Annotated in this window: 42 protein-coding genes (1 of these 42 only partly in view); 15 read left to right on the plus strand and 27 right to left on the minus strand. The window is 63.0% G+C overall.

Annotated features, from left to right (window positions below; translation table 11 throughout):
• The 4 genes from pgeF to AC04SI_RS14795 form a co-directional block, all read right to left on the minus strand.
• On the minus strand, positions 1-290 hold the beginning of the coding sequence (gene pgeF, locus AC04SI_RS14780; RefSeq protein ID WP_404280358.1) for a peptidoglycan editing factor PgeF. It extends 505 nt beyond the left edge of the window; the window shows 290 of its 795 coding nt (coding positions 1-290); its start codon is at positions 288-290; its stop codon lies beyond the left edge, outside the window.
• A gap of 91 nt (positions 291-381) precedes the next feature.
• A complete protein-coding gene (locus tag AC04SI_RS14785) occupies positions 382-1,449 on the minus strand; it encodes a class I SAM-dependent methyltransferase (RefSeq protein WP_404280355.1) in 1,068 nt (355 codons plus the stop codon).
• A complete protein-coding gene (lgt, locus tag AC04SI_RS14790; protein WP_404280353.1) occupies positions 1,446-2,300 on the minus strand; it encodes a prolipoprotein diacylglyceryl transferase in 855 nt (284 codons plus the stop codon). The genes AC04SI_RS14785 and lgt overlap by 4 nt, the downstream gene beginning before the upstream one ends.
• Before the next feature lie 105 nt (positions 2,301-2,405).
• The gene (locus tag AC04SI_RS14795; RefSeq protein WP_404280351.1) at positions 2,406-2,645 is read right to left on the minus strand and encodes a BrnA antitoxin family protein; all 240 of its coding nucleotides are present in this window, start codon (positions 2,643-2,645) and stop codon (positions 2,406-2,408) included.
• A 184-nt stretch (positions 2,646-2,829) separates the two neighbouring features.
• On the opposite strand from AC04SI_RS14795, the gene AC04SI_RS14800 reads away from it, so the two are divergent.
• The 3 genes from AC04SI_RS14800 to AC04SI_RS14810 all read left to right on the plus strand — a co-directional run bounded on the left by AC04SI_RS14800 (position 2,830) and on the right by AC04SI_RS14810 (position 4,321).
• Positions 2,830-3,132, plus strand: coding sequence for an accessory factor UbiK family protein (locus AC04SI_RS14800; protein WP_488474394.1), 303 nt, complete (start codon positions 2,830-2,832; stop codon positions 3,130-3,132).
• A 323-nt stretch (positions 3,133-3,455) separates the two neighbouring features.
• Positions 3,456-3,956 (plus strand): type III secretion system chaperone family protein, encoded by a 501-nt coding sequence (locus tag AC04SI_RS14805; protein ID WP_006202532.1) that lies wholly within the window; start codon positions 3,456-3,458, stop codon positions 3,954-3,956.
• Between the two features lie 5 nt (positions 3,957-3,961).
• Complete coding sequence (locus AC04SI_RS14810; RefSeq protein WP_488474395.1) at positions 3,962-4,321, plus strand: tRNA-binding protein; 360 nt, start codon at positions 3,962-3,964, stop codon at positions 4,319-4,321.
• Between the two features lie 157 nt (positions 4,322-4,478).
• Here the strand turns inward: AC04SI_RS14810 and AC04SI_RS14815 are convergent, their stop codons facing one another.
• The 4 genes from AC04SI_RS14815 to AC04SI_RS14830 form a co-directional block, all read right to left on the minus strand.
• Positions 4,479-5,501: a glycosyltransferase family 4 protein gene (locus tag AC04SI_RS14815; RefSeq protein WP_192183807.1), complete on the minus strand. Its 1,023-nt coding sequence runs from the start codon at positions 5,499-5,501 to the stop codon at positions 4,479-4,481.
• A 207-nt stretch (positions 5,502-5,708) separates the two neighbouring features.
• The gene (locus AC04SI_RS14820) at positions 5,709-7,124 is read right to left on the minus strand and encodes an ATP-binding protein (RefSeq protein ID WP_488474396.1); all 1,416 of its coding nucleotides are present in this window, start codon (positions 7,122-7,124) and stop codon (positions 5,709-5,711) included.
• A 46-nt stretch (positions 7,125-7,170) separates the two neighbouring features.
• Entirely contained in the window at positions 7,171-7,890 is a 720-nt protein-coding gene (locus tag AC04SI_RS14825; RefSeq protein ID WP_006202527.1) for a response regulator, read from the minus strand.
• Positions 7,877-8,410, minus strand: coding sequence for a MarR family winged helix-turn-helix transcriptional regulator (locus AC04SI_RS14830; protein ID WP_488474397.1), 534 nt, complete (start codon positions 8,408-8,410; stop codon positions 7,877-7,879). The genes AC04SI_RS14825 and AC04SI_RS14830 overlap by 14 nt, the downstream gene beginning before the upstream one ends.
• 247 nt (positions 8,411-8,657) lie before the next feature.
• Between AC04SI_RS14830 and AC04SI_RS14835 the strand changes: the two genes are divergently transcribed.
• The 3 genes from AC04SI_RS14835 to AC04SI_RS14845 all read left to right on the plus strand — a co-directional run bounded on the left by AC04SI_RS14835 (position 8,658) and on the right by AC04SI_RS14845 (position 10,844).
• Complete coding sequence (locus AC04SI_RS14835) at positions 8,658-9,551, plus strand: branched-chain amino acid aminotransferase (RefSeq protein ID WP_120014682.1); 894 nt, start codon at positions 8,658-8,660, stop codon at positions 9,549-9,551.
• Between the two features lie 145 nt (positions 9,552-9,696).
• Entirely contained in the window at positions 9,697-10,017 is a 321-nt protein-coding gene (locus tag AC04SI_RS14840) for a hypothetical protein (protein ID WP_488474409.1), read from the plus strand.
• A gap of 185 nt (positions 10,018-10,202) precedes the next feature.
• A complete protein-coding gene (locus AC04SI_RS14845; protein WP_404280340.1) occupies positions 10,203-10,844 on the plus strand; it encodes an MBL fold metallo-hydrolase in 642 nt (213 codons plus the stop codon).
• Between the two features lie 76 nt (positions 10,845-10,920).
• On the opposite strand, the gene AC04SI_RS14850 is transcribed toward AC04SI_RS14845, so the two are convergent.
• The 3 genes from AC04SI_RS14850 to AC04SI_RS14860 all read right to left on the minus strand — a co-directional run bounded on the left by AC04SI_RS14850 (position 10,921) and on the right by AC04SI_RS14860 (position 12,206).
• Positions 10,921-11,340, minus strand: a complete 420-nt coding sequence (locus AC04SI_RS14850) for a BA14K family protein (protein ID WP_404280338.1) — start codon at positions 11,338-11,340, stop codon at positions 10,921-10,923.
• Positions 11,341-11,534: 194 nt separating this feature from the next.
• Positions 11,535-11,747 (minus strand): cold-shock protein, encoded by a 213-nt coding sequence (locus AC04SI_RS14855; protein ID WP_006202521.1) that lies wholly within the window; start codon positions 11,745-11,747, stop codon positions 11,535-11,537.
• 246 nt (positions 11,748-11,993) lie between these two features.
• Complete coding sequence (locus AC04SI_RS14860; RefSeq protein WP_006202520.1) at positions 11,994-12,206, minus strand: cold-shock protein; 213 nt, start codon at positions 12,204-12,206, stop codon at positions 11,994-11,996.
• A gap of 537 nt (positions 12,207-12,743) precedes the next feature.
• Between AC04SI_RS14860 and AC04SI_RS14865 the strand changes: the two genes are divergently transcribed.
• Together AC04SI_RS14865 and AC04SI_RS14870 are read left to right on the plus strand one after the other, a co-directional pair.
• A complete protein-coding gene (locus AC04SI_RS14865) occupies positions 12,744-13,151 on the plus strand; it encodes a Kazal-type serine protease inhibitor family protein (protein ID WP_404280320.1) in 408 nt (135 codons plus the stop codon).
• 267 nt (positions 13,152-13,418) lie between these two features.
• The gene (locus AC04SI_RS14870; RefSeq protein ID WP_404280496.1) at positions 13,419-15,053 is read left to right on the plus strand and encodes a tetratricopeptide repeat-containing sulfotransferase family protein; all 1,635 of its coding nucleotides are present in this window, start codon (positions 13,419-13,421) and stop codon (positions 15,051-15,053) included.
• A gap of 35 nt (positions 15,054-15,088) precedes the next feature.
• Here the strand turns inward: AC04SI_RS14870 and AC04SI_RS14875 are convergent, their stop codons facing one another.
• From AC04SI_RS14875 to AC04SI_RS14900, 6 genes are all read right to left on the minus strand, one after another.
• Entirely contained in the window at positions 15,089-15,442 is a 354-nt protein-coding gene (locus AC04SI_RS14875; protein WP_404280318.1) for a DUF1428 domain-containing protein, read from the minus strand.
• 74 nt (positions 15,443-15,516) lie between these two features.
• A complete protein-coding gene (locus AC04SI_RS14880; protein WP_404280316.1) occupies positions 15,517-15,942 on the minus strand; it encodes a VOC family protein in 426 nt (141 codons plus the stop codon).
• 193 nt (positions 15,943-16,135) lie between these two features.
• The gene (locus AC04SI_RS14885; RefSeq protein ID WP_404280314.1) at positions 16,136-16,309 is read right to left on the minus strand and encodes a hypothetical protein; all 174 of its coding nucleotides are present in this window, start codon (positions 16,307-16,309) and stop codon (positions 16,136-16,138) included.
• Between the two features lie 128 nt (positions 16,310-16,437).
• Positions 16,438-17,964 (minus strand): ABC-F family ATP-binding cassette domain-containing protein, encoded by a 1,527-nt coding sequence (locus AC04SI_RS14890; protein WP_404280312.1) that lies wholly within the window; start codon positions 17,962-17,964, stop codon positions 16,438-16,440.
• 396 nt (positions 17,965-18,360) lie between these two features.
• Positions 18,361-21,501, minus strand: a complete 3,141-nt coding sequence (gene uvrB / locus AC04SI_RS14895; protein WP_404280310.1) for an excinuclease ABC subunit UvrB — start codon at positions 21,499-21,501, stop codon at positions 18,361-18,363.
• Between the two features lie 119 nt (positions 21,502-21,620).
• Positions 21,621-22,871, minus strand: a complete 1,251-nt coding sequence (locus AC04SI_RS14900) for a hypothetical protein (protein WP_404280308.1) — start codon at positions 22,869-22,871, stop codon at positions 21,621-21,623.
• Between the two features lie 165 nt (positions 22,872-23,036).
• On the opposite strand from AC04SI_RS14900, the gene AC04SI_RS14905 reads away from it, so the two are divergent.
• A complete protein-coding gene (locus AC04SI_RS14905; RefSeq protein WP_404280306.1) occupies positions 23,037-24,092 on the plus strand; it encodes a CapA family protein in 1,056 nt (351 codons plus the stop codon).
• 73 nt (positions 24,093-24,165) lie between these two features.
• The gene (locus AC04SI_RS14910) at positions 24,166-25,137 is read left to right on the plus strand and encodes a hypothetical protein (protein WP_404280304.1); all 972 of its coding nucleotides are present in this window, start codon (positions 24,166-24,168) and stop codon (positions 25,135-25,137) included.
• Here the strand turns inward: AC04SI_RS14910 and AC04SI_RS14915 are convergent.
• Positions 25,134-25,433, minus strand: coding sequence for a SemiSWEET family sugar transporter (locus AC04SI_RS14915; protein ID WP_404280301.1), 300 nt, complete (start codon positions 25,431-25,433; stop codon positions 25,134-25,136). The genes AC04SI_RS14910 and AC04SI_RS14915 overlap by 4 nt on opposite strands.
• Before the next feature lie 269 nt (positions 25,434-25,702).
• Here AC04SI_RS14915 and AC04SI_RS14920 point away from each other — a divergent pair, with 269 nt between their 5' ends.
• Positions 25,703-26,329 carry a hypothetical protein gene (locus AC04SI_RS14920; protein WP_404280299.1) on the plus strand — a complete coding sequence of 209 codons (627 nt, stop codon included), beginning with the start codon at positions 25,703-25,705 and terminating at the stop codon, positions 26,327-26,329.
• On the opposite strand, the gene AC04SI_RS14925 is transcribed toward AC04SI_RS14920, so the two are convergent.
• Positions 26,319-26,852, minus strand: a complete 534-nt coding sequence (locus tag AC04SI_RS14925; protein WP_404280297.1) for a hypothetical protein — start codon at positions 26,850-26,852, stop codon at positions 26,319-26,321. The genes AC04SI_RS14920 and AC04SI_RS14925 overlap by 11 nt on opposite strands.
• Before the next feature lie 893 nt (positions 26,853-27,745).
• Between AC04SI_RS14925 and AC04SI_RS14930 the strand changes: the two genes are divergently transcribed.
• Positions 27,746-28,684: a diacylglycerol/lipid kinase family protein gene (locus AC04SI_RS14930; protein ID WP_404280295.1), complete on the plus strand. Its 939-nt coding sequence runs from the start codon at positions 27,746-27,748 to the stop codon at positions 28,682-28,684.
• A 92-nt stretch (positions 28,685-28,776) separates the two neighbouring features.
• On the opposite strand, the gene AC04SI_RS14935 is transcribed toward AC04SI_RS14930, so the two are convergent.
• The 3 genes from AC04SI_RS14935 to AC04SI_RS14945 are packed head-to-tail and all read right to left on the minus strand — an operon-like array spanning position 28,777 to position 32,515.
• Complete coding sequence (locus AC04SI_RS14935; RefSeq protein WP_404280293.1) at positions 28,777-29,694, minus strand: NAD(P)-dependent oxidoreductase; 918 nt, start codon at positions 29,692-29,694, stop codon at positions 28,777-28,779.
• Positions 29,691-30,902 (minus strand): mandelate racemase/muconate lactonizing enzyme family protein, encoded by a 1,212-nt coding sequence (locus tag AC04SI_RS14940; RefSeq protein WP_488474398.1) that lies wholly within the window; start codon positions 30,900-30,902, stop codon positions 29,691-29,693. The genes AC04SI_RS14935 and AC04SI_RS14940 overlap by 4 nt, the downstream gene beginning before the upstream one ends.
• Positions 30,899-32,515, minus strand: a complete 1,617-nt coding sequence (locus AC04SI_RS14945) for a GMC family oxidoreductase (protein ID WP_404280289.1) — start codon at positions 32,513-32,515, stop codon at positions 30,899-30,901. The genes AC04SI_RS14940 and AC04SI_RS14945 overlap by 4 nt, the downstream gene beginning before the upstream one ends.
• Before the next feature lie 211 nt (positions 32,516-32,726).
• On the opposite strand from AC04SI_RS14945, the gene AC04SI_RS14950 reads away from it, so the two are divergent.
• Positions 32,727-33,122, plus strand: a complete 396-nt coding sequence (locus AC04SI_RS14950; protein ID WP_404280287.1) for an acyl-CoA thioesterase — start codon at positions 32,727-32,729, stop codon at positions 33,120-33,122.
• A gap of 501 nt (positions 33,123-33,623) precedes the next feature.
• On the opposite strand, the gene AC04SI_RS14955 is transcribed toward AC04SI_RS14950, so the two are convergent.
• A complete protein-coding gene (locus tag AC04SI_RS14955; protein WP_404280285.1) occupies positions 33,624-33,992 on the minus strand; it encodes a winged helix-turn-helix transcriptional regulator in 369 nt (122 codons plus the stop codon).
• 93 nt (positions 33,993-34,085) lie between these two features.
• Between AC04SI_RS14955 and AC04SI_RS14960 the strand changes: the two genes are divergently transcribed.
• Complete coding sequence (locus AC04SI_RS14960) at positions 34,086-34,691, plus strand: NADPH-dependent FMN reductase (protein ID WP_404280282.1); 606 nt, start codon at positions 34,086-34,088, stop codon at positions 34,689-34,691.
• A gap of 54 nt (positions 34,692-34,745) precedes the next feature.
• Here the strand turns inward: AC04SI_RS14960 and AC04SI_RS14965 are convergent, their stop codons facing one another.
• A complete protein-coding gene (locus AC04SI_RS14965) occupies positions 34,746-35,147 on the minus strand; it encodes a winged helix-turn-helix transcriptional regulator (RefSeq protein WP_404280279.1) in 402 nt (133 codons plus the stop codon).
• 92 nt (positions 35,148-35,239) lie between these two features.
• On the opposite strand from AC04SI_RS14965, the gene AC04SI_RS14970 reads away from it, so the two are divergent.
• A complete protein-coding gene (locus tag AC04SI_RS14970) occupies positions 35,240-36,220 on the plus strand; it encodes a quinone oxidoreductase family protein (RefSeq protein ID WP_488474399.1) in 981 nt (326 codons plus the stop codon).
• A gap of 69 nt (positions 36,221-36,289) precedes the next feature.
• Here the strand turns inward: AC04SI_RS14970 and AC04SI_RS14975 are convergent, their stop codons facing one another.
• The 3 genes from AC04SI_RS14975 to AC04SI_RS14985 form a co-directional block, all read right to left on the minus strand.
• On the minus strand, positions 36,290-37,591 hold the full coding sequence (locus AC04SI_RS14975) for a glucoamylase family protein (protein WP_404280275.1): 1,302 nt from the start codon (positions 37,589-37,591) through the stop codon (positions 36,290-36,292).
• A gap of 541 nt (positions 37,592-38,132) precedes the next feature.
• Positions 38,133-42,734, minus strand: a complete 4,602-nt coding sequence (locus AC04SI_RS14980; RefSeq protein WP_488474400.1) for an nSTAND1 domain-containing NTPase — start codon at positions 42,732-42,734, stop codon at positions 38,133-38,135.
• A 120-nt stretch (positions 42,735-42,854) separates the two neighbouring features.
• Positions 42,855-43,237, minus strand: a 383-nt coding sequence (locus AC04SI_RS14985; protein WP_488474401.1) for a hypothetical protein, incomplete at its 5' end; no start/stop codon positions are given.

Here is a 43,237-nt window from a genome sequence, read left to right on the forward strand (position 1 = left end):
TTGGGCCGCTCGCCGGGGAAGGGCTCCCTGGCGATGACGACATCGGGCGAGTGGATTTGATGCGCGGTCAACAGATGGTTCGCCGGCACGCCCATCCAGTCGGCGACGCGACGGCGGTTTTCACGCACCAGCGCCTGGTCGTCGTTCGAACCCGTGCCGATGTTGAGGCCGCGGTAGATGCCGCTAGAGACACCGCCAATGCGGGTGAAATAGCCGTGGCGGATGCCTTGCGCTTTCGCCTCGTCCAGCAAGGGCGACCGAACGGGATCCGGTTTGGTCTGATTCAGCATGGATGGGTTTGTTGTCCGCGCGGGCGATTTCGTCAAGGCGAAGTTCGGACAGGTGGCATGACCCAGATGCCGGCTATGAGCCGTATCCTGGTCAGCAAGCGCTCGTTTTCGGCTGAATTTTCAACACTTTGAACAGCCCGCCCATCGCGTCCGGTCCGGCCAGGCGTTCGACGGCGTCGGAAATCGCCTGCCGCGCCTGCTCATCGGCGTTGGCGCCAAGCTGGCCGGCGCGCTCGACAAGGCCCATGCCGAGCAGGAAGTCGCCCTGCGTCGTCATCTGCGCATCGAGGCCGTGCGCCCGAACCGTCGCGGCAAGGGCGGCGAAGTCGACATGGGCGGTGAGGTCAGCCTCGCCCGGATTGGCCAGCACATTGTCGTGATCATGCTTGCGCAAGGCCTGCAGCGTGTCGCCGACGCCGGGTCTGAGATGGCCATAGTCGATGAACAGGCCGGCGCCGCCCTGTCCGGCGATTCTTTCGGCGATGGCCGCCATCAGCGCGATGCGGGCCGGCGCCACCTCGACAACAGATCCTTCCGGCGCATCGGCGGCGTCACCCGGCAGCAAGGACGGGTCGATGGAGCCGGCGCCGGCGAAGAAGCGCAAAACATCCGCCTCGTCGAGGCCAACCATCCGTTCGCGCCAGCCTGCGCCGGCGCGGATGAATTGCCGGATGGGAACGGCATCGAACAGTTCATTGCCGACGATGAGCAGGGGCGCCTTCGGCAGCGTATCGATGGTTTCGTGCCAACCCAGCCTCACCGATTGGCCTGAAAGTGTCTGTTTCTGGATGCCGGTCAGGCGCGGGCTGGTTTCGATCATGGCGAAGGAGGCGTCGGCTACGAGTGCCGCATCGAGTCGCGAAAAGGCCCGCAGCATGTCCTTCATCAGCGTGCCGCGGCCGGGGCCGATTTCAGCGATGGTGACCGGCATTGGCCGGCCGGTCGCCTGCCAGGCCTGGTAGAGCCAGACAGCGACCAGTTCGCCGAACATCTGGCTGATTTCCGGCGCGGTGACGAAGTCGCCGCCCGCACCGAAAGGTTCGCGTGTCGTGTAGTAGCCGTCCGCAGGGTCGAACAGGCAAAGCGCCATGTATTCGTTGACGGGGATCGGCCCCAGCGCGCCGATCAGGTCGACGATGCGGGCCTTCAGCCGCGTCATGCCGGCTGCGGCTGCGTGACCGGCTTTGCGGTTACCATCGCCCAGATGCCAGCCAACACCATGGGCGTGGAAAGGATCATGCCCATGGTCAGCCAGTTGGTGCCCAAGAGATAGCCGAGCTGCTGGTCGGGTTCGCGGAAGAATTCGACGAAGATGCGCGACAGGCCGTAACCGCAGATGAAAGCGCCACCGACGAAGCGCGGCGTCTTCAGTTTGAGCCTGGAATGGGTGAGGATGCGCAGAACGAGGAACAGCACCAGGCCTTCGAGCAGCGCTTCGTAGAGCTGACTAGGATGGCGCGAAAACGGCCCGCCATTGGGAAATTCGACCGCCCACGGCACGTCTGTCGGCCGGCCCCAGAGTTCGGAGTTGATGAAGTTTGCGACGCGCACCAGGCCGAGGCCGACCGGCACGCCGGCCGCCACGACGTCGAACAGCGACCAGGTGCGGATGCCGCGCTTGAGCGAAAACAGGGTCATGGCGAGGATGACGCCGAGCAGGCCGCCATGGAACGACATGCCGCCTTGCCAAACCGCAAAGATGTCGAGCGGGTGGGCGATGTAGCGCGCCAGGTCGTAAAACAGCACATAGCCGGTACGGCCGCCAAGCACCACGCCGATGGCTGCCCAGACAATGAAATCGTCGAGATCTTCGGGCTTCATCGGCAAGACGCCGTCCGGCCACAATCTGGCATTGGTGGCCAGCCGCTTAGCGTACCACCAGGCGAAGAGAATGCCGACGATATAGCCGACGCCATACCAATGCACCGCCAGCGGCCCGATCTGGACGATGACCGGGTTGATGTTGGGAAAGGGCAGGGAGGCCAGCGGCAGCAGGAAATATTCGCTCAACAGGGTCTCCAAGGGTGTGGTCACGTTTGGGCGCGGACCATGCGGCAGGGTTTTGGCAGGGTCAAGGCAAGGTGGAGGTTGCCCTAGTCGTCGCCGATGGCGGACTCAACCCTGCGGCTTGCCGGCGACCATTTGCCTGAGGGCGTCATTGATCCTGTCCTGCCACCCGGGACCATCTTCCTGAAAATGGTCGAGCACGGCTCGATCGATCCTGATCGAAACAAGCTCCCTGACGTTCGGTGCAGCCGCGGGCTCGCGAATTGGCGGCGTCGGCTTTTTGATCGGCTTGAAGGCGGCCTCTGCGGCTGCCATCGGATTTGTCGGTCGGCGCGGAGGCGTTGCCATTGGTTGAACCCTGATTGAGAGCGACTCGTTGCTTGACGCAAGTCGACTTGAAAGAACTACAATAGGCGACGTGGCGCCATCACGTACAGGCCAGCCTATCGAGGTGCAATGCCGCACCAGCTTCAACGTCCTTGCATTCCACGCGCGGCGCCACTACGTCAAACCAAGCAAGCGAGGATTTGCCATGTCGACCGGACCGAACCGCATTCTCGATGAATTCGCCAAGCTGATGACGGACGCCGCCGGCGCCGCTCAAGGGGTTCGACGCGAAGTGGAGACCGCCTTCAAGGGGCAGGCCGAGCGCGTCCTGAACTCGATGGACGTGGTGCAGCGCGAGGAATTCGAAGCCGCGCGCGAGATGGCCGCAAAGGCGCGGGAAGAGAACACCCGCCTTGCTGCGCGCATCGAAGCACTGGAGGCGAAGCTTGCCGAATTGACCGGACATGCCGCACCGGCGGCGGCGGCAAAGCCCAGATCAAAAAAATAATCTTAAACTTTTCCACAAAGCACGAGCCGAAAAAGCGCTTTGCCGTGAATCGCTTACCGGCATTGCATGAATCTTTGTGACAGCGCCTTTCCACATGCGAATGACGCAGTGCGAAAAATTGGGCTGTTCACGCGACTCCCGATCAATAGACTGAATTTGTTGCATGATTCGGAGCAGGGTCATGCGCCGGGCGGTGGGGTCCGGTCTGGGGTCTTTGCGTTTGAGACAGTCCTGGCCGTCCGAGTTCTAGACAAGATTGTTCGTTGTGTGTGCCTCTCCCGCGGAGCGTGTGGTGGCGCTCCCAGAACGACAGGAAGCATTCCATGGAACTTCTCGAACTCGAATTCTCCCGCGAAATCCACCCGGTGGACGTCATCGAACAGGTGGCGCATAACAATGACTGGTCGTTCGAGCGGGCAGGCGACGACGAGATTTCGATTTCGGTAGCCGGCAGCTGGACCGACTATCATGTCTCATTCTCCTGGATGGAGGATTTTGAGGCGCTGCATCTGGCGTGCGCCTTCGATATCAAGGTGCCGGAGGCACGCGCGCTCGAAGTGATGCGGTTGTTGTCGCTGATCAACGAGCAGATGCTGTTCGGCCATTTCGACCTCTGGGAGCAGGAAGGCGCGATCATGTTCCGCCAGTCGCTGCTGCTGGCCGGCGGAGTCGAGCCGTCGAGCCAGCAGGTCGAAGTGCTTTTGTCGTCGGCGCTGGAAGCCTGCGAATGCTATTTCCAGGCGTTCCAGTTCGTCGTCTGGTCGGGAACCTCGGCCAAGGACGCGCTCGCTGGCGTGTTGTTCGAGACCTACGGAAACGCCTGAGCCGAATGAGTTCGAGCAACGCACGCAAGCCCGAGATCAGCTTTGCCGATTTCGACCGTGTCGACATCCGCGCCGGCACGATCATCGAGGCGGAGCCGTTTCCCGAAGCACGCAAGCCGGCGTTCAAGCTGAAGATCGATTTCGGTCCGGCGATCGGGGTGAAGAAATCCTCGGCGCAGATTACCAAATACTATGCGCCGGAAACGCTGATCGGCCGGCAGGTGTTCGCGGTGGTCAATTTCCCACCGCGCCAGATCGGCCCGTTCATGTCGGAAGTCCTGACGCTCGGCTTTCCCGACGAGGAGGGAGCCGTGGCACTCGGCGCGATCGAGCGCAAGGTGCCGGATGGCGGCCGGCTGTTTTAGGATGCATTGATATTCAGGTGAGGCCGGCTTGCGAACGGCGGTCTCCTGTGCTTCCGGTGCTCACGTACCCAAAAGTACGCGCCGCTCCGGTTCTCGGCGCCCACCATTCTCAGCTCGGCCTGACCTGAATCTCAATGCATCCTGCGCGCCAGGTCTGTCAGGCGGCCAGCTTCCGCGTCGTCCCCAGTGCTTCCTCGACCGTATCGAGAAACATTTCCGCGCAAGCCTTCCAACTGTAACGCATGGCGCGTTCGCGCGCTTCGGCGCGGTCGACATTGAGGGCGGCGAGTGACGCCTCTCGCAGGTCGTTCGACACCGCGCCGCCGACGCCGTCGCCGACGATGTCGATTGGCCCGGTAACCGGATAGGCGGCGACCGGCGTGCCGCTGGCTAAAGCTTCGATGATGACGTTGCCGAACGTGTCGGTGCGGCTCGGAAAGACGAAGACATCGGCCGAGGCATAGATCTCGGCCAGTTCGTCATTCGGGCGGTGGCCGAGGAAATGCGCGTTCGGATAGCGCGCCTTGAGCTTGGCCAGTTCCGGCCCTTCGCCGACGACGACCTTGCTGCCGGGCAGTTCGAGGTCGAGGAAGGCGGTCAGGTTCTTTTCGATCGCGACGCGGCCGACGCAGAGGAACACCGGACCGGGAAAGCCCAGATCCTTGCGCTTTTCCGGCCGGAAATGATCGGTGTCGACGCCGCGCGTCCAGGGCCTCAGCTTGTTGAAGCCGCGTGCCGCCAGATCATCGGCAAGCGACTGGGTGGCGACCAGGGTGCCTTGTCCTGAATTGTGGAAATCGCGCAGCCAGCGATAGGTCCAGCTTTCCGGGACAGGCAAGCGCGCGCTGAGATATTCGGGAAAGCGCGTGTGATAGCTGGTGGTGAAGGGACGGCCGGCATTGCGGCAATAGCGGCGGGCCATGATGCCCAGCGGACCTTCGGTGACGATGTGGATGTGGTCGGCCTTGCGGGCCTCGATCAGGCGCGCGACATGGCCGGGCGTCGTCAGCGCCAGCCTTATGTCGGGATAGGTCGGCAGCGGCAAGGTGCGGAAGATGTTCGGCGTCAGGAAGCCGACCTCGACGTCGAAGGATTTCAACGTTTCGGTGAGCCGCTCCAGCGTGTGGACGACGCCGTTGACTTGCGGGCGCCAGGCGTCGGTGACCATCAATATGCGCATGGCGGCCCTTTGCTGGAAAGGTCGTCTTTTGCCTTGACACGATGCCGGAACGGCGACCATGCGGCAGCCCTCGCTTCGCTCCAGCGCACCCGGGCGGGCACGGCGTCGAAGTGAGGCGTCAGAGCCGAATCAAATGAAATCGCGCGCTTCATGCGCGCTCTTCACCATGGTTTCATGACGGGCGGATGAAGCCCCCTTGCCTGCAGATCATGCGGGAACCGTTATGATGGCGCGCAGACCGCCGAGCGGACTGTCTTCCAGCGTGATGTCGCCGCCATGGCTGCGGGCGATGTCGCGGGCGATGGAAAGACCGAGGCCGGTGCCGCTGGCGTCGAGGTTGCGCGCCTGGTCAAGCCGCACGAAAGGCTTGAACACGTCCTCGCGCTTGCCCGGCGGAATGCCCGGCCCATTGTCGTCGATGGTGACGACCAGCGAGCCGCGGCCATGGTTGGCATTGATCTTGACGGTTTTGGCGTAGCGGAAGGCATTGCCAATGACGTTGGACAGCAAGCGGGCAAAGGCATTGGGCCGTACATGCACGTCGGGATCGCCGACAAGCGTGGTCGACAGCTTGCATTTGCGCAGCGCGGCCTCCTCGCCGAGCTTCTGGAAATAGGCATCGAGATCGAAACGGCCGGGGTCTTCCGAGGCCTCGCCGCGGGCAAAGGCGAGATAGCCTTCGAGCATCGACTGCATGTCGTCGATGTCCTGGTCGAGGGCTGCCTTGGTTTCAGTCTTGCCGCCGGCCAGCGCCAGTTGCAGCTTGAAGCGGGTGAGGATGGTCCTGAGATCGTGGCTGACGCCGGTCAGCATGGCGGTGCGTTGCTCGATCTGGCGTTCGATGCGCTCGCGCATCTGGATGAAGGCAAAGCCGGCGCGGCGGACTTCCTCGGCGCCACGGGGGCGGAAGTCGCGCGGCATCGGCCGGCCCTTGCCGAAGCTTTCCGCGGCCTCGGCGAGTGTCAGGATCGGCCGGATCTGGTTGCGCAGGAAGGGAATGGCGATCATCAGCAGCACCAGCGAGGTGCCGACCATCCAGATCAGGAAAATGTGGGTGTTCGAGGCGTAGGCCTGGCTGCGACGCACGAAGACACGCAGCACCTTGCCCTCGAGCTGGATGCGCACCTCGACGATGTTGGAATTGCCGACGGTGTCGATCCAGTACGGACGGTTGATCTGCCTTGTGATCTCGGCCGAAAGGATCTCGTCGAGGATCGAGAAGAACGGTTTTGGGCCGGGCGGCGGCAGCGGGTCGGGCGGCAGCAGGTCGACCTTCAGCTGCATTCTGTCCTGGGCGATGCGGATGATGTTGGCGTAGTCGGCATCGTGCGGATAGGTCTCCATCATGTCGATGATGGCGGCGATGTCGCGCACGGTCGCCTGCGACAGGCGCTGCGTCACTGTCTGCCAGTGGCGTTCCATGAAGACGAAGGCGACCACTGACTGCAACAGGATCATCGGCGCGATGACGATGATCAGCGAGCGGGCATAGAGCCGCTTCGGCATGTAAAGGGCAACGAGGCGCCAGAACCGGTTCCAGGCGCGCGGCATGGCTTTCAGTTTTCGCATCAAGCGATCACTGAAGCCGCCAATTCCCGGCCTTTCCAGTTGCGTGGTCGCCATTCGCCCTTTTCACTCGTCCGCAGCCAGTCGGGCCGCAGGCGGCACTCTATTCCACGCTGAGCCGATACCCAATACCGCGCACCGTCTGCAGCCAGACCGGGTTGGACGGATCGCGCTCGATCTTGCGGCGCAACCGGTTGATCTGGACGTCGATGGTGCGCTCGCCGACTTCCGAATCGTCGCCGACCAGTTCATGGCGCGGGATCGTCTCGCCGGCCCGCGCCGCGAAGATCGCCAGGATCTCTTGCTCGCGGTCGGTCAGTTTCAGCGCTTCGCCGCCACGCTTCAATTCGCGCCTGGCGATCTGGAACGTATAGGGGCCGAACACCAGCTGCTCGACCTTTGGCGTCGTCGCCGGGCCGCCGCGGCGCAGGATGTTGTTGATGCGCAGGATCAGCTCGCGCGGGTCGAACGGCTTCGGCAGATAGTCGTCGGCGCCGGCCTCGAGCCCGGTGATGCGGCTGTCGGTCTCGGACAGCGCGGTGAGCATGAGGATCGGCACGTTCTTTTCCGCCCGCAGCGCCTTGGTGAGATCGACGCCGGTTTCGCCCGGCATCATGACGTCGAGCACAAGCAGGTCGAAATCGAGACCGGCAAGCTTTCGCCTGGCCTCGCCGGAGTTTCCGGCGACGGTGACGCGAAAGCCGTTCTCGGACAGGTACTGCTTCAGCAGGTTGCGGATACGGGTGTCGTCATCGACCACAAGCAGATGCGGTGCGTCATCGTCCGGTGCAGTCGGATGATCAACCCTCTCAATGGTCTCCATGGCTCTTCCCCGATATTTTCGCAGGCACAATGTCAATCTGCGCTCTTAATTCCGGATTGACCATCGCTTCCAGGAAGCGTTCGATCGAAGCGCGTTCGTTGGTTCCGGAATCCTCCAATGCAGCACGGATGCGGCGTGACTGTGGCCGCGCCAGCGCCAGCGCCAGCGCGCGGCCCTTGGCCGTCGGGTAGAGTTCGCGCTGGCGGCGGTCGCGAGGACCCTGCAGCTGGACGATGTGGTCGGTGTCGATCAGCTGCTTGAGCACGCGCGCCAGGCTCTGCTTGGTGATCTTCAGCACGTCGAGAAGCTCGGCCACCGTCAGGCCCGGCCTGCGGTTGACGAAGTGCAGGACGCGGTGATGGGCGCGGCCAAAGCCATAGTCGGCCAGGATCTGATCGGGATCGGAGGTAAAGTCGCGATAGGCAAAGAAAAACAGTTCGATGATAGCGAAGTCAATGCCGTCCTCGTTGGTGATCGCCGTCCTGATCGGTTTTCCGGCTGCGGGGCTTCGATCCGTCATCTCGTCTCCATGCGAAGGGGAATTATGTCAGTACTATTGACGCAATTTCCCGGCAATGGTAATTTTTGACAAGCTTTTCGGCGGATTGCGAACGAAAAGGCAAGAGGATGCCGTTTTTCCGGAACTTCCTGAGTTTGCCAGAGCTTAAATATCCGCTTACGCTTTGAGAACCCGGTCGCCCGGTGCGGCTGACACGAAACACACAACGATACAACGATATGCGGGGTGGCACCCGCGGGAGGTTATCATGGCATCCGTTCCTTTTGACCAGTTGGACGGCTTCATCTGGATGAACGGCGAGTTCGTCAAATGGGCCGACGCCAAGGTCCATGTGCTGACCCATGGCCTGCACTACGCCAGTGCCGTTTTCGAGGGCGAGCGCGCCTATGGCGGCGAGATATTCAAGCTCACCGAGCATACCGAGCGCCTGCATGAATCGGCGCGCCTGCTTGGCTTCAAGATACCCTATTCGGTCGCCGAACTCGACGACGCCTGCCGCACGCTCTTGAAGAAGCAAGGCTTTCAGGACGCCTATGTGCGCCCGATCGCCTGGCGCGGCAGCGAGCAGATGGGCGTCTCGGCGCAGAACAACCGCATCAACTGCGCCATCGCCATCTGGCAGTGGCCGAGCTATTTCGACCCGGCGCAGAAGCTGAAGGGCATCCGCCTCGACATGGCGGAATGGCGCCGCCCCGACCCGCGCACCGCGCCGTCGAAATCGAAGGCCTCCGGCCTGTACATGATCTGCACCATGTCCAAGCATGCAGCCGAGGCCAAGGGCTATGCCGACGCCATGATGCTCGACTGGCGCGGCCAGGTCGCCGAAGCAACCGGCGCCAACATCTTCTTCGTCAAGGACGGCAAGATCCACACGCCGAAGCCCGATTGCTTCCTCGACGGCATCACCCGGCGCACGGTCATCGGCCTTGCCAAGGATCGTGGGATCGAGGTGATCGAGCGCGTCATCATGCCGGAAGAACTCGAAGGCTTCGAGCAGTGCTTCCTCACCGGGACGGCGGCTGAAGTAACGCCCGTGGCGGAGATCGGACCCTACCGATTCGAGGTCGGCGAGATCGCCAAGTCATTGATGAATGACTATTCTGCTGCAGTGCAACCAAAGCATGCGATTGCTGCAGAATAACGAAAGTCACAGCTTTTTTGTCAAGCAGGGGCGGTTTTCGAGCCGCCCCTTTTATTTCAGCATCTCTGCATTTGACTTTCACCCAATTCAGCGTCTCATGATGGCGTCGGCCCGGGAGGCTGGCAGTCATGGAGGGACTGGAAATATGGACATGAACACGCTTCTTCCGATCATTGTTCAGGTGATTGCAGGCGTCATCGGTGGCCAGGCGATCGGTGTTGCGCTCAAGAACGCGGCTATGGGACAGTTGACCAAAGTCTTGGGCGGGGCTGTCGGCGGCGTCGGCGGCGCGCTAATCCTCGACAAATTACTCGGCGGCGGCGGTGCGGTCGATCCGGCTGCGGTAGCGGCGGCAGCGGGCGGATTGGGCAGCGCGTTGAACCTGGAGAACATCGTCGGCGGCGCTGGCGGCGGCGCCATCCTGACCGGCATCATCGGCGCGGTCATGAATGCGATGAAGAAGTAAGCATCGAGACATCAGGCTTTTCGCATGGGCGGCTTCGGCCGCCCATTTGTTTTTCGGCCAATCGAGATGGCCGCCGGCGGTGGACGCGGTTCGCATGTGGCTCTACATCAGAGCCGGTTTCACAAAGCTGGAGCTTGTTGCGCGTCCGAGAGGACGCCGCGCTCCAATGCAGCGAAAGGACAGACATGGGTCAGCTCAATGCCGGTATCGTGCCGGTCACGCCCTTCCAGCAGAACTGCACGATCCTGTTCGACATGGACGACAAACAAGGTGTCGTCGTCGACCCGGGCGGCGACATCGACAAGGTGTTGGCGGTTTTGCAGGACAATGCGATCACCGCTGCTGCGATCTGGATCACGCACGGCCATATCGATCACGCCGGCGGTGCGATGGAGCTGAAGGAGGCGCTCGGCGTCGACATCATCGGCCCACATGAGGCCGACCGGCCGCTGCTCGCCAATCTGGAGAACCAGGCAAAGCGCTTCGGCATCACCGATGCCGTGCGCAATTGCATTCCCGACCGTTTCCTCACCGAAGGCGAGACCGTGTCATTCGGAGCGCATTCGTTCGAAGTCCTACACTGTCCGGGTCATGCGCCGGGGCACGTCGTCTACTACAACCGGGCGGCCAAGTTCGCCCATGTCGGCGACGTGTTGTTTCGCGGCTCGGTCGGGCGCACCGATCTGCCCGGCGGCGACCATGCGGCGCTGATCGCCTCGATCAAGGAGAAGCTTCTGCCGCTCGGCGACGACATCGGCTTCATCTGCGGCCATGGTCCGGGTGGCCGCTTCGGCGAGGAGCGGCGGACCAATCCGTTCCTGACCTGACGGCAGATACCATCGCCGTTGAACAAAAAAGCGCCACCCCATGGGCGGCGCTTTGGTACGAAACAGAAAATCCGCCTCAGTTGGCGACGCAGAAATGCTGATCGCCGTCATTGCCGATGAAGGTGCCCGTGCGGGCATTGAAGGTCCGGTAACGGTCCGAGCAGTATTCGTACCAGGCGCGGGTCCACGGTTCCGCGTAGCGGTCGGCATAGACGACACGCGGCTGCTCCACATAGTAGCGACGAACCGGCGCCGGCCGCACATAACGATAGTCATAATCGTCGTCGTAGTAGCTGTAGCGGGGCTGCGGATTGCTCAGCGCGCCCGCGATCAGGGCGCCGGCCGCAAGGCCGACAACGCCGGCGGCGAGGGCGTCGCCATGGTTATGGTGATGACGGCGCCAGCGCCAGTCATCGGCATTGGCCGCAGGCAAGGTGGCCAAAGTGGTCGCGGCGATGCCCGCGGACAGGATGGCGGTCTTGAGAATTCGGTTCATTTCGGTCTCCTTCGTGCCGGCCCGGGTAATTTCAGGGGATGCGGACCGGTTTTAGCGAAGATTAGTAGAAGACCGTGGCTGAACGGGGGCTGAACGAAAATTCGCCGGATGGATCAAAACGCACGCGTCAAACCACATGTCGGGCGGGACTGGACCCGCCTCATCAGCCTCCGTCCGATCTGTCCTGAGCCGGCTTAGCCGATCGACAGATTGACGGCCTTCGGACCCTTGCCGCGCTTGTCCGGCTCGGTGTCGAATGTCACTTTCTGCCCATCCTCCAGACCGGGAAGACCCGACGCCTGCACGGCCGAAATATGGACGAAGACATCCTTCGCGCCATCGTCCGGCGTGATGAAGCCGAAGCCTTTGGCATGATTGAAGAATTTGACGGTGCCGGTCTGCGGCATGGGAAGCTCCCTTTGATCCCATAAACTCCAGTCTCGGGCCGGCAAATGCCCGAATGGAAATTTGTCCTTTATTTTAGCGCTATCGGCAAGAGAAAGTTTTTGCACGCGCCGGCAAGCATTTAGCGGCATGGGAAAGGCGCGACGGGTGACCGTCGCGCCTTCAAAAACTCAATCCCGGCCTGGAAGCCGGTTCATGACCTTGCAGCTTGCTTCGCTGGTCCGCGTGGACGAACGCGGTCAGACGGATCAGGCAGCGCGGAGATTGACCGCCTTCGGGCCCTTGCCCATGCGGTCGGGCTCGACGTCGAAAGTGACCTTCTGGCCGTCGACCAGCGTGCGCAGGCCCGAAGCCTCGATCGCCGAAATGTGGACGAACACGTCCTTGGCGCCGCCATCGGGCGTGATGAAGCCGAAGCCTTTGGTCGCGTTGAAGAATTTAACGGTGCCGGTCTGGGCCATTGGGGAAACTCCTTCACCCGTGTCAGTCTTGTGGTTTGCCCGCCGCCTGGCGCCGTGGGCAAGTCCCGGTGGTTGCTTCGGCAGTCATGCATTGGCGCATAGTCAAACCCCCCGCCGAAAACGGGGCCGTCAGAGATTCACAGTATCGGGGAAAGGTCGTCCAAAACGTTCCGCTCTCCGGGTCGCAAATGCCCGAACACAAAATTTATCGCACGGAAACGTGATGGTTGCAAGATAGGGGCCGCGAGGCACCCCGATGGGCGCATCGCAACGCAAGGCTTCGATAGACCTGGCCTCCGGTCCGGTCATCGGCCAGAGCTTGTTCGCGCATGGTCCAGCGCGAGCGCCATGGTGCCTGGGGCTCCACGAACGACGCTCCATGCGTTCGCGACTTCCGACAAACGGGGGTTGCATTTGGCAGGGGAATGACGAGGATCGGCAGGCGTGTTTTGCGTCGTGACGGGGGCTTTGGGACTCTGATTTTGCACATGATGCTTTCCGAACCTCCGGTTCGGGGGCATGCGCCGGGAGATATTCATGAAATTTCTTGCGACATTGTTCTCGCGACACGGTTTTGCTCTCCTGTTCCTGTCGGCACTTCTGGCGGCCTGCACCGTGGTGGTGGACGAGGGGCCTGGTCCGCGCCCGCGCCCACCAAGGCCGGAGCCGCAATTCTGCACCAGGGAATATGAGCCGGTCTGCGCCCGTCGTGGCGGCGACCGCCAGACCTTCGCCAATGCCTGCCTTGCCGATCGGGCCGGATACCGCATCGTGCGAGATGGCCCATGCCGCGACGGCGGCGGCGGCGGTGGTGACGAGCAGACATTCTGCACCCGCGAATACGCTCCGGTCTGTGCCCGCCGCCGTGGCGAACTGCGTACCTTCCCGAACGAATGCGAGGCTCGCGCGGCGGACTATCGCATCGTCGGCGACGGCCCGTGCTGAACGACGCAGGATCTCGCCATCCTGCAAGCGTCCACAAACAGGCGTCCCCATCTCTCCGTTTGGCGGGAGATGGGCGCGACGTGCCCGCCAGGTGTCATGACCCGCGCGGCAATGTCCGTGCGTCTTGAAACTGACGGCCGTATGGCTTAGGTCCGGCTGGCGGACAAACACGGCAGGTTTCCCATTAACAGAGATCAGAGAAGAGCGGCGGGGGCGGGCGCCAGATCGGGTTCCGGAGGGCAGCCGCCCACGGTGCTCGACCGGTATGTGCAGCAGGCGCTGCAACTGCACCAGACCGGGCGCCGGCAAGAGGCCGAGACGCTCTATCGGCAGGTGCTGGCGCAGAAGCCGAACCATGCCGCCGCGCTGCATTTCCTCGGGCTTTTGCTGCATCAGATCGGGCGAAGCGAGGAAGGGCTCGATCTCATCGAGCAGTCGGTGACCCTGCAGCCGAAGAATGCCGACTTCCTCAACAATTTCGGCACGGTCATGCGCGACCTTGGCCGTGTCGCTGCTGCCGTCGATTTCTTCCGTGGCGCAGTGGACATCCGGCCGGACCAGCTTGCGGCGCGCGACAATCTCGGCTCGGCGCTGAAGCAGCTCGGCCAGTTCGAGGGCGCGGAGGAGATCTATCGCGGCACAATCGGCCGCAACCCGTTCCATGTCCGTGCCCGCATCGGGCTTGCCGAAACGCTGCAGGAAGCGGGCCGGCTGGACGGGGCGCTCGCCGTCTTCCGCGAGGCGCTGACGTTCCGGCCGAAGGATGCCGAACTTCTGTATGGGCTGGGCGTCGGCATGATGGAAAAAGGCAAGCTTGGCGAGTCTGCCGATCTCGCCCGGCAGGCGCTGGCGATCGATCCCGGCATGGCGAAGGCCTGGCTGCTGCTGACGCAGGTCAAGCGTCAGCAGGAGCGCGACGCCGAGCTTGCCGGCATGGAGGCCCAGCATACCAAGGCGCCGGCAGGCAGCCTGGCGCGCATGCAGCTTTCGTTCGGCCTCGGCAAGGCGAATGACGATCTGAAGGATTATGGCCGCGCCTTCGATTATTTCGCCGAAGGCAACGCCATCCGACGCCAAGGCATCGCCTACGATGCGGCGAGGACGCGCGACGAATTCGAAGCGATGAAGGCGGTCTTCGACAAGGCCTTCTTCGACAAGCATAAGCCAAGCGAAATCGCCGGCGATACGCCGATCTTCGTCGTCGGCATGCCGCGCTCAGGCACCACGCTGGTCGAGCAGATCATCGCCAGCCACCCCCAGGTCTATGGCGCCGGCGAGCTCAGCATCCTGAAGACGGCGGTCGGCAAGCAGTTTCCGATGAGCATGCAAGGCGGCTTTCCATGGGGGATCGCCGACATGCCCGACAAGGCCTTCGCCGAGGCGGGCCAAGCCTATCTCGATATGCTGCACGCCCGCTATCCCGGCTTCCGGCACGTCACCGACAAGATGCCAGGCAACTTCCTGCTGGTCGGCTTCATCCATCTGATGCTGCCCAAGGCGAAGATCATCCATTGCGCGCGAGATGCTGCGGCGACCTGCCTGTCGATCTACAAGGTGCATTTCCGCGGCGACAGCCATCGCTATGGCTACGACCTTGGCGAGCTTGCCGACTTCCACAATCTCTACACCGACATCATGGCGCATTGGCGCACCGTGCTGCCGGGCGTCGTGCATGATGTGCGCTACGAGGATTTCGTCGCCGACCAGGAAGGCCAGACGCGGGCGCTGATCGCCCATCTCGGCCTGCCTTGGGACGATGCGGTGCTGTCGTTCCACGAGACCGACCGTCCCGTGCGCACGGCCTCTGCAGCGCAGGTGCGCCAGCCGATGTACCAGGGGTCAGTCGACCTGTGGAAGCGCTATGGCGACAGGCTGAAGCCGCTGCTGGACAAACTCAATTAGGGTGCTTCGATCTCGACCCACCCTAATTGAGACGCCTACAGCTCTATGAAGGGCTGGAAGCCACCGAAGATCATGCGCTTGACGTCGAAGGGCATGGTGGACCAGTCACCCTTCAGTCGCTCATCAGCCATCACCTTTGCCATCACTGCGTCGCGGCTCTGCCTGGATTCATAGACGACCCATGCGAAGATGACGATTTCGTCGTCCGTAGCCTGCACGGCGCGCGGGAACGAAGTAAGTTCGCCATAGGGCACGTCGTCGCCGGCGCATTCGACATAGGCAAGCGCGCCATGCTCCTTCCAGACGACACCGGCGGTGTTGGCCAGCTTCTTGTAGTCGTCGAGTCTTGCCTTGGGTACGGCAAGCAAGAAACCATCGACATAGGACATGGGGGTCTCCTTGATTGGTGCTTCGAGGCCGGCGGCAAAATCGCCGCCGGACGGGTGCTACCGGTGAAGAAGCCTCAGGCTTTCACGGGCGCGTTCATCGCCCATTCGACGCCGAAGGGATCGCGCATATTGCCCCAGCGATCGCCCCAGAACATCACTTGCAACGGCATGACAACTTCGCAGCCGGCATCGACGGCGCGCTGCCACCAGGCTTCGATTTCGTCGCTGCCGAGATGGAGCTGCATGGTGTAGCCCTGCGGTTTGACCGAGGACATGCCGTGCTCGGGATAGAAATCGGAAATCATCAGCGTCGAGCCGTTGATGTGAAGGTGGATGTGCATGGTGCGGCCCTGCTCATCCGGCGGATAGAAGAAGACCTGCTCGGCGCCGAAGGCCTTCTGGTAGAATTCGGCGGCCTTGAAGGCGCCGTCCAGCTGAAGGTAGGGCGTCAATCCGCCGAGGACTTTCGCGGCAGGCTGGGTTTGCGGCTGATCGTTCATCTTTTGCTCCTCTTTGCATTTGATTGGCCTTGCGAACCGTAGGACGAATGAAGTGGCGGCGATCCTACATGGCCGACGGGATTTTTTCAGTGCCGCGACCGAGGCGCCGGCCGTCGGCGGTTGAAGTGGCCCTGGAGCCTGTCAATGGCACGCCTGCCGCAATGGGCCGGGCAGCCGCTTTCATCTCGCTCGCTCAGGGAGCCCTGCAAATCCGAGGGCCGTTTTGCGGGTCGACGATGATTTCCGGCCAGCCGATATCCTTGCGCAATTCGATCGGCAGTGAAAGGAGCGCGCGCTCGCTGCGGTAACGGGCGCGGTTCGCCGCGTAGCGGGCCGCCATGCGGCCTATGGATGACAGAATGGACATGATGCTTTCTCCTCGATTGAAGCCGGCATCATCGTGTCGGCATCCCAAGGACGTGGCAGGCAAATGCGATCCTACAGATCGTCGAAAATTTTGGCCTGCCCACGACAGGCCGGCCCCTGGGCCTGTCGTCAGCTGACTGTCTCGGCCACCGAACGAAAGAAATCCTCGGGGCTGTCGACCTCCGTCAGCCGGCGCTTCTCGATCAGCCAGAAGCGGTTGCCGATGGCGCGGATGAAGGAGCGGTCGTGCGAGGCAAGCATGCAGCTTGCCTGATGAGCCAGCAGTTCCGCTTCCAGTGCTTCCTGGCCATCGATGTCGAGATGGTTGGTCGGCTCGTCGAGCAGATAGAAGTTGGGATTGGCAAGCCGAAGCGCCAGCATCATCAGCCGCGCCTTCTGGCCGCCGGACAGCATGCCGATCCTGCGCTCCTGCATGTCGATGGCGACACCGGCGCCGGCGAGCAGCGAGCGGGCGCGTTGCTCGCCGACATCGTATTTTCGCGAGACCATCGCCAGCGGCGTGTCGTTAGCGCTCATGCCCGACAGCGCCTGGTCGCTGTAGCCGAGCACCGTCGACGGCGTCACCTTCACGCTCTGCACGGTTTCGGGTTCGGCAATGGCATTGCGGATCAGGGTGACGAAACGGGACTTGCCGACGCCATTGCGGCCGAGCAGGACAATGCGGTCGCCTTGGCAGATATGGCGCTTGCCAGTCCTGAACAGCAACGTGCCGTCGGGTGTTTCGATCGCCGCATCTTCGAGCGTGATCAGCACTTTTGCGTGCGTCCCGCGATTGGCGAGCCTGATCGCGCCGGCCGATTTCTCGCGATGCGCGGGTGCTGCCGCCTCCTCCAGGCGCTCCGCCCGCTGGTTGAGTTGCTTGGTCTTGACCGTCAGCAGGTCGCTGCCCGAATTGATGCCGATATTGTTCAGCTTTGCCACCTGCCGGCGCAATTGCTGAGCCACCTTGATGTCGCGCTGGAATTTACGCTCCGTCGAGGCGTCAACGTCATCCAGCGCGTCGCGTGCCCGTGAATAGGGCAGGGAAAACACCGGCGACTGTTCGGGCCGTAGGAACAGCGTGCGGTTGGTGATGGCGTCGAGGAAGGCACGGTCATGGCTGGCGATGACGACAGGCACTTCGCGTGGCAGCGCGTTCAGCCAGGTTTCCAGCTGGCTGATTTTCGCGAGGTCGAGATGGTTGGTCGGCTCGTCGAGCAGCAGCACGTCCGGGTCGGTGACCCAGACGCGAGCGATCAGCGCCAGCCTCTGCCAGCCACCGCTCAAGGCCGACATCGGTCGCTCGCGCATTGGCTCGGGCACGTCGAGCGAATCCAGCACCACGTCGACGCGCCACAGTTCGCTCTCAGCCTGCTCGGCGGGCAAGGCGTCGGCCACGGCCTGATGAAAGCTGTAATCGAGGAGAGCGTCCGGGATGGATTGTTCGACATGGCCGATGCGCAGGCCACGCGTGCGGGTGATGTCGCCAAAGGTCGGTTCCATCGCGCCGGTCAGGCATTTGAGCAAGGTCGACTTGCCGCGGCCATTGGCGGCAACGATGCCGAGCCGGTCGCCTGTGCCGATGGTGAGGTCGAGGTTGGAGAAGAGCGGCGCACTCATGGTGACGCCGAGGGATTTGAGGCTGATCAGGGCCATATCGATTTCTCTGGTCTGCCGGATAGTACCGGCTCAATGCACTTTGACGGTGCGCCCGCAGGCCATCAGGCCAAGCATTGCAGCACCACGAAGGGCAGACCAAAAATCGAAGCGGGAAAAACCCGGACCGTCCTGGTCAGCCCTGCAAGCTTGCTCGCAGGGCACAGACAGGGCCGCGCTGACGGTGGTGATCGATAAACACGCAGCCCTCCTTTCTGGACGTTGAGTGTGGCGAATGGCTACACCAAGGGCAGGGCAGATGGCAAGGGGGCGATGCAGGAGGGAGCGGGCGTTGAACCTGGCAATCTCCCCCCGTGTGGGGGAGATGTCCGGCAGGACAGAGGGGTCGCCGTCCCGCCAGCGTTTCGAACGATTTCGTGGCGCGGAGACCTGAAACTACCGCCCCGGCCTGCCGGTCTTGCCCGGCCGGCGCTTCTCGCGCCGGGCGTCGCCTGGGTCCTCGTAAGAACCAATGCCGGCGCGCTGACGAACAGTTGGTTTGTCGCCGCGTTCCTTCGCGCCCCCCTCTGTCCTGCCGGACATCTCCCCCACTTGGGGGGAGATCGGCTGGGGCTTTGCCGGCACCTTTCCTTCGACCGGCTTTTCCGTCCGACGCACCGTCATCTCGTCAAGCGAGTTCTTATTGAACAGCGGTTTGACCGGCTCGCCGGGAATGCCGAAGTCGGAGCCGTGCGCCTCGGCCGCCGACTGCTTCTTGAACAGTGAGCGCGAAACTGCGCCCGCCGGCGTCGGCATGTCGGTGCCCGGGCCCATGTCGTCAATCGACGGCTTGGCGAACAGTGGCTTCTTCACCGGTACGGTGCCATCGGCGCCCATCTCGTCGAGATTAGGCTTGCGGAAGAGGTTGGACCGGGCAGCCTTGGCCGCCTCTTCGGCGGCACGTGCCTCGTCGAGCTTGCGGAAACGCTCCTGTTCCTCTGATGTACGATGTTTGGCCACGCCCTTGTTGTGCTTGCCCTTTTCGCGGCCCGAAACCGGGCTTTCCATGTCGGCATATTTGGCCAGCGGATCGTCGGAGATCGACAGTTCCATCTCGCGCAGCCGCTTGATCTCGTCGCGGATGCGGGCTGCCTTCTCGAAGTCGAGGTTGGTGGCGGCGTCGCGCATCTGTTTCTCCATGGCGTCGAGATGGGCCTTGAGATTGTTGCCCATCATGGCGCCGGCGCTGTCGGTGAACTGCGAGATGTCGGCGCGGACATGGTCCTTCTCGTAGACCGAGTCCAGGATGTCGGAGATGCGCGACTTGACCGATTCCGGCGTGATGCCGTTGGCCGCGTTCCACTCCATCTGCTTTTCGCGGCGGCGGTTGGTCTCGGCCATTGCCCGCTCCATCGAGCCGGTGACCTGGTCGGCATAGAGGATGACCTTGCCGTCGACGTTTCTGGCGGCGCGGCCGATGGTCTGGATCAGCGAGGTTTCCGAACGCAGAAAACCTTCCTTGTCGGCATCGAGGATGGCGACGAAACCGCATTCGGGAATGTCAAGGCCCTCGCGCAAAAGGTTGATGCCGACCAGCACGTCGAAGGCGCCGAGGCGCAGGTCGCGCAGGATCTCGATGCGCTCCAGCGTGTCGATGTCGGAATGCATGTAGCGGACGCGGATGCCCTGTTCGTGCAGGTATTCGGTCAGGTCCTCGGCCATGCGCTTGGTCAGCACGGTAACCAGCGTGCGGTAGCCGGCCCTGGTGGTGTCGCGGATCTCGCCGACGACGTCGTCGACCTGGGTCTTGGCGGGACGCACCTCAACCGGCGGGTCAATCAAGCCGGTCGGGCGAATGACCTGCTCGGCGAAGACGCCGCCGGATTGCTCCAGTTCCCAGCCGCCGGGCGTTGCCGAAACGGCGACGGAAAGCGGACGCATGGCATCCCATTCTTCGAAGCGCAGCGGCCGGTTGTCCATGCAGGAGGGCAGCCGGAATCCATACTCGGCCAGCGTCGCCTTGCGGCGAAAGTCGCCGCGATACATGCCGCCGATCTGCGGCACGGTGACGTGGCTTTCGTCGATGAAGACCAGCGCATTGTCGGGAATGTATTCGAACAGAGTCGGCGGCGGATCGCCTGGCTGGCGGCCGGTCAGATAGCGCGAATAATTCTCGATGCCGGCGCAGGAGCCGGTCGCTTCCAGCATCTCGAGGTCGAAGCGGGTACGCTGCTCCAGCCGCTGCGCTTCCAGCAGGCGGCCAGCCTTTTCAAGCTCTTGCAGCCGGTGCTTCAGTTCTTCCTTGATCGACTTGATGGCTTGATTCAAGGTCGGGCGCGGCGTCACGTAGTGCGAGTTGGCGTAGATCTTGACGCTCTTCAGCTCGCCGGTCTTCTGGCCGGTCAGCGGGTCGAACTCGGTGATCGACTCGATCTCGTCGCCGAACATCGAGATGCGCCAGGCGCGGTCTTCCAAGTGGGCCGGAAAGATCTCGATCGTGTCGCCGCGCACGCGGAACGAGCCGCGGACGAAATTGACGTCCTGGCGCTTGTATTGCTGGGCGACGAGATCGGCGAGCAAGGCGCGCTGGTCGAGCCGGTCGCCGATCTGCATCTGGAAGGTCATCGCCGTGTAGGTCTCGACCGAACCGATACCGTAGATGCAGGAGACCGAGGCGACGATGATGACGTCGTCGCGCTCGAGCAGCGAGCGCGTCGCCGAGTGGCGCATGCGGTCGATCTGCTCGTTGATCGAGGATTCCTTCTCGATGAAGGTGTCGGTGCGCGGCACGTAGGCTTCCGGCTGGTAATAGTCGTAGTAGGAGACGAAATACTCGACGGCGTTTTCCGGGAAGAATTTCTTGAACTCGGAATAGAGCTGCGCGGCCAGCGTCTTGTTGGGCGCCAGGATCAAGGCGGGGCGTTGCGTCTCCTCGATCACCTTGGCCATGGTGAAGGTCTTGCCGGAGCCGGTGACGCCGAGCAGTACCTGGGTGCGGTCGTTGCCGTCGACGCCCTCGACGAGATCCTTGATCGCCGTCGGCTGATCGCCTGCCGGCTCGAAATCCGATACCATCTTGATGGTGATGCCGCCTTCGGATTTTTCCGGGCGGGCAGGGCGGTGCGGCGTCCACAGCACGCCGTCCTTGTGGAGGGGATTGCCGGATTCAATGAGCGCGGAGAGCGCGGCCACCGTGGCGGTGACGCCGCTGGACGTCATCGTCTCGGCTTCTTCCAGCGAGATGTCGAGCCCGGCAACCGGGTTGAGACCGGCCGCGGTGCGCTCCCTGGCCGTCGCCGCGCCACCCATCGAGGTGCCACGCGCCGTCCGGCCAGGAGAGGCGGAGCGCTCGGGGATTTTCTTTGCGGCTTTCGGTTTCGGCTGCTGCTCGGCCTCGCGCTCGATCTGTTCGGCCCAGTCGGCGATCGAGCCGGTCAGCGGCGTACCGGAGAATTCGGTCTGCGGCGCCTCGGCAAAGCCGCCCTTGTGCAGCGGCTCCGAGGCATCGAGGAAATCGGTCAACGGGCTGCGCCGCTTCGGCGCGCCACGGTCGTCTTGCGCCGCCGAGGGCGTTTTCTTGTCGGGAAGTTTGGCCATGACCCGAATATGGGAGGACTCGGCCAAAATGGAAAGAGCGGAGTGAGGAGGGCTGCAAGGCCAGGTCAAGCTGCTGACAGAAGGCTGTCAGGAGCGGTGGCGTGCCGAGATGTACCCGCTCAGTTGAACCAAAGCGCGAAAGTCAAAAAGCCGGCGCCGCCGAACTGACGCTGGATCTGGTCGAACTCCTCGCCGGTCAGGATCTTGCCGCTTTCGAGATAGGGCGCGATGGCCGGGCCGGTGATCGACAGTACGAGGTCGAAGGGTTTCGGCTCGTCGAAGAAGCGCTTCATGTTGATGCCCTTGTCGGCGATGCGGAAGTGCGGCAGCAGCAAACGGCCTTCGAGCAGGTCCTCGGCTATGGTCAGCGCTGCCAACCAGGCTTGAACCTGTTCCTCGCCGACCTCGAGGCCGGTGAGCGGGTTGGCGCCCTTCTGCTGCGGGCCGGGCAGCCATTCTCGGTCATTGTCGGTCTCGGCGCGGATCGCCTTCCAGTCCTCGCGCGACAGCCGGATCATCTCGAGCAAATGGCGGCGCGCCGCTTGCCGCCGCTCCGGCTCGACCACCTGCCAGTTGATGAGATGCACCAGCGAAATGAAATCGGCAAAGCGCCATTCGGACGAAAAGATGCTGCCGTTCATGCCGCCGTCGAGCGGAACGAGCGTGTCTTGCAGCGGCAGTTTGGCGCGCGGAAACAGCATGTGGAACGAGCCGTCGAACATGCTCCTGAAATCATGCGCCAGCCAGAAATCGGCCTGCGCCATCAGGAACTCGGCATAGCCCTGCAGCCAGTAGCCGTCGGCACGATCGAAGCGGAAGGTGAGGGCGGGAGCGGCGGTGTCTTGCACACTGCCGCGCGACAGGGCCGCCATGATAGCGACGGCGCTTTCGTCCGGCGCGATCTGGCCATCCTCGTTGAGATCGATGCCGAGGCGGCCGAGGTCGATGGCCATGCCGATATCCGCATCGGCAGGCACCGAGCCCAGCGTGGCGGCGGATTTCTCCAGCCGGTCGCGGAAGGCGGTCAGGATGGCGCGGAATTCTTCGTAGGTCAGGGGCTCCGGGTTGGGATTGTCGGGCACGGGGAGCCGCATCAGCGGCAGCATGAAGGATTGCGGGCTGTCGAAACCGTGGCGGTGCAGGCCGCCTGCCAGGATCTCCAGCGCGGTGAAGAATTCGCCGGCGCCGGCGGCATAGGCCGACGCGGGATCACTGGGGGCGGCAGCTTCGAGCGCGGCGAGCGCGCCATTGCGGTCGGCCACGGTCTTGGCCTCGAACAGGGCTGCCGGATCGGGGGCGGCGGCGCTGGCGGAAACAAGCGGCAGCAGCAGGATGACGGCGGAGGCCATCAGGCTCGACAATCGCTTCATTGGGGTCCCTCCCGTTGCGATCCTGCCGCAACATACACGCATTCGGATCGCCGCGCCTGCCGGTCTTCAACCGCAACGATGCGACGGCGCGGGAGCCGACTGCCGACAGACGCGCTTCAACCGATCGGGCAGACAGTCTACACAAGGCAAACAACTGGGCGCCGCGTGTCGAACTATCCGCTCTCCTACAAATTGTCCTGGCTGCCGCGTTTCCTCCGGCCGTCGCTCAGTGGCGACGTAGGCGGTTTCGCACCGGCGGCCGGGATGCTGATCGAACCGCCGCCGGCGCGCATGGTGCAGCTGGCGTTCGTCGGCGATATTTCGGCCGTCGCCAATCGCAGTGCACCGGACTGCGATCCGGCGATCAAGGCGTTGCTTGCCTCCGCCGATCTGGTGGTCGGCAATTGCGAAAGCCCCATCGTCGAGCGGCCGAGCGCGGTGATGGGCACGCGGCTCGGCACGCATCATGCGATGACCGAACGCTTCCTCGCCGAGGCATTGGCGGCTGCCGGCATTGCGCGCGAAAAGCTCGTTCTGTCGCTGGCCAACAACCATGTGCTCGACCAGGGCGTCGCGGGTTTCGATGAGACGGTCGCTGCGTTGAAGCGACTGGGCATCCGCAGCATCGGCACGCTCGCCAAAGGTCCGGTCGAGCGGCTTGCGGTCGGGCCGCTGACCATAGGCTTTGCCGCCTTCACGCTATGGCGCAATGCCGATGCCGAAAAGTTCTCGGGCCGCGTGTCCATGCAAGGCGACCCGGCGCTGTGGCCGCCTGCTACGGCCAAGGGCGTCGATCTTGTCTGCGCGGTACCGCATTGGGACTGGGAGTTCCGGCATTTTCCGCGCGCCGAAACGCGGGCGCTGGCCAGGCAGTTGGCCGGGCACGGCGTCGGGCTGATCGCCGGGCACCACGCCCATGTCGTGCAGCCGGTCGAGCGGATCGGCGACACGCTTGTCGCCTACGGGCTTGGCGATTTTCTCGGTACCGCCTTTGCCCGCCAGCCATGGCCGGGCCGTATCGGCTCCATCTTCACCGTCGATGTCAGCGCCGACCTCGGCATGCGCGGCAAGATCGCCGCCTATCGAATGCATCCGTTCATGCGGCTGCGCGCCAGCGACCATGAGCGGCTGGTTCCGGTTAAGGCGCTGGAGGGTGGCATCCGCGACAAGGTCGACGCCCGGCTGAAGGCGATTTTTGGCGAGCAATTCGCAGGCGTGTGAAAGCCGCAGGCTGGCGACTTTCCGGCAAAAGCGGCTATCATACGACGGCAGAGGCAGGCTTGCGGGGGTGGCGGTGGAAACAACGGATTTCATGCCGAGCGAGGCGGTGATCGCCGGCATCAGGAAGGATATCGAGGACTATGAGGCCAGGCGGGCGTCGGCCTACCGGCAGGTGCGCTGGCGGGTGCCGGTGTTCATCGGCCTGGCGGTGGTCTTCATGGTGCTTGTCGCCTGGCTCTTCAACAAGGTCGCCGACCCCTACGAGCAATGGTTCTCGACTCCGCACGTGTTCCTTTATTTCGGCAGTTTCGTTGCGGCGCTGCTGCTTTACTTCCAGGCGGTGAAGCCAGCGACCAGATTGCAGCAATCCTTCCGCGAGACGCTGCTGCCGATGATCTTCGGCTTCATCCAGGACATACGCTACCAGCATGGCGTTCGCCCGAATTCCTTCGACCGGCTGCCACGCGAGACGGTTGGCCCCTTCAACCGGCAATCATTCGACGATGTCTTTTCCGGCCGCTACGAGGGATTTGCGTTCGAGCTTTATGAGGCAGAGCTGCGCGAAGGGACCGGTAAGGGCTCGTCAACGGCATTCAGAGGCGTCATCGTCGCCTTCGAGACGATCACACCATTCCCCGGCACGCTGGTGGCGACGCGCCGGGCCAATGTGGTCGTCGGCTTTTTCCGCGGCATGTTCGCCAGCAGGATGGAAGAGCTGTCCTCCGGCGTTTCGGAACTCGATGCCGCCTACGAATTCCGCACCGACAATGTCGAAGCGGCGCGGCCGCTGGTGAGCGGCCGGCTGGCGCAGGCGCTGAAATGGCTCGGTGAAACCTGGCCCGACGATCCGGCGCGCGTGGCGCTCGATGGCAGCGACGGGTTCCTGCTGTTGCCGCAGCCGAAGGACTTCTTCGAGCTGCCCGATATTTCGGTGCCGCTCGACTACCAGACCCATGTCGCGCCGATGATTGCGGATATGGGCGCGATGCTGGCGACGGCGGCACTGGTGCGCAAGATCGGCGCGAAGGATGGAGAGGCTAGTTAGCCGAAGCGCAGCTTCATGCCGAGGATGGCGATTACGAACAGGAAGGTGACGCCGTTGGCCAGGATGAGCGGCCACGAGCCGATCAACAGGCCGTAGAGCGTCCACAGGAAAACGCCGGTGGCGATCGAGCCGGTGGCGAACAGCGAGATGTCGCCGGCCCGGCGTTCGCGCGCCACCTTGGCGACCTGCGGAATCCAGCCAAGCGTGGTGATAAGCGCGGCAAACGCGCCGATAATTTCGATTGTGGGATGCAAGATGGCGACTTTCGACGAGGCACGGATTGTGCGGTGCACCATATGCCAGATCGGTCGAACCCTGGGAAGAAGCCAGTTTCGGCTGGCCCAATGAACAGACCAATCCGGGCGGATCGCATCGCGGATCAACTCCAGGCTACCGGTTCTGGACCAAGCAGTCCGTGTTCCAAGGACGGGTGAGGGCACGCCGTTTCGGCAACGGCCTATGGTTTTCGCCAGGCGGCCACGCTATCCGTCACGAGGGGATGCTATGTGGTTGAACGAAAATGAAGGCGTTTAGCCAAACCGCTTTGAAGAGAAGAGGACAAGCCATGCGAACGAGTCTTGCGGCTGCAGCGCTTGCCGTGATCGTGTCTTGCGCCGGGCTGGCCCGCGCCGATGACCTGAAAGCCTTCAAGCTGACGATCGATGGCGTGGTGGTCGACATCGACCCCGGCGAGGACGTGGACGTGACCTTGCCCGGCGGCAAGACGAGCAAGGTGCGGATCGACCGCAATGACTTCGCCACCTTCTCCGGCGCCACTTTTTCCTTCGTTCATCCAAGCAACATTTCGATCACTAAGAGCGATCTCAGCGACAGCATCACCCAATATCTCATGGCTTCGGCCCTCGGCACGATCGCCTTGGTGCAGGAATATGACAAGATGAACCCGGTGTCTCTCAACCAGCTGATGCTGCAGGAGATGACGAGGGAATCCGTTCAGGCGGGCGGAACTCTGACGCAGGAACCGACGACCCGCAAGCTCGCCGACGGCAAGGAACTGACCGGCGTCAAGGCCACCGTGAAGACACGTACCGACAGCGCCGACTTTGAGATCGTCGGCTTCGGCCTTGCCGATCAGGGGCTGCTGTTCATCACACGAATAGGCGATCAGGACGTTGCAACCGAAAAGCCGCTGATCGACAAGTTCTGGGAGAACCTCAAGGTCAAGCTGTAGGAAGGACTACAGTCCCGCTCGGCATCATCCCCGCTAGCCAGTTTGCCGATCGCTTCGCCACGTCGACGGTCGCGGATGCGGCGCGGCTGAGATCGGTCTTGACCACGGCGTAGCCGGCCTTGGTGCGGTAGAGCACGGCGCGGCCGCCATCGACCGCCGCTTCATAGGCGACGGGCCTTGCGGCTTCCGTTTCCATCGCCGTCGCCGGCGATCCGACGGGAATGCTCGGCCTGTGACTGAGTTCAGGCGGCAGCGGGTCGCTCGCGGCTTGCCTCGGCGTCGTCAACTCGAGCCCCGAGGCTATCGCCGCCAACTCGGAGGACGGTACCGAACCCTTGGTGCGGCAAATGCCCGAGACCAGCGGATAGTTGAAATTCTTCTGGTGCAGCATCTGGCTTTTCATCGCCGCCTCGCAGTCGGCGATGGTCGCCCACTTGGCCGGCGTCTCGCCGATATATTCGCAAAGCTTGGCGTCGCAGTCGCAGCCGACGATGGTCATGGCGACAAGGGCGGTCTTGATCACGGTCTTGTCCCTTTATGTTGCCTTCCCCACAGCACCAATCGCTGCGGAACAAGGCGGGATTTGGCCGCGATTGTGAAATGTGCGTGACGGAATGTTTCTAAGATGCCGGCTGTGACCGAAAAACGTCAGTCGTCGTAGACGCGCTCCTGGCGCCGACCTCGATCAGCGCCGACAGAACCGTGTGCAGCTTGCGCATGGCGACGGTTAGCCCGGTGCGGCGCGTGGCTGAACAATGTGCGTGGGGATAGCCCAAAAAACAGTCGGCGCTGGGATTTCTCCCAGCGCCTCCCTGTCAGATCAGGACACGGTCACGGCAGCAACTTCCGCAAAGTCGTCGCGCCAAGCCGGCCTTGATTTTGACGGTCCTGCCAGTCACCACCCGAGGGTAGTGTCCGTTCCGGACCACGCCGATCTCCACCCTTGCGAGCTTCGCCCAGCGTGCCATCGAAGGTCTTTGCCGTCCTTCATGGCAGCATCGGTCCGCCGTCGGCGTTCGCACGCTTTCCGCGGCCCCGTAGGTCTCGGCTTCCGTCCCTCTAGCAGGCAAGCCTGCTATCGCTCAGGGCCGTACGGGCCTCAGGAAATCCGCCTTTTCGCTTTGCCTTTCGGCTTGGCGATCGGTAGCCGCCTGAGATGGGTTCAATGTACGCCGGGTAAGTGTCCGGGGAAACCGCCCCGGGCCTGTGGATAGCGGGATTATCGGGGACCAAGCGCGGCGGCGAGGCATTTTCTCGATGGATCGCCGTGATCGGCGAAACCCGGCCTTGTTTTGCCCTGATCGCGCGTTGCCGGACATTCGGCGCTTGCTCCGCAAGGCAGCGCGGGCTTCAATGCCGGCAAAGTAGTTGAGACGCAAGCACTGAAGCGTCTCCGATGGCCTTTGGGGAGGTTGCTTGAAAGTCGGGGTGGTTCTCAATCCGATAGCCGGCGGCGGCAGGCTGAAGCGGCATTGGGCGGAGGTCGCGGCATCGCTGAAAAAGCATTTCGGCGATTTCGAGCTGCGCGAAACCCAGGCCGAGGGCGATGCCGAAAGGCTGGCGCTCGACCTCGCCGCCAGCGGCTTCGATCTGGTGATCGCGGCTGGCGGCGACGGCACCGCCAGCGAAGTGGCCGATGGCCTGTTGCAGGCGTTCGACGAAACCGGCCGCACGACCGAGCTTGGCCTGCTGCCCTGCGGCACCGGTATCGATTTCGCCCGCGGGCTCGGCCTGCCGCGCGAGGTCGATGCGACGCTCAAGCTGATTGCCGAGGCCAAGCCGCGCAAGGTCGATGCCGGGCGCATCTGCTACATCGACGATCATGGCGCGCTGGCCAGCCGCCATTTCATTAACATCGCCAGCCTCGGCATGTCGGGCGCTACCGACCGCGCGGTCAACGCCGATAAGCGCAAGGGCAGGGTCTCGGCCAAGGCGCTGTTCTTCTGGCGCACCGTGGTGGAGTTCGTCCGCTATCGGTTCCAGGATGTCAGGATCACCGTCGACGATGGCACTCCGGTCGAGGCGCGCATGGCGCTGGTGGCGGTGGCCAACGGCAAGTTCTTCGGCGGCGGGATGATGATCGCGCCGGATGCCGAACTGGACGATGCGCAGTTCGACATCGTCATCCTGCGGGCGGCGGGCAAGCTGAAGCTGATCTGGGACATTCGCTTGCTCTATGGCGGACGGCACCGTAACCATCCGGCAATTACCATCCTGCGCGGCAAGAAAGTGGTTGTCGAACCGCTCGGCGATGTGGAAAAGAACGGCGCGCTAGTCGACATAGACGGCGAGTCGCCGGGGCGCATACCCGCCACCTTCGAGATCCTGCCCGGGGCGCTGACCTTAAGGTATTGAGTCAGGCGGTTAAGCAATTGATTCAGGCCGTTGCGGGCACGAATCCGGCGACCCGCTCAATGCTCTGAAATCGCTTGTAAAACTTAGCCGCCTCAGATTTCCAGCTTGGCGGGAAAACCGGGGGCGCGCAGGTTGGTGCCGACCGCATCCTCAAGCAGTTTGACGATCATGGTCGACCAGGCGCTGCCGCCATAGGCTTGCTTGCCCTGCTCGAAAATTGCGTTGACGCGCGTGGCGAGGTCGAGCGGCACGCCGGATTGTTCGGCCATGGCAAGCGCGAAGCCGAGGTCCTTCAGCGCCAGATCCATGGTGAAGCCGATGTCGTAGGAGCCATTCAGGACGAGCTGGCTTTCGGTCTCGTGGACGAAGCTGTTGCCGGAGGAAGCAACGATGGCGTGGTAGGACTGGGCGAGGTCGAGCCCGCCCTGCTTGGCCAGCATCAACGCCTCGCCGGCGGCGACAAGGTGGATGAAGGCCAGCATGTTGGTGATGACCTTGATGACTGCCGCCGAGCCGATCGGCCCCATCAGAAACGACTTCGCGCACATCGCCTCGATGGCCGGTCGGTGGCGCGCGTAGAGTGCTGGATCGCCGCCGACCAGCGCAGTGATCTTGCCGACGGCGGCCAGATGCACGCCGCCGGTGACCGGGCACTCCAGCGTCTCGACGCCCTTTGCCGAAGCGAGCGCTGCCAGACGCACGATCTCGTCGCGGCCATTGGTCGACATCTCGATCCAGGTGCCGTTTTTGGGCAGACCTTCGAGCAATCCGCCGGGGCCTGAGAGCACTGCTTCACTGACCTTGGGCGAGGGCAGGCATGTGATGGCGTTGCCGGCGCGAGCGGCGGCCTCTGCGGGGCTCTTGGCGGCAACGGCGCCGAGGGTCACGAGGCGCTCGACGGCGGCCGGATCGCGGTCGAAGACGGTGACGGCGAAGCCGTTGCGCAGAAGGCTGGCGGCAAGATTGCCGCCGAGATGGCCGAGGCCGATGAAGGCGTAGCTTTCGTTCACGGCATCAACGGCGTCTGCATCATCTGCAGATGCAGGTCCTTGCCGCCATAGGGATGCGCCTCGCAGACCGCCTCGTCGAGCTCGACGCCGAGACCGGGCTCCTTCGACGGGATGACGTTGCCATCCTGCCATTCGATCTTCTTCTTCAGCAACGTGGCGTGAAAACCGTCCCACTGCTTCAGCGATTCCAGGATGAGGAAGTTGGGCAGCGTCACGGCGAGCTGGATGTTGGCGGCGCCGACGATTGGCCCGCAATAGCAGTGCGGCGCGACCTGGATGTGGTAGGCCTCGGCCATGGCGGCGATCTTCTTGGTTTCGAGAATGCCGCCGGAGCGGCCGAGGTCGGGCTGCAGGATGGTGGCGGCGCGGTTCTCGATGACGCGGGCGAATTCGAACTTGGTCGTCAGCCGCTCGCCAGTGGCGATCGGGATGGAGGTGCCGCGAGCGACCTGCGCCATCACCTCGGGCATGTCCGGCGGCACCGGCTCTTCGAACCAGAGGGGATCGTAGGGTTCGATGGCGCGGGCGAGCCGCAGCGCGCCCGAGGCGGTGAACTGGCCGTGCGTCCCGAACAGGATGTCGGCGCGCGTGCCGACCGCCTCGCGGATCGCCTTGATCATGCGGGCGGAGAGATCGATGTCGACGAGGCGCGGCTGGTGGCCGTCGAAGGCGGTGTAGGGACCGGCCGGGTCGAGCTTGACCGCGTTGAAGCCCTGCTCGACATATTCGAGCGCGCAGGCGGCGGCCAGGTCCGGATCGTTGTAGACGTTCTTGCCGCGCGCATCCTCGGAATGGACGCTGCCGGTGTGCGGATAGAGGTAGGTGTAGGAGCGCAGCGTCTCGTGCACCTGGCCGCCAAGCAGCTTGTAGACCGGCTTGTTGGCCTCCTTGCCAATGATGTCCCAGCAGGCCATTTCGAGCGCCGAGAAACAGCCCATGCCGGACACGTCGGGGCGCTGGGTGAAGCCGGACGAATAGGCGCGCCGGAAGAAATTCTCGATGTCGTGCGGATCGCGGCCGACGAGATAGCGCTCGGCCATGTCCTCGATCATCTTCGCCGTCACATGGCCGGAGAAGGTGGCGTTGTAGGCCTCGCCATAGCCGACGACGCCGCCATCGGTGGTGAGCTTGACGAAGATGAAATATTTGCCGCCGATGCCGGGCGGTGGGTTGCCGACAACCCAGGTCTTGACGTCGGTGATCTTCATTTCTGATCCTCCAGAACAAGTTCGGCGCCCTTCCATCCGGTCAGGATGGAGGCGGCGTTGGTGTTGCCGGTGATGTTGTCGGGAAATATCGAGGCGTCGATGACGCGCAAGCCTTCGATCCCATGCACCTTGAGGCGCGGGTCGACCACGGCGCGCGCGGCGTCCGGCCCCATGCGGCAGGTCGAGACCGGGTGATAGACGGTGCCCGAGCGCTTCCGGAAATCGGCGATCAGATCGGCGTCCGAAGTGATTGATGGACCGGGCAAAACCTCTTCCTCGATGATCTCGGCCATCGCCGGCATCGAGGCGATTTTGCGGACGAATTTCACCGCCGCCAGCATTTCGTCGACATCGGCATTGGTCGAATAGGCGTTGGCCGTGATCCGCGGATAGTCGCGCGGATTCTTCGAACGGATCATGATCTCGCCGCGGCTCGACGGACGGCAGTTGGACAGGCCGATGGAAAAGCCCGGCCAAGGGTCGGGCGTCAGGATCGGGCGCTCGCCGCTCTTCGGAATGACGGTCGAGAAGGCCTGGAAATAGAGCTGCATGTTGGGGCGTGTAGCGATCGGGTCGGTGCGGAAGAAGCCGCCGGCATTGTTCATAGACAGCGACAGCGGTCCGGAGCGCAACAGGATGTATTGCATGCCGACCATGAGCTTGCCCCACCATGGGCGCAGGACTTGGTTGAGCGTCGGCTGCCTGCCCTTGAAAGTGTAGTTGATGCCGACATGGTCCTGCAGGTTCGCGCCGACATTCTCGTTGGCGTGAACGATCGGAATGCCCAGTCCCTTGAGCAGGGCAGAGGGGCCGACGCCTGAGAGCTGCAGCAATTGCGGCGAGTTGACCGAACCGCCCGACAGGATCACTTCGCGGCCGGCGCGCGCAGTCCTGGTCTCGCCGTTCTGCTGATATTCGACGCCGACGGCGCACTTGCCCTCAAACAGGATCCTGGTCACCAGCGCATTCGTCTCGACACCGACGTTCTTGCGCTTCATTGCCGGGCGCAGGAAGGCGCGGGCGGCCGACATGCGGCGTCCGTTCCTTGTGGTGATCTGATAGATGCCGACGCCTTCCTGGGCAGCACCGTTGAAATCCGGATTGAGTGGCAGGCCGGCCTGCTGGCCAGCGGCGAGATAGCGCCGGGTCAGAGGGTGGACTGCGTTCGTGCAGTCGGTGATATGCAGCGGGCCGCCGACGCCGCGCCATTTGTCGGCGCCGGCCTCATTGTCTTCCAGTGCCTTGAAGGCCGGCAGCAGATCGTCATAGCCCCAGCCCGGGTTGCCCGCCGCCGCCCAGGCGTCGAAATCCTCGCGGGCGCCCCTGATATAGACCATGGCGTTGATCGAGCTGGAGCCGCCCAAAAGCTTACCGCGCGGCCAGTGGTCGGCACTGCCGGCGAGGCCCGGGTCGGGTTCGGCCTTGTAGTTCCAATTGACCGCCGGGTCGAAGAAGGTCTTGCCGTAGCCAAGCGGCATCTGCACGTAGAAGCGCCTATCGGTGCCGCCGGCCTCGAGCACCAGCACCGAGAAGCGGCCCGAAGCCGACAGTTTCTCCGCCAAGACCGAGCCGGCCGAGCCGGAGCCGACGATGATGAAGTCATAGGTCTGCATGATGAGTTGGGCGGCTCCGGAATCTCAGGCCGCAGCCTAGACGTGGCGGCGTTCCAAAGTCGCCGGGCGTTCCGGCATTCCTTGTGAAAAAAGCGACCGCTACCGGGACGTGCTTTTCGCAATGACTGGCACTTGCGACATTTCGAGCGCGTTGACGCCTCGATGGCATGCCGATACGTGATTGGACCTGTCGATATCGAGGGGATTCCGCATGGTGCATTACGCTGAAGGACGGCCGATTGGCGATCTGACGCTGAGGACGCTGGCCATGCCTTCGGACGCCAATGCTGCCGGTGATATCTTCGGCGGCTGGGTGATGGCGCAGATGGACCTTGCCTGCGGCATCCGCGCCGCCGAGCGCGCCAAGGGGCGCGTGGTGACGGCGGCGGTGAAGGAGATGTCGTTCGCCAAGCCGATGAAGATCGGCGACACGCTGTGCATCTACACCCATGTCGAACGTGTCGGCCGCACTTCGATGACGCTCAAGGTCGAGGCCTGGGCGCAACGCTACCTTTCCGACCTGATGGAGAAGGTCACCCACGCCGATTTCGTCATGGTGGCGCTGGACGGCGAGGGCAAGCCGAAGGCGGTTCCTGCGGAAGGCTGACCGGCGCGATTTCGCAGATTCCCGACGATGGCAAGCTCCTGCCGGCCGTCGCCAATGGCGACCTCCGTGCGAGTCCTGGCGTGCTGCCTGCGAATGCGGCGACAGCAGGGCGGCGCGGCCGGAAGACAATGCGTCAACACATGCTGAACGGTGCTGTTGTGGGTGCGCTTTTGCGATCCCGGCCCGACGGCGTGGTGTGATCTCCGTAGGCGAGCCCACGGCGGCATTGCGGGCGCAAACTGGACATCGGAAAACCGCGCTACATTCGGTAGCCGGCCAAGAGCCGGACCTGCATTCGGAATGCCGTCTGACGCATCTGCGGACCCCCTATGCAGTCGCCCTGATCAGACAGCCATGCCTCTGCCGGTCCACGGAAATTGATCGGTCCGAAATCGATCCAGGAGCCGGCCGGTTCAAAAAAATTCCGCAGCGACAGACGCGACTGCAGCAGCAGGGTGCATCACTTGAATAGGGTGGAGAACGTCTTGCAATGCAAGGGTTTCAGGCGTGCATCCTGTCGAACTTTTCGCGTGCCGCCCTGACGCGATCGGTGTTCCTGCGTGCCCATTCGCCGAGCGCGCTGACTGGGACAAGCAGCTCGTGGCCAAGCTCGGTCAGCTCGTAGTCGACACGCGGCGGGATGGTCGGAAACACGGTGCGGGTGACGAAGCCGTCGCGCTCCAGCCCGCGCAAAGTGGTGGTCAGCATCTTCTGCGAAATGCCCCCCACGGCGCTGCGCAATTCGTTGAAGCGCAGCGGTCCGTCGCCGAGCTTGCCGACGACGAGCACGGTCCATTTGTCGCCGACACGCTGCAGGAGTTCCGAGATGGCGCGGCAATCCTCGGAGCGGTGTGGGTGCCTTGGTAACAAAAAAGTGCCTCCTTGCGCTTGGCGTGGACAGTCACTCATATATCGCAGGTATCCAAACGATACCACTATTTCCTGCATGGAGAGCCTCCCAATATGTCCAAGCCCAAAATCGCTATCGTCGTCGGTTCGACCCGCGCCGCGCGTTTCGCCGACGTGCCCACCCAGTGGATCGCCAAGATCGCCAAGTCGCATGCCGACATCGACGTCGAAGTCGTCGATCTGCGCGATTTCCCGCTGCCGTTCTTCGACGAGGTCGCGTCCTCCGCCTGGGCGCCGTCGCAGAACGAAGTTGCGCAGCGCTGGCAGAAGAAGGTCGCCGGGTTCGACGGCTTCATCTTCACCGCCGCCGAATACAATCACGGCCCAACGGCCGTGCTGAAGAACGCCATCGATTACGCCGCCAATGAGTGGAACAAGAAGCCCGCCGGCTTCGTCGGCTATGGCAGCGTCGGCGGCGCGCGCGCCGTCGAGCAGCTGCGCCTGCATGCGGTCGAACTGCAGATGGCGCCGGTCAAGTCGGCGGTTCACATCGCCTGGGGCGATTTCCTCGCCGTCCGTCAAGGTGAGAAGAAGCTCGAGGAGCTGGAACACCTGAACCAGGCCGCCACCGCGCTCGTCAACGACGTCGCCTGGTGGGCCAAGGTCCTGAAGGCAGCGCGCAACGCCGATGCGATCGACCAGGAAGCCAAGGCGGCCTGATCGCCTTTCGAACTATCCTCCCAAGGATATGGGGCGGCGCTTGCGCCGCCCTTTTCAATTTCTGGAAGCTGCTGGTGCGTGCTGCGCCTGCCTTGGCCTGATGATGCAGTCGGCCAGGCGATCCTGTTCGTCCAGCTCGTCGGCATGGTGCTGTCCCCATTCGCAGAGCGCCAGCAGGATGGGCTCGAGGCTGAGGCCAAGCGGCGTCGCGGAATATTCGACGCGCGAGGGGATTTCGGCGAAGATTTCACGGCTGACGAGGCCGTGCTCTTCCATTTCGCGCAACTGCTGGATCAGCACCTTCTGGGTGATAGTGGGCACTTGCGATTTCAGCGCCGACAGCCGCCTAGGTCCATCGAAGAGGTGATAGAGGATCACAGCTTTCCAGCGGCCCGAGATCACTTTCAGGGCGCGTTCCGCCGGCAGCATCGGCAGTCTCTTGATCGGTCCGGTCATGGTCACCTTCCGGTCAGCAGGGGAGAAATGAGTGTGTAGTCCGAGCCTCGCAGATAGTGGCAATCAGCAGCCGTTGCCATAGCGAGGTTGCCATGAGAGCCATTCAACTCACCCGTTTCGGCGGTCCCGACGTTCTTGATGTCGTCGGCATGCCGAAGCCCGAGCCGCAAGGCGGCGAGGTGCTGGTCCGCGTCCATGCGGCTGGCGTGAATTTCTTCGAGGCGCTGATGCGCGCCGATCGCTACGCGGTCACGCCGCAGTTGCCCATGATCCTCGGGGTGGAGGCTGCCGGGGTTGTAGAGACCATTGGGCAAGGGGTCGATGCAACGCTGCTTGGCGCACGCGTCGCGGCACCGCTCTTTGCGTCAAGCCACCCCTTCGGCGGCTATGCCGAGTATTTGACGATCGATGCGGGCCTGGCGGTGCCTTTGCCTGAAACGCTCTCCTTTGAGGATGCGACGGCGTTGATGGTGCAGGGGCTGACAGCCCTGCATCTGTTGCGCCAAAGCCCGCCAGCCGGCAAATCAGTACTGATCGGGGCCGCTGCCGGTGGCGTTGGTTCTCTGCTTGTCCAGCTTGCCAAACGAGGCGGCGCAAGCCGCATCGTCGCGGCTGCTGGTAGCAAGTCCAAGCTTGATCTTGCCGTGTCGCTCGGGGCCGATGGCGCGGTCGACTACAGCCAGGCCGATTGGGTCGCCGCAGTCCGGGAAGCAACGGGCGGCGCCGGCGTCGACATCGTCTACGATACCGTCGGCGGCTCGCTAACGGCGGCAGCGCTCGCCGCACTCGCGCCTTGCGGCGAGTTGGTGTTTGCCGCGCTCGGCAGATACGCGCTGAGCACAGCTGACCTGGAAGCGATGATCGGCCGCAACCAGTCGCTCAGGAGGTTCGCGTTGCTGCCGCTGCTTTCGCCCGCGGGGCTGCGAGAGAACCTGTCGGAACTTTTCCAGCTTGCCGCCGGCGGCGCGCTTCTCGTGACGACAGGCGCACGCTTTCCGCTCGGCCAGGCCAGCGAAGCGCATCGTCTGCTGGACGATCGCCGCTCGACCGGCAAGGTCGTGCTGGCGCCTTGAGTATCGCGGTTGCTCAAATCGTCCAGAGTCCGGTCGCGGACCCTGTCCACACCGCCGGGAGCGGACTTGCTATAGCCAACCGCCCGAAAAGCCGGCACGGCGCAGTCCCGCGGCGATGGCCGGCACGCGGCGCATCAGTCGCCACAGGAAGTCCGATCGGTAGTTCTCGATCATCAGAGCGATCGGTCCCTGATTGATGCCGACATGGTCCGGCGATACCCAGCCGCAGGGCCGCCCGTCGGCGGCCGCGATTGTCGGATTGAAGCTTGCTGTGAAGCCGTAAGGGTTGCCCTGGTGCAGGTCGATCTCGTGGAAATGGCGCAGTGCCGGCAGGACGATCTCCGGCGCAAAGGGCAGTGAAGTAATCGCCGCCCATGGCGACAGCGTGCCGTCATCGGGACCGAAAGGCGCGCCGCGCGCCAGGTAGCCGAAGAAGCGGCGGCCGCCGAGCGTCATATGACGTTTCGTCGGGCCTGGGCCGTCGCTGGCGGTGATGCCCCAGCAATTCTCGCCATAACCGCTAAAACCCTTCGGATTGCGGACGGCATAGTCGCGCTGCAGATAGGCCGCCTGGCGGCTGTTCTCGAAATAGTCGCTGCCGTGATTGCGCATGAAAGCATCACGGATGCCGCGAAAATCGATCCAGATATGCGAGAACTGGTGGACGAACAGAGGACCGGCATAAACCAGCTCCCGGCCATAGATCTTTTTCCACTTGTAGGTGGACAGCCAGGCCGCATAGCTCTCGGGCGGCAGCGGATGGGTCGGCGAGCCGAGGCCTAGCACATAAAGGATCACCGCCTCGTCGTAGCCTTGCCAGCGGTAGCGCAGGAAGCCTTTTTCGGGCCGCCAGCCATGGGTGACGGTGGAGCCGCCGTTCTGCGCCCAGCGCCAGTCGGCGCGGCGGTAGAGCGCATCGGCGAGCCGACGGATTTCCAGCTCGGATTCGTCCTCCGCATCAAAATAGGCGCCGGCCGCCAGCATGCCGGCGAGCAGGAGCGCCGTGTCGACCGTGGACAGCTCACACTTCCAGACGCGGCGGCCGGTCTTCATGTCGAGGAAATGATAGTAGAAGCCGTTGTAGCCGGTGGCGTCAGGCTCCGGCCCGTGCGGCGCATTCCAGAAGAAGCGAAGTGTGGCGAGCGTGCGTGCAGCGGCGGCGGCGCGAGTCATGAAACCGCGCTCGACACCGACGGGATAGGCCGACAAAGCGAGCCCGACGGCGGCTATGCTGGCGGGCGATCCTGGCGTGTTGCGGTCGGCGACCAGGCCATTGGCCGGGTTGGCCTCGTTGAGGAAATAGTCGAAGGACAGGCGCTGGGTGTTCGAGAGAAGCGCGGCGTTCAGCTGGTGTTCGCTCGATGCATCCATGGCTGCCGATATAGAGGCTTTCGCTGTGCTTCGCACTTTTTAGGCTGGTCAATCATTGGTGAGGAAGGTGAAGGCGGATAGCGACAGGGGTTAACGGCGCCAAAATTCACACTGAGACACTCCTCCTTCTGCAGCAAAGCATGCCGAGCCAATCATCACTGCTGAGCACTTGGCGACGTGCGTCAGTGGCGCGAGCACGCCGCGGTCCGAAAGTCAGACAAGCACCAGAAGCAGCTGTTCTGAACGCGATCCTTGAGTGACCGTAGTGGGCCGGAAGCGGAATGGCAGCTTCGGGCCATGGATATTCAATAGCGGACCTTCGCGCCCGGTGCGAGCGTAGTCTTTTAGCTGACCCTCTGCTGCCGTTCACCCTAAGTCTCGGAACGTCCCAATTGGGGCGAAACGCGACCCTCGGATAGGCGTTCACGAATTCAGCAAAGGCTGGGTTTGACCGCCATAAACTGACATTCGCTCTAGGGTCGGAATGGTTGACGCCGACCATCGCATCGCGACGTTACCCGCGGAGCGCTTTGGAGCGATATCAGCTCGGACAGTTCCGGCCGTCGCCTTTTTCAGGAAGGAAGAAACGTCGCCGCTCGCAAGCGGTCAGTTCGCGTGGAACAGTGTGCTTGGCGTAGTCGATGAGGTCTTGGGGGGTGTGGAAGACGCGGATAATTCGGACGCTTTCTTCACCGGACACGATTGCGATCCTCATTCCATCAGGATTGAAGGCCGCGCGCACCAGCGCCGGTCGGTTGGCTTTGTCCTCCCGGCTGGCAAGCACTGCAATCTCGCGCCCCGACTGCGCCGCCCAGAGCCTGACCGTGCGATCCTGAGACGACGCCGTCACGATATACAAACCGTTAGGACTGAATTGCGCGCTGTCCACTGCGCCGCTGTGTCCCCTGAGAGCGACCCTTTCTGTTCCTGCCGGAACGCTCCAGATTCGACCGGTTCCATCGCGTGAGGCAGTCAGCAGAGACTGACCGTCCTGGCTGAACGTTACTGCTGTCAGCTCGTCGCTGTGGCCCTTCAACGTCGCGACACTGTTTCCGTCCTTGATCGACCAGATCCGCACCGTTTGGTCGAGCGAACCCGTGGCAACCAGTTGGCCGTCCGGACTGAAAGCCGCCGCGGCGATTGGACTATGATGGCCCACGAGAATTTTGAATTCTGAGCCGTCCCTTCTCAAAAGGTGCGCCGCGTTGTCGCTCCTCGCGGCGAGGACGAGATTCCCGTCCGGGCTGAAGACAACGTTCGGTAACGCTCCACTTGTCTTGATGGCGGCAACTTCGACGCCGGTCGCCGTGTCCCACAACTGTGCGGCACCGCGAATCGAACTCGAGCCCAACAGGTCTCCCCGCGGACTGAACTGAACTTGAAGTAGCCCGTCACGCGCGTTGAACTGAGCGATCGCTCGTCTGCTCGCAACGTCCCAAACAAGAACTCGGCCCGGAAGAGATGCGGTTGCAACGCGACTGCCATCAGGGCTGAACGTCGCGCTATGGACAATTTCTTTTGTGTCAAGCTGGGCTATCTCACGTCCGCTTACAACATCCCACAGGTGCGCTGCGCTATCCCCACCTCCAGTCAAAAGGTGCACCTTATCGGGACTGAAGACCGCAAAGGTCGGCGGATATTCGTGGTGGAGCGCAGTCGTCAGAACCCCGTCGATATCCCAGAGCCGAGCGGTGCCATCGTGCGATGCAGTGAGAAGAACGCTGTTGTCAATTGGGTTGAATTCCACGTGCTCGACCAAGGCATCGTGGCCGATGATGGTGGTGAGCAGCGACGCGCGCTCGACGTCCCAGATACGAATCGTGTTATCGATAGAAGCGGTAGCCAAGAAGCGATCGTCCGGGCTGAAGACGCTGTTCATCTCCTGATCGTGTTCATCCGGACCGATGTCAAATAGTTTGAGCCCCGGGGACTCCCGGCCGAGCACATCACGCGATCTTCCCGAGACTCCGTCCCAGAGTCGTGCGGTACCATCGAGTGATACTGTCGCAATCACCCGTCCGTCGTGACTGAACGTCACGCCTTGCAATTGTGTGTCACTCTTGTGGCCGGCCAACGTTGCTATTTGAACTTCGTTCGACACGTCCCAAAGAATATCCTTTCTGGTTGGTTGCCACGTGCTTATGAGCATCCGGCTTCCGTCCGGGCTGAATGCGACGCTGTCTGCCCAAGTGTGGATCTGCAGTGCGCGGGTCAGCCTGCCATCTTCTACATTCCAGATAGAAACGATGCGTTGACTGCCTCTTGCCGTTGCGAAGCGGCGGCCATCCGGAACGAAGTCGGCCCAAGAATCTCCATTGCTCTTTACAGTCAGGACTTTCGTTCCGGTCTGGGCGTCCCAGAGTGACGGATCAATCCCTTCCCCCGCCGTCAGCACCCGGCTGCCGTCTGGGCTGAAAGTCGCGATAGGAAAATTGCCCAGCGGCTGAAGTACAAAAAGCTGCTCCCCTGAGGTGGTGTTCCAGATGCGCGCAGTGCCGTCTCTAGCAACTGTAATGACGCGGCTTCCGTCCGGGCTGAACTCGGCTCTCTCCACGGCGCCTTGGTGACCCCTCAAAACTGCCGTCTCGGTACCGTTCCGGACGTCCCAAATGCGTGCCGTCTTGTCGTAGGATGAGGTGACAATGCGGTCGCCGGTCCGATTGAAAGCTGCATGTGTCACACCGGCACCCTGGCGGAAGATCCGCGTTTGATGGTGTGCCAACAAAGACTTATAAAGCGCGGCCTCCGCTTCAAAGAGATACGGCCGTCCGAACGCAGATCCGCTCGTCGGCAGAGCTTCGAGCGCCAACAAGATCGCGGCCTCAGTGTTACCGCTCGCTGCGGTTTGTTGCGAAAGAAACGCAAGTGAAAGAGACTGGTTGCGGAGCGCCTGGTCGCGCGCTTCGAGAGCCTCGCTCTCGGCCGACCTGGCCTTGTCCGCACTCATTTGCGCCTGCACCGCCTGCCGCATTGCTTCCTGTTGTCCTCTGAACCCAACGAATGCGCCTGCTCCAGCCAAGAGAGCCAACACTGTCGCGACAATGGCCGCATAGCGCGTACGTCGTGCCAGCTGGATCGCAGCAGTTGCCGCAAGATCCCGACGCTCAGCCTCTCCCGCGAGCCGGTCGGCCTCGCGCTCCAAGCGTTCGCGTTTTGCTGCTTCAGCAGCCTCGATCAGTGCCCGCTCTGCTTGCCGGTCCTTCTCCTCTCTCTCCTTCTGGGCACGCGACGACGCCTCGATGTATTCAACGACTTGATCGTCGACTTCCTCGCGTCTCGACAGCAGCAATTCCTCACCCTCGGCGAGACGCTTGCCGGACGGCAACAGAAGCTCGCGGTTCTCGTTGTCCGAGTGCCATCGGTGGGCGTCAGCCTTAAGCCGAGCCCGCGTCTCAAGGAAGCTCCTATTCGCGTTGACAATGTCGCTGGCGCGCGGCCAACGGCTGAGCAGCGCTTCATGTGCCACGCGGACGAAGACATGGCCCGCAGCATCCTCATCACTGACCAGGAGCCGGGTGGCGATCAGCGCGTCGACGAGAGTCAATCGTGCCGGCGTCCCCGCGACTTTGCTGAGCAGGACTGGACTTGCCGTAACCGTTTCATCACCCGGACGCACCGTGGTGAGAGCGCGTAGCACCGCGGGCAATGCCTCCTGGATGTCGGGCGGGAGCGCGTCGACGACTTCATCGGCGCGGCGCGCGATCGCCCCTTCGAGGCCGCCAAGCGCACGATATGCAGCAAAGGTGAGGATCCGGCGCTCCCGGCCCACCTCGTACAGCGCATCGAGAACGAATTCGAGAAGCGGCAACGATCCGGGATCGGCGGCTGCCGCGTCCTGCAGCACGTCATCGAGCCGCCCGAGATCGGCGCGCTCCTCGAAGCGGAGCCCGGCAGCACGAGCTGGCTCGCGAATGATCTGGGCGATCTCAGGGCCCGTCGGCGGCAAGAGCTCATAGCTGCCAAGGCCATCCTTCAGCGCCGAGAAGCCTCGGACTTCGCCGCAGCGGTGAAAGAAATCCGACCGGATCGTCGCAATCACCCAGACCAGTCCGCTGCCGGCGAACGCCGCCAAGAGCCGCAAAAGCGCTTCGCGCGACGCCGGTTCCTTCTCCGTCGTGAACAGCTCCTCTGTCTGATCAATGGCGATCAGTAATCGTATTTGTGAGAGGGACGAGCCAGCCGCGGTGGCTGCTTTGCCGAGTGCATGGCGGATCAGAGTCAGCGCGCGATCGGGAGAACTTCGACAGAGTTGAGTGAGTTCAGCCGCCGTCAGTTCGAGAGCCAACTCGGGCAAAGCACCTTCGCAAAGCAGTCCCGCGGTCAACGAGGCGACAGCATCAGGCCCTTCGGACGGGCGGATCAGGCAACGGCGCCACAAACTGATGCCGACCACTGCGCCGGATCGGGTGATTGAAGGCATCAGCCCGGCGCGCAGAAGTGAAGACTTGCCGGAGCCGCTCATCCCGTAGATGAGCAAAAATGCTTTGCCGTTGGCTGCCAGCTGCTCCAGCCTTTCGGTGCAAGCGGCAATCGCCCGCGCTCTGCCGAAGAAGAGGTGGGCGTTTTCAAATTCGAAGACGTCGAGACCGCGAAAGGGCGACCTGACCTCTTCCTCCGAAGCGAGGGGTACGCGATAGACGTGCACAGGTCGAGCGATATTCTTCACTTTGTGATCGCCAAGATCGATGAAATCGAGCGCCAGCCGATCGCGAGCCTGTGTATAGATCGCTTCGGATACACATATCCCGCCCGGGTGAGATAACGCTTCCAGACGCGCGGCGACATTCACGCCCTCGCCCATGAGGTTGTTACCCTCTACAACGACATCGCCAAGGTTGATCCCAATGCGAAATCGCAGGCGGCCTGGCTCGGGGAAGCCGACGTTCTGTCTATCGATCTCCAACTGGATTTCGGTGGCACACCGCAGCGCCTCGACAGGGCTTGCGAACTCAGCGATGACACTGTCTCCGGCGCTGCCGAACACCCGTCCCTCATGGTGCACAATCAGCCGGTCAATGATCTGTCGATAGGCCCTCAGGGCCGCAAGAGTACCTTCCTCATCCCTGCCTATCAGGCGGCTGTAGCCGACCACATCAGCTGCAAGGATGGCAGCCATTCTCCGCTGAACGCGATCCACGGTCATAGCCAGCTCCCGCGATACCGGAGCATCCTAGAGGAAATAGCGGCTGATGAGGAGAGAGGCCACTTGACTGTTTCAAGTGACGGTGTCGGCTTGTTTTGACATCGTCGCACAGCCTGCGGATCATTGCTGACGGAACTCGGCCCGCTTGCAAGCAGAGAGATCGGACTTGGTCGACCCTGCCATTCCGCCTCTCATCGCTGCCCTCAAGAGCTCAAAATGCCGCCTCCGATGCGCTCCGCCCTTTGTAGGTGCATTGTCGCTGGGAATGACCGCTTCGTGTGGGGCCGCGACATTGTTGCGATTGTGGCGAACGTCCACACATGGCGCGCCGGCGACTTCCAACGTAGTCACCGGCGATGTCTTCTGTGGATGGCTCCCGTATTGCAAGAGGTAATTCGTTGTTCTGGCGCATTGGTCGGGTGCAGTCTTCTGTCCGGCCTGTTCATGCAGCCGTTCGAAGCTGCTGGCCCTGATGGGGTCGGCGAACAAGGTCCCAATCTGCT

Source organism: Mesorhizobium sp. CNPSo 4689, from assembly GCF_057784325.1.

Coding starts and splice junctions, on each gene's coding strand:
- AC04SI_RS14840 (WP_488474409.1), top strand. CDS start 9,697: ATGGACATGAACACGCTTCTTCCGATCATTGTTCAGGTGATTGCAGGC.
- AC04SI_RS14830 (WP_488474397.1), bottom strand. CDS start 8,410: ATGACGGATCGAAGCCCCGCAGCCGGAAAACCGATCAGGACGGCGATC.
- AC04SI_RS14805 (WP_006202532.1), top strand. CDS start 3,456: ATGGAACTTCTCGAACTCGAATTCTCCCGCGAAATCCACCCGGTGGAC.
- AC04SI_RS14800 (WP_488474394.1), top strand. CDS start 2,830: ATGTCGACCGGACCGAACCGCATTCTCGATGAATTCGCCAAGCTGATG.
- AC04SI_RS14965 (WP_404280279.1), bottom strand. CDS start 35,147: ATGACCGGACCGATCAAGAGACTGCCGATGCTGCCGGCGGAACGCGCC.
- AC04SI_RS14850 (WP_404280338.1), bottom strand. CDS start 11,340: ATGAACCGAATTCTCAAGACCGCCATCCTGTCCGCGGGCATCGCCGCG.
- AC04SI_RS14880 (WP_404280316.1), bottom strand. CDS start 15,942: ATGAACGATCAGCCGCAAACCCAGCCTGCCGCGAAAGTCCTCGGCGGA.
- AC04SI_RS14890 (WP_404280312.1), bottom strand. CDS start 17,964: ATGGCCCTGATCAGCCTCAAATCCCTCGGCGTCACCATGAGTGCGCCG.
- AC04SI_RS14825 (WP_006202527.1), bottom strand. CDS start 7,890: ATGGAGACCATTGAGAGGGTTGATCATCCGACTGCACCGGACGATGAC.
- AC04SI_RS14940 (WP_488474398.1), bottom strand. CDS start 30,902: ATGAAGATCACCGACGTCAAGACCTGGGTTGTCGGCAACCCACCGCCC.
- AC04SI_RS14815 (WP_192183807.1), bottom strand. CDS start 5,501: ATGCGCATATTGATGGTCACCGACGCCTGGCGCCCGCAAGTCAACGGC.
- AC04SI_RS14975 (WP_404280275.1), bottom strand. CDS start 37,591: ATGGATGCATCGAGCGAACACCAGCTGAACGCCGCGCTTCTCTCGAAC.
- AC04SI_RS14980 (WP_488474400.1), bottom strand. CDS start 42,734: ATGACCGTGGATCGCGTTCAGCGGAGAATGGCTGCCATCCTTGCAGCT.
- AC04SI_RS14785 (WP_404280355.1), bottom strand. CDS start 1,449: ATGACGCGGCTGAAGGCCCGCATCGTCGACCTGATCGGCGCGCTGGGG.
- AC04SI_RS14900 (WP_404280308.1), bottom strand. CDS start 22,871: ATGAAGCGATTGTCGAGCCTGATGGCCTCCGCCGTCATCCTGCTGCTG.
- uvrB (WP_404280310.1), bottom strand. CDS start 21,501: ATGGCCAAACTTCCCGACAAGAAAACGCCCTCGGCGGCGCAAGACGAC.
- AC04SI_RS14855 (WP_006202521.1), bottom strand. CDS start 11,747: ATGCCGCAGACCGGCACCGTCAAATTCTTCAATCATGCCAAAGGCTTC.
- AC04SI_RS14810 (WP_488474395.1), top strand. CDS start 3,962: ATGAGTTCGAGCAACGCACGCAAGCCCGAGATCAGCTTTGCCGATTTC.
- AC04SI_RS14960 (WP_404280282.1), top strand. CDS start 34,086: ATGTCCAAGCCCAAAATCGCTATCGTCGTCGGTTCGACCCGCGCCGCG.
- AC04SI_RS14915 (WP_404280301.1), bottom strand. CDS start 25,433: ATGGTGCACCGCACAATCCGTGCCTCGTCGAAAGTCGCCATCTTGCAT.
- AC04SI_RS14820 (WP_488474396.1), bottom strand. CDS start 7,124: ATGGCGACCACGCAACTGGAAAGGCCGGGAATTGGCGGCTTCAGTGAT.
- AC04SI_RS14970 (WP_488474399.1), top strand. CDS start 35,240: ATGAGAGCCATTCAACTCACCCGTTTCGGCGGTCCCGACGTTCTTGAT.
- AC04SI_RS14865 (WP_404280320.1), top strand. CDS start 12,744: ATGAAATTTCTTGCGACATTGTTCTCGCGACACGGTTTTGCTCTCCTG.
- AC04SI_RS14875 (WP_404280318.1), bottom strand. CDS start 15,442: ATGTCCTATGTCGATGGTTTCTTGCTTGCCGTACCCAAGGCAAGACTC.
- AC04SI_RS14920 (WP_404280299.1), top strand. CDS start 25,703: ATGCGAACGAGTCTTGCGGCTGCAGCGCTTGCCGTGATCGTGTCTTGC.
- AC04SI_RS14835 (WP_120014682.1), top strand. CDS start 8,658: ATGGCATCCGTTCCTTTTGACCAGTTGGACGGCTTCATCTGGATGAAC.
- AC04SI_RS14885 (WP_404280314.1), bottom strand. CDS start 16,309: ATGTCCATTCTGTCATCCATAGGCCGCATGGCGGCCCGCTACGCGGCG.
- AC04SI_RS14845 (WP_404280340.1), top strand. CDS start 10,203: ATGGGTCAGCTCAATGCCGGTATCGTGCCGGTCACGCCCTTCCAGCAG.
- AC04SI_RS14945 (WP_404280289.1), bottom strand. CDS start 32,515: ATGCAGACCTATGACTTCATCATCGTCGGCTCCGGCTCGGCCGGCTCG.
- AC04SI_RS14950 (WP_404280287.1), top strand. CDS start 32,727: ATGGTGCATTACGCTGAAGGACGGCCGATTGGCGATCTGACGCTGAGG.
- AC04SI_RS14860 (WP_006202520.1), bottom strand. CDS start 12,206: ATGGCCCAGACCGGCACCGTTAAATTCTTCAACGCGACCAAAGGCTTC.
- AC04SI_RS14795 (WP_404280351.1), bottom strand. CDS start 2,645: ATGGCAACGCCTCCGCGCCGACCGACAAATCCGATGGCAGCCGCAGAG.